Annotated in this window: 39 protein-coding genes, 1 tRNA gene and 2 pseudogenes (1 of these 42 running past the window's edge); 21 read left to right on the top strand and 21 right to left on the bottom strand. The window is 60.2% G+C overall.

All coding sequences use genetic code 11. The features are described 5' to 3' along the window. Nucleotides 1-349, bottom strand: a 349-nt coding sequence (locus GEU01_RS06275; protein WP_026018546.1) for an IS4/Tn5 family transposase DNA-binding protein, incomplete at its 3' end; no start/stop codon positions are given. 103 nt (nucleotides 350-452) lie between these two features. After that, a pseudogene (locus tag GEU01_RS06270) lies at nucleotides 453-869 on the bottom strand (acyl-CoA dehydrogenase family protein); the annotation flags it as partial. Between the two features lie 530 nt (nucleotides 870-1399). On the opposite strand from GEU01_RS06270, the gene GEU01_RS06265 reads away from it, so the two are divergent. The 4 genes from GEU01_RS06265 to GEU01_RS06245 all read left to right on the top strand — a co-directional run bounded on the left by GEU01_RS06265 (nucleotide 1400) and on the right by GEU01_RS06245 (nucleotide 7515). Continuing rightward, on the top strand, nucleotides 1400-2359 hold the full coding sequence (locus GEU01_RS06265; RefSeq protein ID WP_019085389.1) for an aliphatic sulfonate ABC transporter substrate-binding protein: 960 nt from the start codon (nucleotides 1400-1402) through the stop codon (nucleotides 2357-2359). Between the two features lie 4 nt (nucleotides 2360-2363). After that, complete coding sequence (locus GEU01_RS06260) at nucleotides 2364-3515, top strand: acyl-CoA dehydrogenase family protein (RefSeq protein WP_019085388.1); 1152 nt, start codon at nucleotides 2364-2366, stop codon at nucleotides 3513-3515. Nucleotides 3516-3554: 39 nt separating this feature from the next. Further along, nucleotides 3555-4805: an SfnB family sulfur acquisition oxidoreductase gene (locus GEU01_RS06255; RefSeq protein ID WP_019085387.1), complete on the top strand. Its 1251-nt coding sequence runs from the start codon at nucleotides 3555-3557 to the stop codon at nucleotides 4803-4805. A 391-nt stretch (nucleotides 4806-5196) separates the two neighbouring features. Further along, a complete protein-coding gene (locus GEU01_RS06245) occupies nucleotides 5197-7515 on the top strand; it encodes a TonB-dependent receptor family protein (protein WP_232272427.1) in 2319 nt (772 codons plus the stop codon). Between the two features lie 243 nt (nucleotides 7516-7758). Here the strand turns inward: GEU01_RS06245 and GEU01_RS26190 are convergent, their stop codons facing one another. After that, nucleotides 7759-7920 carry a hypothetical protein gene (locus GEU01_RS26190; RefSeq protein ID WP_019085383.1) on the bottom strand — a complete coding sequence of 54 codons (162 nt, stop codon included), beginning with the start codon at nucleotides 7918-7920 and terminating at the stop codon, nucleotides 7759-7761. A 496-nt stretch (nucleotides 7921-8416) separates the two neighbouring features. Here GEU01_RS26190 and GEU01_RS06230 point away from each other — a divergent pair, with 496 nt between their 5' ends. The 5 genes from GEU01_RS06230 (at nucleotide 8417) to GEU01_RS06200 (ending at nucleotide 13447) form a co-directional block, all read left to right on the top strand. Beyond that, nucleotides 8417-9232 (top strand): hypothetical protein, encoded by an 816-nt coding sequence (locus GEU01_RS06230; protein WP_019085382.1) that lies wholly within the window; start codon nucleotides 8417-8419, stop codon nucleotides 9230-9232. Between the two features lie 34 nt (nucleotides 9233-9266). Beyond that, entirely contained in the window at nucleotides 9267-9932 is a 666-nt protein-coding gene (locus GEU01_RS06225; RefSeq protein WP_019085381.1) for a hypothetical protein, read from the top strand. Between the two features lie 146 nt (nucleotides 9933-10078). Further along, nucleotides 10079-11428 (top strand): MFS transporter, encoded by a 1350-nt coding sequence (locus tag GEU01_RS06220; protein ID WP_232272426.1) that lies wholly within the window; start codon nucleotides 10079-10081, stop codon nucleotides 11426-11428. Nucleotides 11429-11808: 380 nt separating this feature from the next. Then, complete coding sequence (locus tag GEU01_RS06210; RefSeq protein ID WP_042710794.1) at nucleotides 11809-12561, top strand: sulfotransferase family 2 domain-containing protein; 753 nt, start codon at nucleotides 11809-11811, stop codon at nucleotides 12559-12561. Nucleotides 12562-12757: 196 nt separating this feature from the next. Beyond that, nucleotides 12758-13447, top strand: a complete 690-nt coding sequence (locus GEU01_RS06200) for a hypothetical protein (protein WP_019085376.1) — start codon at nucleotides 12758-12760, stop codon at nucleotides 13445-13447. Nucleotides 13448-13502: 55 nt separating this feature from the next. Here GEU01_RS06200 and GEU01_RS06195 read toward each other — a convergent pair whose 3' ends face one another. The 7 genes from GEU01_RS06195 to GEU01_RS06160 form a co-directional block, all read right to left on the bottom strand. Beyond that, the gene (locus GEU01_RS06195; RefSeq protein WP_010510401.1) at nucleotides 13503-13754 is read right to left on the bottom strand and encodes a hypothetical protein; all 252 of its coding nucleotides are present in this window, start codon (nucleotides 13752-13754) and stop codon (nucleotides 13503-13505) included. Between the two features lie 118 nt (nucleotides 13755-13872). Further along, complete coding sequence (cls, locus tag GEU01_RS06190; RefSeq protein WP_019085375.1) at nucleotides 13873-15318, bottom strand: cardiolipin synthase; 1446 nt, start codon at nucleotides 15316-15318, stop codon at nucleotides 13873-13875. A 217-nt stretch (nucleotides 15319-15535) separates the two neighbouring features. After that, entirely contained in the window at nucleotides 15536-17257 is a 1722-nt protein-coding gene (locus tag GEU01_RS06185) for a SulP family inorganic anion transporter (RefSeq protein ID WP_019085374.1), read from the bottom strand. 308 nt (nucleotides 17258-17565) lie between these two features. After that, on the bottom strand, nucleotides 17566-18117 hold the full coding sequence (locus GEU01_RS06180; protein WP_019085373.1) for a hypothetical protein: 552 nt from the start codon (nucleotides 18115-18117) through the stop codon (nucleotides 17566-17568). A 619-nt stretch (nucleotides 18118-18736) separates the two neighbouring features. Further along, a complete protein-coding gene (locus GEU01_RS06170) occupies nucleotides 18737-19735 on the bottom strand; it encodes an aldo/keto reductase (protein WP_019085371.1) in 999 nt (332 codons plus the stop codon). Between the two features lie 415 nt (nucleotides 19736-20150). Then, nucleotides 20151-20227 (bottom strand) — tRNA-Arg (locus tag GEU01_RS06165). A 57-nt stretch (nucleotides 20228-20284) separates the two neighbouring features. Beyond that, entirely contained in the window at nucleotides 20285-21403 is a 1119-nt protein-coding gene (locus tag GEU01_RS06160) for an alpha/beta fold hydrolase (RefSeq protein WP_019085370.1), read from the bottom strand. A gap of 38 nt (nucleotides 21404-21441) precedes the next feature. On the opposite strand from GEU01_RS06160, the gene GEU01_RS06155 reads away from it, so the two are divergent. Genes GEU01_RS06155 through GEU01_RS06140 form a run of 4 tightly spaced genes read left to right on the top strand, consistent with a single transcriptional unit; the run spans nucleotide 21442 to nucleotide 26781 of the window. Beyond that, on the top strand, nucleotides 21442-21657 hold the full coding sequence (locus tag GEU01_RS06155; protein WP_019085369.1) for a zinc-finger domain-containing protein: 216 nt from the start codon (nucleotides 21442-21444) through the stop codon (nucleotides 21655-21657). A 14-nt stretch (nucleotides 21658-21671) separates the two neighbouring features. Next, nucleotides 21672-24446 carry a DNA polymerase I gene (gene polA / locus GEU01_RS06150; protein ID WP_019085368.1) on the top strand — a complete coding sequence of 925 codons (2775 nt, stop codon included), beginning with the start codon at nucleotides 21672-21674 and terminating at the stop codon, nucleotides 24444-24446. After that, nucleotides 24446-25075, top strand: a complete 630-nt coding sequence (locus tag GEU01_RS06145; protein ID WP_019085367.1) for an SCO family protein — start codon at nucleotides 24446-24448, stop codon at nucleotides 25073-25075. The genes polA and GEU01_RS06145 overlap by 1 nt, the downstream gene beginning before the upstream one ends. A gap of 17 nt (nucleotides 25076-25092) precedes the next feature. After that, nucleotides 25093-26781: an ABC transporter substrate-binding protein gene (locus tag GEU01_RS06140; RefSeq protein ID WP_019085366.1), complete on the top strand. Its 1689-nt coding sequence runs from the start codon at nucleotides 25093-25095 to the stop codon at nucleotides 26779-26781. A gap of 230 nt (nucleotides 26782-27011) precedes the next feature. Here GEU01_RS06140 and GEU01_RS06135 read toward each other — a convergent pair whose 3' ends face one another. Continuing rightward, nucleotides 27012-27461, bottom strand: a complete 450-nt coding sequence (locus GEU01_RS06135) for a DUF2501 domain-containing protein (protein WP_019085365.1) — start codon at nucleotides 27459-27461, stop codon at nucleotides 27012-27014. 386 nt (nucleotides 27462-27847) lie between these two features. On the opposite strand from GEU01_RS06135, the gene GEU01_RS06130 reads away from it, so the two are divergent. Next, the gene (locus tag GEU01_RS06130) at nucleotides 27848-29626 is read left to right on the top strand and encodes an ABC transporter ATP-binding protein/permease (protein WP_198284449.1); all 1779 of its coding nucleotides are present in this window, start codon (nucleotides 27848-27850) and stop codon (nucleotides 29624-29626) included. Here the strand turns inward: GEU01_RS06130 and GEU01_RS06125 are convergent. The 3 genes from GEU01_RS06125 to GEU01_RS06115 form a co-directional block, all read right to left on the bottom strand. Further along, nucleotides 29601-30500 carry a metal ABC transporter solute-binding protein, Zn/Mn family gene (locus GEU01_RS06125; RefSeq protein ID WP_010511047.1) on the bottom strand — a complete coding sequence of 300 codons (900 nt, stop codon included), beginning with the start codon at nucleotides 30498-30500 and terminating at the stop codon, nucleotides 29601-29603. The two genes, GEU01_RS06130 and GEU01_RS06125, sit on opposite strands and share 26 nt — an antisense overlap. Before the next feature lie 74 nt (nucleotides 30501-30574). Continuing rightward, nucleotides 30575-31441 carry a metal ABC transporter permease gene (locus GEU01_RS06120; protein ID WP_019085363.1) on the bottom strand — a complete coding sequence of 289 codons (867 nt, stop codon included), beginning with the start codon at nucleotides 31439-31441 and terminating at the stop codon, nucleotides 30575-30577. After that, nucleotides 31438-32256, bottom strand: coding sequence for a metal ABC transporter ATP-binding protein (locus GEU01_RS06115; protein WP_026018545.1), 819 nt, complete (start codon nucleotides 32254-32256; stop codon nucleotides 31438-31440). Before GEU01_RS06115 ends, GEU01_RS06120 begins: the two co-directional genes overlap by 4 nt. 229 nt (nucleotides 32257-32485) lie before the next feature. Between GEU01_RS06115 and GEU01_RS06110 the strand changes: the two genes are divergently transcribed. The 3 genes and pseudogenes from GEU01_RS06110 (at nucleotide 32486) to fumC (ending at nucleotide 35056) form a co-directional block, all read left to right on the top strand. After that, nucleotides 32486-33115 carry a LysE family translocator gene (locus tag GEU01_RS06110; RefSeq protein WP_019085361.1) on the top strand — a complete coding sequence of 210 codons (630 nt, stop codon included), beginning with the start codon at nucleotides 32486-32488 and terminating at the stop codon, nucleotides 33113-33115. 204 nt (nucleotides 33116-33319) lie between these two features. Beyond that, a pseudogene (locus GEU01_RS24200) lies at nucleotides 33320-33418 on the top strand (transposase); the annotation flags it as partial. A gap of 195 nt (nucleotides 33419-33613) precedes the next feature. After that, nucleotides 33614-35056 (top strand): class II fumarate hydratase, encoded by a 1443-nt coding sequence (gene fumC / locus GEU01_RS06105; protein WP_019085360.1) that lies wholly within the window; start codon nucleotides 33614-33616, stop codon nucleotides 35054-35056. Nucleotides 35057-35168: 112 nt separating this feature from the next. On the opposite strand, the gene GEU01_RS06100 is transcribed toward fumC, so the two are convergent. The 4 genes from GEU01_RS06100 to GEU01_RS06085 all read right to left on the bottom strand — a co-directional run bounded on the left by GEU01_RS06100 (nucleotide 35169) and on the right by GEU01_RS06085 (nucleotide 38138). Beyond that, nucleotides 35169-36383, bottom strand: a complete 1215-nt coding sequence (locus GEU01_RS06100; RefSeq protein WP_019085359.1) for an SMP-30/gluconolactonase/LRE family protein — start codon at nucleotides 36381-36383, stop codon at nucleotides 35169-35171. A 184-nt stretch (nucleotides 36384-36567) separates the two neighbouring features. Continuing rightward, nucleotides 36568-36882: an antibiotic biosynthesis monooxygenase family protein gene (locus GEU01_RS06095; RefSeq protein WP_019085358.1), complete on the bottom strand. Its 315-nt coding sequence runs from the start codon at nucleotides 36880-36882 to the stop codon at nucleotides 36568-36570. A gap of 34 nt (nucleotides 36883-36916) precedes the next feature. Continuing rightward, entirely contained in the window at nucleotides 36917-37678 is a 762-nt protein-coding gene (locus GEU01_RS06090; RefSeq protein WP_019085357.1) for an SDR family NAD(P)-dependent oxidoreductase, read from the bottom strand. A 103-nt stretch (nucleotides 37679-37781) separates the two neighbouring features. After that, nucleotides 37782-38138, bottom strand: a complete 357-nt coding sequence (locus GEU01_RS06085; RefSeq protein WP_232272425.1) for a YidB family protein — start codon at nucleotides 38136-38138, stop codon at nucleotides 37782-37784. A 245-nt stretch (nucleotides 38139-38383) separates the two neighbouring features. Between GEU01_RS06085 and GEU01_RS06080 the strand changes: the two genes are divergently transcribed. The 3 genes from GEU01_RS06080 (at nucleotide 38384) to GEU01_RS06070 (ending at nucleotide 41122) form a co-directional block, all read left to right on the top strand. After that, complete coding sequence (locus GEU01_RS06080) at nucleotides 38384-38704, top strand: hypothetical protein (RefSeq protein ID WP_010510603.1); 321 nt, start codon at nucleotides 38384-38386, stop codon at nucleotides 38702-38704. Between the two features lie 103 nt (nucleotides 38705-38807). Next, nucleotides 38808-40316, top strand: coding sequence for a cryptochrome/photolyase family protein (locus tag GEU01_RS22375; protein WP_157212819.1), 1509 nt, complete (start codon nucleotides 38808-38810; stop codon nucleotides 40314-40316). 353 nt (nucleotides 40317-40669) lie between these two features. Then, on the top strand, nucleotides 40670-41122 hold the full coding sequence (locus GEU01_RS06070) for a hypothetical protein (protein ID WP_232272424.1): 453 nt from the start codon (nucleotides 40670-40672) through the stop codon (nucleotides 41120-41122). Between the two features lie 279 nt (nucleotides 41123-41401). Here the strand turns inward: GEU01_RS06070 and GEU01_RS06065 are convergent, their stop codons facing one another. The 3 genes from GEU01_RS06065 to GEU01_RS06055 form a co-directional block, all read right to left on the bottom strand. Further along, nucleotides 41402-41593, bottom strand: coding sequence for a hypothetical protein (locus GEU01_RS06065; RefSeq protein ID WP_010510610.1), 192 nt, complete (start codon nucleotides 41591-41593; stop codon nucleotides 41402-41404). Nucleotides 41594-41697: 104 nt separating this feature from the next. Further along, nucleotides 41698-42342 (bottom strand): glutaredoxin 2, encoded by a 645-nt coding sequence (gene grxB / locus GEU01_RS06060; protein ID WP_019085353.1) that lies wholly within the window; start codon nucleotides 42340-42342, stop codon nucleotides 41698-41700. An 8-nt stretch (nucleotides 42343-42350) separates the two neighbouring features. Beyond that, a complete protein-coding gene (locus GEU01_RS06055) occupies nucleotides 42351-42539 on the bottom strand; it encodes a YqaE/Pmp3 family membrane protein (protein ID WP_010510614.1) in 189 nt (62 codons plus the stop codon). Between the two features lie 283 nt (nucleotides 42540-42822). On the opposite strand from GEU01_RS06055, the gene petA reads away from it, so the two are divergent. Beyond that, nucleotides 42823-42899, top strand: partial view of a ubiquinol-cytochrome c reductase iron-sulfur subunit gene (petA, locus tag GEU01_RS06050; RefSeq protein ID WP_026018544.1) — the start only. The gene runs 559 nt beyond the window's last position; only the first 77 of its 636 coding nucleotides appear in the window; its start codon is at nucleotides 42823-42825; its stop codon lies beyond the right edge, outside the window.

The raw sequence follows: 42899 nt of genomic DNA, 5'->3' as shown, positions 1-42899 counted from the left end.
TTTTTTCCCTGCCTCCCGTAGAGACCTTGGTAAACCCGATCTTTTCGGGAGATGCTCGGGTGAAGGAAAACTCCGTTGTATCCTGCAGGATCAGGACTGGCCCTGCAGTCGCATCGAAACGCTGGGCGGTAGCAGAAAAATGCCCTTCAAGGATTTTGTCTTCGCTTACATTTGCATTTGCAAAAAATCTATATGCTGCCTTGGTCGCAGACCAATCCTGAAATGCCGTCGGGAGAGACTTGCCCGGTCGTTCAGCAAGTGCCGCGAGCATCGTGCCCAGACGCCTGTTCAGGCGCTCGTCGCCAAGGTCAGATCCGGATATTTCCTGTATGACCCAATCCTGTACCATTCTCACACCCCGCCTGCATAAAGGTGACAGAAAAGGAATCACAACAGATTCATCTGCATCAAGCACAAAATTCAAGAACAGCAGATTTGTGGGTAACTGCAAGGGTGGTGGTGCCGGTACTGTCCGTCAGTTCAGCCATGGCGGCGCCGAACAGGGCGCCCTGTGCAACCTGTTCCAGCCAGTATGCGGCGCGCGCGCTGTCGCCTTCATGCAGACGCCCTTCGACAAAGGCGAAATGGGCGCGGAAGATCTGCGGCAGGTTTGAATCCGCTTCGGCCAGTTCGGCCAGCAACGCGAAGGTTTCCGGCAGGCTGGCCCCGCTGCCCCCATGACGCACCGGCACGCGCAGCGCGCCAAAACCGGCATCAAGCAGCCACCGTACCGCATCATGGGCCAGGATACGATTTTCTTCGCGATCAATGGCGCCATCGGCAATGCGCGCGAAAACCGGGCGCAGCCTGTGCGCAAGCGCATCAATCCGTGGGGAAAAGCCGTGTGGGAGATGTACCGGATCTGTCATGGCGACCTCGATTGCGTGCATATTTTAACTATGTCGTATGCGCATTTACATTTCACACACATTAACAACTAAGATATTCGAGTCAATAAAATAACAACTATTCCGTATGATTTTATATGAGGGATCGAGGAGGAAATCTGACAAATTTCACTGGAATATGGTTTAAAATGAGTGTTACGATTTTATTAATAATCTGTTTTCAAAAGATATTTTTTATAAAAATATAACACGATTGAATCGTATTATATGGAGCAGGCACACTTCCGTTAAATTATACAAATTTTATCGTTATATAATGCCCGGACGGCACAGCCCTTGAATCGGCGCATGGTCTACACGGCATGATCGTGTTGAAAACCCGGACAGAGGGAAATTATCCCGTTGACATATGAATTTACGTTTATAATGTCATAAATACATATTAACGGTTTTATATTGTTAAATATATCCTCCATCCCTGGCCCGATTCAGCAACCGGCAGGGATCTGTCGGACGGCATATGTCCCACCCCTGTTACAGGTAAGCCTGCAATGAAACGGTATTCACGTCGCACGTTCCTGACCGGTCTTGGCATGGCGCTGTCATGCCTCGCGTGGATGCCGCGCCGGGCGCATGCGGCACGGGATGTCACGGTCCGCGTGGGCTACCAGCAGTACGGCACGCTGGTGGTGCTGAAACATAGCGGGTTGCTGGAACGCGCCCTTGTCCCGCGTGGGATGCATGTGCAGTGGTCCGAATTCATTGCCGGTCCCCAGCTGCTGCAGGCGCTTGCGGCGGATGCCATCGACATTGGCGAAACCGGGAATGCCCCCCCGGTCATGGCGCAGGCCGCATGGCCTGATGGGCTGGCCTGTATCGGCTGTTCCGCCCCCGCCCCGCATGGCGAAGGCGTGCTGGTGCCCGCCGGCAGTCCCATACAGACCCCGGCTGATCCGAAGGGACGCAGGATTGCCCTGAACCGTGGGTCCAACGTACATTACCTGCTGCTGGTACTACTGCAGCGTGCGGGGATTGCATGGACGGATATCCACCCTGTCTATCTGCCGCCCGCCGCCGGTCGTGCCGCGTTCGAGACCGGGCGCGTGGATGCATGGGCAATATGGGATCCGTATCTGAGTGCGGCCCTGGTGGATACGCAAGGCCGCCTGCTGGTGGATGCGCAGGGTGTGACGACCAACCGGCAGTTCCTGATCGCCAGCAGGCCGTTTGCGGACCGCAATCCGGGTGACTTCTTCACCCTGCTGGCGCAGGTGCGACAGGACTGCGTGCAATGGGCGGCGGATCATGCCGATACGCTGACCACGGACATTGCCGCCGGTACCGGCCTGTCCCGTCCCGTCATTACCCGTGCACTGGCGCAACTGGCGTTGCAACCCGCACCGCTGGACCCGGCCGTCGTGACGGAACAGCAGGATATTGCAGCAACCCTGTTCCATGCGCATCTGATCCCGACCGTGCCGGATGTCCGGGCCATTGTGCGGGGGGCATGAGACCATGGTTCTGACACGATATACCGCACATGACGCCATTGATGCGGCAACGCACCTGCAGGCGCGCTTTGCCACCCGTGCGGCGCACCATGACCGCACCGGGATTTTTGCACAGGAGAATATTGATGACCTGCGCCGGGCGGGACTGCTGTCGCTGCGTATTTCCACCCCCGAACGGCCCATGCCGTTTACCCTTGGCGTGGTGCAGGACATCGTGGGCCGGATTGCACAGGGCGATGCTTCTACCGCGCTGGTCATGGTCAACCATTACATGGTACGCGCCGCGATTGCGCACCACGAATTCGGCTCCGGTGTTTTCGTGCGCTGGATGGAAGAGGAACAGCATGACCGGCTGACCAATATCCTGCTGGCGGAACCCGATCTTGGCTCCGCATCGCGCGGCGGCCTGCCCGGCACGGTGGCGACCCGCACGGCCGGGGGATGGGTGCTGGATGGACGCAAGGCCTATGTCACCGGCATTCCCGGCCTGTCATGGCTGCTGGTGCGCGCCCGCACGGACGAAGACCCGGTGCGGGTGGGCACATTCATGGTCCCGGCCACGGCGGAGGGTATTCATGTCATTGAAAACTGGGACCATATCGGCATGCGCGCCAGCAACAGCCATGAAGTCACCTTCACGCAGGTCGTGCTTCCGCCCGATGCGGCGCTGGGCCTGCACGCGCCCGATACGCCCCCGGCAGGACGCAATATCCTCATGTTATGGAATACGGGCCTGCTGGGCGCCTTGTATAATGGCATCGCCACGTCCGCGCTGACATGGTTTGGCGAATTTCTGAAAAATCGCGTGCCATCCAATCTGGGCGCACCGCTTGCGACCCTGCCCGCCATGCGCGACGCCGTGGGGGGCTTCGCCATTACGCTGCACATGAACGCCATGCTGCTGCGGCTTTATGCCGCGGATGTCACGGCCGCACGCCCCCTGCCCGAACTGAATGCGCATGCGGCGGTGATCAAATCCCGCGTGGTCGATGCGGCGGCCGATTTTACATCCGCCCTGCTGGGTCTTGCGGGCAATGCTGGGCTGTCTGCCCATAACCCGCTGGAACGCGCCCATCGTGACGCGCTGTGTGGCCGCATCCATGCACCCCATGGCGAATTGCTGCGCCGGATCGCGGGCCAGCGGGCGCTGTCATGAATCCCGATCATCCCTGATTCCATCCAGACTGGACCTACCATGACCCATACGGAATTTGTCGGCACGGGTGAGACGGATGTCCCCCCGTTTCCCCTGCCGCCTGCTGGCGTGCCCGTCATCGCGAATGATGACGCGGCATTGCGCATTGCAGCCGAAGTCGCCCGGCAGATCGCGCCAGGGGCCGCACAACGCGACCATGAAAACCGCTTTCCCGCGCGTGAACTGGACATCTTTTCCGGTTCCGGGCTGTGGGGTATTACCGTGCCACGCGCCTATGGCGGGGCCGCTGTGTCCTACCGCACGTTGGGACAGGTGATCCGGCTGATTGCAAAAGCGGATTCAGCGGTGGCGCAACTCAGCCAGAATCACTTCGCCACGATCGCCAGCCTCGTCTCCTGCGCCAGTCCAGAACAGGCGCGCGACCTGTTTGCGCTGGTGCTGAAAGGATACAGGTTTGGCAATGCATTTTCAGAACGTGGCATCAGGCATGTCGGGGCGCTGAAAACACGTTTTCAGATAACGGGCGACACCGTTACCCTGAATGGCATCAAGCATTACTGCACGGGGGCGCTGTCGGCACATCTGGTGCAGATCGTGGCACTGGATGAAGACGGGCACAGCCATCTTGCCATTGCGGAGCGTCATGCGCCCGGCCTGAATGTCATCAATGACTGGTCTGCATTTGGACAGAAAGGAACGGCAAGCGGCACCGTGCAACTGACGGACGTGCAGGTGCCACGCAACCGTGTCATCCCGGTCTGGAAGGCCTACAGGCCTGACGCGCCATTTGCCGACAGCGCCATATCGCAGTTCATACAGGCGGCCATCGACGCGGGCCTGGCCGACGCGGCAATCGATGCGACAATCGATCTGGTCCATACCCGCGCCCGCGCGTGGATCGACAGTGGACAGGAAAAGGCATCGGACGATCCTTATACAATCCAGATGGTCGGGGCGTTGAAAATACGCCTGAATGCTGGACTGGCCCTGCTGGACAGGGCAGGTGATGCCATTGATTACGCCGTTTCAACCCCAAGTGCGCAAAGTGTCGCTACCGCTCAGATCGAGACAGCGCAGGCCAAGGTTCTGACGACCGAAAGCGCCATGGAGGCGACAAACAGACTGTTCGAACTGGCTGGCGCATCCGCCACGGACCGGAAGCTGAACCTTGATTACCTGTGGCGTAACGCGCGTACGCACACGCTGCATGATCCGGTACGCTGGAAATATGCGATTGTGGGAAATTACTACCTGAACCATGCCCTGCCACCGTTACATGCATGGAGCTAGGGCAGGAGGGTGCATAAATAACAAATAAAAACTGTATAATAATGTAGGCCAAACAGAGGGCAACTTCCTGTCGGATATGCAATCCGTTGCGTTGATGGGAAGAAAATTTCTGCTTTCGGTATGATTGCTGTCGTTTCTGATTATGGAATCATACCGATCATAATTTTGTTTAATTATATGATAAAAAACAATAATTTTTTAAAATTTCATGGACATCCGGGTCGCGTGGCTGCATGGGCTGCCTATAATTAACTATTATATATGTGTATATGTTGTTTTGGTACAACTGTTCCGTATTTTTGGAATTCCAGACCTTCATGCCTGTATGAAAAGTCCATTCTGGCCGCTAACAAATTAATGCGTTCCTTGCGGTCATAATGGAAAAACTACAATGTTAAAAAGTGAATTATTCCGGCCCTCCACCGTATTACCTCCCCATCTCCATCCCCAGCTGTATCGTGGCCGGATCCCTGCCGGGGAGGCACAGGGCAAACGCACCTTTGTCCTCGCCAGTGGTCTGTTTGGCGTTCTGTTTGCATCCCATCACGCCCTGGCTGCCGTATCTGTCGCGCCGGATGAAACGACCACGCATCGTATCCCCCACCGCACCCCTGTCCGGCATGCCGCAGGGGGACATGACGCAGCCAGCCATCATGATGGTCATGCGGATGGTAACGGGCTGGATGCCAGCACGGTCGAACATATTGCCGTGCATCATCACAGTGCGGCAACGCATCAGGCGGAGGTGTACCTGAAAACCATTCCCGGCGGCACCAGCGTCATTGACGCGGCCACCGTGCTGAAGGGACGGAACGCCACCAATGCGGATGCATTCAAGTATCAGGCGGGCGTATTTGCCCAGGCCCCCTGCGGATCGGATGACCTGCGTATTTCCATTCGTGGTTCGGGCATCCAGACAGGACTGAACGCCACGCGTGCGGGCATTATGTTCCTGTTTGACGATATTCCGCTGACCACGCCCATTGGCACGGTCAATGAACTGCAGGAACCATTGGGCATCCGGTATACCGAGATCATGCGCGGCGGGAATGGCATCGATTTCGGTTCCACCCAGTTGGGTGGCGCGATCAATTACGTCACGCAGACGGGATATAATTCACAGCGTTATCAGGCTCGTGTGGAAGCAGGCAGTTTCGGCTACGTGAAGGAACAGCTGAGTTCGGGCACTGTCATCGGCAAATCCGACTATTATCTCAGTGTTACCAATTCCTATCGCGGGGGCTACCAGGACAATACCAAGACCACGAATTTTGGTGTGAATTTCAATTACGGTTACAAATTCAGCGACAATGTCGATAACCGTTTTTTCTTCCGCTATCGCCAGACATGGGAAGGCAACCCCTATTATCTGACGCGTGACCAGATCCGTGACAATCCGCGCCAGATGCAGCCCGAATATGCGACATGGGGCACAAAGACCATTGAACCCGGCACCAAATATGCTGCCGACCGGCTGAGGATCCGTATTGATGACCAGTCCAGGCTGACCGTTGGCTTCGCCTACCTGAACGCGCCGATGGACCATGAACTGGGTAATACCTCGTCACTGTACAATATCGACTACGCCACGGGCATGGTGAATTACACACGTCAGGACAAGCTGCTGGGGCATGCCAGTGATACGGATATCGGTATCTATACATCGCATGACCTTGACGCCACCATTGACAACCGGGTGCGTCGGCAGGCGGCCTATCCCGGTTATGCGCTTGGCACCCTTGTGACCCGTTCGCACCTGGGGGGAAGTGATACGGTTTTCCATGTGCGCAACAATACCGAACTTTTTCACAACTTCTGGCTGACCGCGGCCGGCGCGTTAAGCTACACCCCGCGTTCGGGATCACAGACATACCCGCAGACAAGTTCCTTCAGCCAGAATGCGCTGTATTTCGCACCGCGCGCGGGGTTCCGTTATGTCATCACCCCCAATGTCGAGGTGTACAGCAATGTCAGCCGCAGCGTGCAGAGTCCGCAGGACTGGCAGTACCTTTCGGGCGCCAATTATACATCGGGGATCGCCACGGGCCTGACAAAAGACTGGGCCAACCTGCGTCCCCAGACGGCCACGACATTTGAAGTGGGCACCAGCGGCCATTTTGCCGGTACGGAATGGAGTGTCACCTACTACCACTCCGCCGTTCATAACGAATTATTGGCGGTCGCGACCCCTAATTCCATCCTGTACAACAACTCCACTTACGGCAATGCATCGCCCACAACGCATCAGGGGGTTGAAACGTCCTTTCATTCAACGTTGTACAAATGGCAGGGCAACATCATTTCGCTTCGCCAGGCCTATACATTCCAGAGCTTCCGCTTCAACCATGACGCAACATGGGGACACAACTACATTCCCGGTATTCCGCGTCATTTCTATCAGGGAGAATTGCACCTTGATATGAAGAACGGATTTTATACTTCATTCGATGTGGAAGTCTCGTCTTCGGTGCTGGCTTCGTATGACAACCAGTACAAGGCCGCGCCCTATCATATCTATAATTTTGATATCGGTTACCTCTGGCCAAACAAGCACCGACAGGTGTTCCTGAGCCTGCACAACCTTGCCAACAAACATTACGCAACGGGTGTGGTGCCGGTCTATTCCACCAGCAACGGACAGCAGCCTGCCGCCATGCTGTCGGGTGACGGGTTCGGCATTTTTGCGGGTGTGTCCATCGGGTTCAATTGATCACGGGCGGCGGTCCGGACCTGCCAGCAAAAAAACAGGGCGCATGACAGGGCAGGGGGATATCATCCAGCCTTCTGCCCGGACACCCCGTCGGATCCGGATTGCAGGCCGGGGCCGTAAATGGCCCCGCAGCGCGATACGCCGGCCACATCCCGCCTGCAAATCATGAAAAAGCTTCAGGAAAAGCAGCATCCTTGAAATCCTGCTGATTTTTTATCAACAGGTTGTTTCAAAAGCAGTTCCTTACCGAAGCAGGAAGAATACCAGCGCCCATAATGGCACGCTGAACATCAGGCCAAAGATGATGCCCCGGATTGGCGTGTGGCGGTATCCTGCCGGTTTGCTGGCGGGACGATCGTCATGGTGCTGGCCTGTCTGTGACAGGGCAATGCTTTCAAGTGACATGATCCAGAAAACCTTTTGCTGAAATATGACGCAACACAATTCAGGTCTTGACCGTAAAACGATAACATCGCCTTAAAAATAACACACTTTCCTGTCAATCAGTAAAATGGGTTATTCCATTCTTTCCTCAACCATGCTGCGATGGCGCATGGCACAGGGAATGCCATTTTCTTCTCATAATCCACTGTTTTTACATTTTTTTTCTGTCATGAAAAGGAATGTGTAGATCCTGTCCCGGCAATTTTTGCAGATGATCGCGGGTTGGCCCTGCCAGCATGCCGTGTTGAGCAGGACCGTGTCGTTGCGTTTGCTGCCTGCATCCCTCGTATTTATATTTCCTCCTGTTGCGAGACCGTAAAAATAGTCTTCTTGAGTAATAAAAGGTTTCGGCTACCGCCTTTTTAAAAAAAATATTCAGTAAAAAAATTCTTTAATTTTCGGGATGTACCAAATGGATGGGATTTTGTGCCCGTCCGGTCAGACATGGATACAGGCAATGACGCTGCGTAAACTTGGCTGCCTTCCCGCCCGGGTACAGGCGCGCCAGCCCCTGCTATCGGGCATGCGTAATTTCATGGCCCGCAAGGCCCCGCCGCGACTGGCGCGCGAACGGATCGATCCCGCGCCACGCATGCTGGGCAATGACGTGCTGGGGGACTGCACGGCAGCGGGAATCGGTAATCATATCCGTGCCACGGCGGCGCTGGCGGGTTACCAGATTGCGGTGGATACGGACGATGCGGTGCGTTTTTATGCCTGTTCAACCGGGTATGTGCCGGGTAATCCACAGACGGATCAGGGTGGGGTGGAAGTGGATGTCCTGGTCACCGCGCTGCGGGCAGGATACGTCCTGGCTGACCAGACGCTGTTTCCGTTATGGGGCAGCGTGGATGCTGGCGACCTGAATGGCATCCGCAACATCACGGCGGGGCTGTCCGCCGCCTATCTCGGGGTACGGCTTGCGCAGGCGGATATGTGGGAAGATGCCGCGGGCAGCCTTGCCCCGGTATGGGACACCGTCACGCCCGCCAGCCATGGTGACCCGACACCGGGCAGCGCGGGTGGCCACTGCCTGCTGTTATGGGATTATGACGGCACGGCGGATACCGACCTTGTCACGCTGCTGACATGGGGCGCCCTTCAGAAAGCGACGTGGCGGTGGCTGCGCAGTCGCCTGATGGAAGCCCATGGCCTGGCATGGCGGCAGTTGCTGCCCAACGGGATGCTCGCCCCCACGGGGCAGGACTGGGATGCCCTTGTCGCCAGTAACGAAGCCTATCTTGCCGGCGTGTCGTCCACCACCGCCCGCTGAAATCGCCACCAACGCTCTCGCTTGCAGGATGATCATGAAAATCCTTATGCCCATGCTGGCCGTTGCCGCATGCCTGTCCGGCTGTGCGCATGGCCACGCCGTACAGACCACGATCCCGGCCGCCATGGCGGGCATACAGTCCACGCTGGTACGGGCGGGGGCGGTACCCGTTTCACATGCGGGCGACTGGACCACGCAGCAGGATGCACGTTTCGGCCAGGCGGTACGGGCCGCGCAGTGCGCACAACAGACAGCGGACCCCGTGGTGGGCACGATTGCGGGGGACGTGACGCTGCAGCTTGCCGGTAGTTTTACCCGTGGCGGCGAATTCAGTGTGGGGGCGCTCACGACCGCCCCGACCCTTGGCCTTGCCACCGATGCCAGCCGCACCAACAGCCAGCAGGTCAGCCTGTCGCTATCCTATGCGCCGCTGTCATCATTGCCCGATGTCGAAATGGGGCGGCAGATGGGATATGAAGCAGTCCTGTTCGGGCAGAATGATCGCGTGCGACAGGATGAGGCAAAGCGCCTGATGGTGGATCGCGACACGTTGCGCCAGTCCATCCGTGTCCTGATCCATGCATGGGACGCCACGCGTTGCACGGCCATCGCGCCGGTGACGCCATTTGTCAGCCTGCGGCGGGGCCGCAGACCTGATCCCGGCACATATGGACATGGTAACATGGACAGAAAACATTAAATAAGAGATATGTATTAATTTTACGTTCCTGCATGCGTATCAGGTCCCTGCATAAAATATATTTCCAAATTACCTGCATTTCCCTGCGGTCAGGAACAGAGAAATCTGGTACAGCCGCCCTTTCCCACCCTGACGGACAGACCGCCATGACCTGCGGTTGCGGATGGGAAGGTGCGCATCCGTTTCCCGGTGCGTCCGACCCTTCTCCCGGCGTGGCGGCATGGGCCGCTACCGTAAATTCAAGGACGCGTATCTTGCCTGTTGCGTTGCTGGCCCTTGCTATCGGGGCGTTTGGCCTTGGCACGACGGAAACCATCGTCATGGGGCTGCTGCCCCAGCTTTCGGCCGGGTTGCATGTCTCCATCGCGCAGGCGGGACTGCTGGTGTCGGGCTATGCCATCGGGGTGACCATTGCATCGCCGCTGGTGGCGATCCTGACCAACAGCCTGTCACGCCGTGCGACGCTGCTGCTGACAATGGCAATCTTCATCGCGGGCAATGCGTGCAGCGCCCTGGCCCCTACTTACACCAGTCTCATGCTGGCGCGCGTGCTGACATCATTTTCACACGGGACATTCTATGGCGCGGCGTCCATCATGGCGGCCCAGGTCGTGCCCCCGGCCAGGCGGGCGGAAGCCCTGTCGCTGGTCTATATCGGGCTGACGCTGGCCATGATCCTTGGCGTGCCCATGGGCACGGTCGTGGCGCAGATGACATCGTGGCGCATGGCGTTCTGGCTGATCTGTGCCGTGGGCGTGCTGGCATGGACCACCATGTGGCTGTGGATTCCACAGGACCGGGCCAGTGGTCCCGCCATCCCGCTATCGGCGCAGTTCAGGGCCATGCTGCACCCGCTGGTCGTGACCATGATGCTGGTTTCAATGTGCACGTCGTCGAGCATGTTTACCCTGTTTACCTATATCACCCCGTTCCTGCAGACCCGGTCCGGCTTCAGCACGCATGCGATTGACGTCATCCTGCTCATGATCGGGGGCGGGCTGTGTCTGGGCAACCTGCTGGGTGGGAAACTGGCGGACTGGAAGATGCTGCCATCGTGCGCCGGGCTTATGGCCGCCGTGGCGATCGTGCAGGTGCTTCTGGTGCCCGGCAGCCTGCATCCATGGATCTGCCTCGTGCTGCTGTTCCTGTGGGGGGTGTTCATCTATGCGCCCATGGCTCCGCTGCAGACATACGTGGTCGCCTGTGCCGGGTCCGCGCCCAACATTGCCGCCGTCATGAACCAGAGTTCCTTCAATTTTGGCAACGCGGTCGGTGCGTGGGCGGGCAGTCATATCGTGGATACCCACTGGTCCTATGGCGGGCTGCCGGTCCTGTCCTCGTGTTTTGCCTTTATCGGGTTCGGGCTGGTGGGACTGGCGGAATATTATGTCCGGCGACAGGCGAAAAAGCCCCGTGAAGTCGTGCCGCACCCCCTGACCAGCGCCACCCACGCCGTGGTGGCGAAACCGGAACAGACCCTGCATCCCCACGCGTGATGGGGATGCGCGGGAAAGTGGCGCCCGGTTTTTCCATGCCGCGACAGGTCAGCCGTTCCGGGCGGGGATGAATATGGCAGGCTGATGCGTCACGGCATATGCATGAGCAGACCAGCCAATATGCCAGCATCCGGCCATGAAACATGGCATGCTACGATAACAGGCAACCGTACGGGTCTTGTGGACAGGCGTCAGGAGCCCCTTCGCACAGGTCCATTCCTGCCGGGCAAAGGTGCATTTCCGTATATGGATCGCCCGCATGCCCCGTGGAATTCGCGCGATCGTTTCATTTCGTTTCCTTTATTCATGCACCGTAAGGCTACAGGCGCATAATATTGTACTGATCGTTGTCGGTCGTACCATGTGGAATGAACGCGTCCATGCAAACGCTGCTGCAACCTATCCTGCGGGTCAGAATGTCCAGTGATGTGCATGAACGCCTGGCGTCACTACGCATTCCCTATCCCCCTGGTCCCAAGCGGCTTAAACGTGCGGATATGGTGCGTGCGCGCGGCGTGCTGTTTATCCATGTGCCCAAGAATGCCGGGACATCCGTGGCGCGTGCCCTGTACGGAATGGACATAGGACACGAAACCATCCGGTATTTTCGGCGTCGCATCCCTGACCTGGTGGGTTTTCCTTCCTTTGCCATCCTGCGTGACCCGGTGCAGCGTTTCATGTCCGCCTATCACTATGCCCGTGCGGGTGGCAGCGAGGCGCGGCATGTGGCGCAGGGATTCCGTCCGGCCTATATGGCTTTCAACGGGATTGACGACGCGCTGGATCATATCGCCCATGTCCATTCATGCTACGACATGGATCACATCTTCCGTCCCCAGTCGTGGTACCTGACCGATGAGCATGGGCAGGTTGCGGTGGATCGCCTGTTCCTGATGGATTATATGCGCCGCATACAGGATTTTGTCCGGAATTATACGTCCAACCCCATCGGTCATGCCAATGCAGGTGGCGGCGCGGACGAAATGCCCAGTGCCGACCAAATTACGCGCATACGCCAGATCTATCGTCAGGATTACGACCTGATTGCCAGTGTCAGGCATAATCATTTGTCCCGCCTGGCGGATATGACATCGCCATCCCTGCCGCGCCGGTCCGCTTTCGATTTTGTATAAGAAACATCTTCAGGGTGCGACTGGACCGGCATTGCGCACCGGATTCATCGACCGGACATGAAAAACGGATCCGGACAGTTTACATAAAAAACCGCATCAGCAGATGCCGGGCTGGTAAACACCCGGTGTGGCTGGATGGCCGCAGTGCAGGAAAACAGGATTTCCTTCATGAATTCCTGTTTCGTATATGCGAAAGATGATTGATGAAGGCCGTACCAGAATCCGCCTTGTCAGAACGACCATCCCCATTTCGGAGCAACACAGCCGCATGACAGTTGAGACCCACCGCAGCAATCACCTGTTCCACACCTTCCTGTCGCGTATCGGTGGTGTATGTATCGTCCTGTTGCCTGTCGGTGGCCTTGCGGGGTGTGGTTATACGGACTCCCGTACTGCGCACCGTGCGCAGCTTGCCATGATCGGCATGAACAGCACGGATGTGCAGTCATGCGTGGGCATTCCCGACAAGATCAAGAAAATAGACGATCACGTGCAGATATTTGAATATTCACGCACGCTGAATATCCCGTCCACGAATGATTCAACGCTTTTTCCGCTACAGACCCTGGTCAACCTGACGGAAACAGCCGTGGGCGGCGCGGGCAAGACCTGCGTCGCGGATATCCGTATCGAGGATGATAAGGTGGTGGATCTGCATTACAGCGGCGATGATGACGAAATCATCGGATCCGATGGGGTCTGTTCAATTGTGACACGGGGATGCGTGCGCAAGCCGGTCGCGTCAATGCGACATGTCAGACGCGGCCCGCTGGGACCGATTTCCGCGTTCCATTCCCCCAGAACGCCCCCTGTGCCCGAGGAAGCAACGCAGGTACAAGCGACGCAGGTAACAGTCCCGGCCACGAACGCCGCGACTGTCAAATGATCGGTGCCGCGTTCCCGTGCCGCCGCGTGGATATGCGGCGGCCCGGACAGGCTGTTTATTCCGCGGACTTGCGACCGAAGGCATAGCTGACCACTGATGCCGCCGCCAGAATCAGGAACCCGAACACCTTGCAATAGGTCGGGATCCTGTTTTCATGCAGGCGGACTTCCCCCTTCAGGCCGGCAAGATGATCCGCGATCTGCTTGTGCAGTTCGGATTTGTGCTGGTGCAGGGACTTTTCAAAATGCTTCGTGATTTCCTGAATGTCTTCAGGGCTGAGCTTGCGAAGGTTTTCAGCGGTACTCATGATCCGGTTTCTCCTGTTGCCATTCGATGCAGGTTGCCCGTACGATTGGCCGGGCTCTCTCCCCAGATGTCGGGTCCGGCGGGAGCGTTTTCAAGAGCCGATATTATATCTCGCTTATTCACAAAACGGGGCCAACCATCGCCAGGACATTGTTCCACAGGACACGGTATTTCGGCCAGTTCATGACCATGTCCAGTGTCACGGGGGTGGCGGCATTGGTATAGGTCTTCTGGCGTGCGTGGATGTCAGCCGTGAACGCGGGGTCCACGAACAGGATATTGTTTTCAAAATTGAGGTCAAAGCTGCGCCGGTCCAGGTTGGCTGATCCGATCATGGTCATTTTCCCGTCCACTGTCAGCGCTTTGGTATGCAGCAGGCCGTGCGGGTATTCATACAGCTTGACCCCCGCTTCCAGCAGTTCACGGTAATAACTGCGGCTGGCACCGGCGACGATCCATGAATCATTGCGGGTGGGAACCGTAAGCGTCGTGTTCACGCCGCGCCGGGCGGCTGCGCACAGGGCGGCCTGTATGGGTTCGTCAGGAACATAATAGGGTGTCGTAACCGTCAGGTCCCGTGCCGCCGCATTCATCAGTGACACAAACACTTCCGGCATCGCGGCATAGCGCACGGCGGCGCTTGTCCCGATGACCTGGGCCACGAAGCCGTCTCCTGCCGGTATGGCTGCCGTGGCCAGCAGTTCGGTCAGGTCTTCATCGGTATGGCCGAACCAGTCTGTTGCAAACAGGTGCTGGTTCTGCAGCACCACAGGGCCTTCAAACCGTGTGACCAGGTCAACCCAAGGGGCAAAGCGGGGCTTAACCCGGAATGCGGCGTCGGCGCAGTTCTGGCTGCCGCAATAGGTTACACGGTTGTCAATGACGACAACCTTGCGGTGGTTGCGCATGTCAAACCGCCCGCGAAAGGGGCGTTGCAGCAGGTTGCCGATGGGTAGCGCACGCACAAGCCGCACGCCCGCCGCCTGCATGTCCCGCCAGTGGTGGCTGTGGATCAGGCGCCGTGATCCCAGGTCATCCGCCATGACGCGGCATGTCACACCGCGTCCTGCCGCGCGTTTCAGGGCCTCGACCACCTTCATCCCATTATTGTCGGACAGCCAGATATAGAAACTGATATGCACATGTTCCCGCGCCGCATCGATATCACGCACCATGGCCGTGATGGCGGCATCTGAATCCGGCATGAGGGCTGCGCTGTTGCCCCCCATGGGGGGATAACCACTAATGGACTGCCCGACGCGGAACAGCGGGGCAAGGCGCGGATGCAGCCCGAAATCACGTTCGGCATCGATCAGCGCATTGCTGGTCTTGCCGGGGATGGGCAGCCGCCTGATGGCCTCACGGATACGCTGGAGGATACGCTCGTTCAGGTGGGTCTCGCCCAGCAGCAGGTAGGCAATCATGCCAAGGATGGGCAGGGAACCGATAATGGCCACCCATGCCACGCGTGACGCGGGCTGCCGGTGGGGGCGGAGCAGGACGCGGATGATGAACAGGATCTGGAAACTGATGGTGGTTGCCGCACTGATCCAACCCCATTGCATGACCTGTTTTCCCATCCTGTCCGGAAATTGATGTATGACAGCCGGTATCGTATCGCCTTGGCTGGGCATGGACAACCGATGGCGGTCATGACCGGCGGGGGTACCTGTCGCGGGTGGCCCGTGGAAACCGTTTCGGACGCCCGGGGGTCATGAAGAAGCTGTTTCCCAAAAAGCATCGGGAACGCTGCCTCCGGGGGAAGGCTGTCTCAAGCTGTCCCTAATGTATCGTGGGCTTGGATATCTCGCTGTCGGTCATTACCTTTCGCGCCGCCGCGATGGCGGTATGAAGCTGCGCGTGGATGTTGACGGCGCTGATGACCGGGGTGATGCGATGGCGGTCCATGTCGGCCCGCAGGTAGGGGGTGACGCGGCCAAATATCACGGTTACATGCCGCGCCCGCAGGGTCGTGAACAGGTCACGCAGGTCGCTTGCGGCGGAAAAGTCGATATCCGTGATGGCGCTGGCATCGATTACAAGACACCGGACGGGGGTCGGGGCATTGTCAACCAGCACTTGCACGTCATGCGCGAACCGCGTGGCGTTGGCATAGAACAGGTCGGCACAGAAGCGATAGACAATCAGTCCCGGCGCGGTCTGCTGTCCGGGTCTTACGTCATAGGGTTCCAGCAGGCCGGACTGCCCGTCCCGGCGCAGGATCATCGTATGGGGTTCGTAGCTGTGTCGCACATGGCGGAACAGCGACAGCGCGATGGCCAGGAAGATGCCCTGTTCCACCCCGATGCCCACGACAGCGGCGGCGGTCATCAGCGCCAGCCCGAATTCACCGGGGCTTTCGCGCCGGATGGCGACCATCGCCTGCAGGTCGATCATGCCCAGCGCCACGGTAAAGACGATGGATGCCAGCACGCAGCGCGGCAGGTACTGCAGCGGCGCGGTCAGAAACACCAGTACAAGCATCGTGACGATGGCAAATGTCAGCTGTGCAAGCTGGCTGCGCGCGCCTGCCCGCACGGCCATCGCGGTCTGGGTCGGGCTGCCGTTGACGGTGAATGTCCCGCTCAGCCCCGCCGCCGCGTTGGCGGCGCACAGGCCCAGTATGTCCGCGTTGTCATCCACCGGATCATGGAAGCGCAGGGCAAAGGCGCGTGATGTCGCGGCACTCTGCGCAATGATGACGAAAACGCATGATGTCGTGGCAGGCAGCAGCGCCAGCATGTCATTCCATGACACATCGGGTATGGACAGGCGGGGCAGGCCGCCCACGATCGGGCCGATCGTCTCTATTCCGAACCGGGACAGGCCAAAGGTCATGCTGACCATGATCGTGCCCACCACGGTCACCAGCGCCAGTGGCGCACGTGGCGTCAGCCGGTCCCCCGTCATGATGATGGCCACGATGCCGGCGGACAGCAGCAGGGTCGGGATATTGACATGCGAAAGCTGCGCCAGTGTCTGGAACAGCTGTAGTAACGGGTTGTGCGCCGTGGTGGTAATGCCCAGCATGTCGCGCGTCATGGCCAGTGCGACCTGCACCCCCACCCCGGCAAGGAATCCCACAAGCACGGTGCGCGAAAGGAAATCCGCCAGAAAGCCCAGGCGGAACAGGCGTGCGACCAGCAGGAAGCCCGCGCTGAGCAGGGCAACCATGCTGACCAGCGCCATGTAATGCGTGCTGCCCGGTGTCGCCATGCGACCGACCGCACTGGAAAAAATGGCGGCGGTGGCGGAATCGGCTGCGACAACCAGATGTTTCGATGCCCCGAAACACGCGAATGCCACCAGTGGCAGCAGTACCGTGTACAGTCCCGTTACCGCAGGCATGGCGGCAATGCGCGTGTAGCCCAGAACCTGCGGAATGTTCATGGAGGCAAGCGACAGGCCGGCCAGGATATCATGCAGCCGGGCACGCAGCCCATTGTGGGCGGGTACGCTGCCTGCCGTTGTTCCAGAGTCCGATCTGCCTGTTCCGGTCTGCATGACCAACACCGTCCATCATCCACACGACCGGACCGGCAACGCGCCAGCCTTTACAACGGCATGTGTTCAGTAGTGCCGGTCATATCCGGCAAAGATCGCGCAACTGGCAAGGGCAGGACCCTGACATCTGCCATGCTGGCACGCCTGTCACGACGGCATTGTGCTGGAGAAAGAGGCGAAAAATGAATTACTGATAAAAAGTAATAATTTCTTTTGGTACTATATTTATTTCAGAAATTCGGCGTTTCCTGAAGTTTTTTTGAGAAAAGATTCGCCAGAAATTTTTGCGAAAAACTTTCGATGGTCCGCTATTGCAGATGTTCGCTTTCGCTGTCCATGTCGTGCACCAGCGCCTGCGCCAGTGCCTGATGGGACTGGATCAGTCTGACGTTATCCTTATCAAGCTTTGGCGTGTCTTTTGTCTTTTGCGGGGGTGCCTGGATCATGGCGTTTGTCATTTCGAACGTGGTCAGGCTCATGACAAAATCTTCCGCCGACATCCCATGTTCCTGCAGGATTTCCTGAAGCTGCGGCATGGCCTGCGTGCGCCGGATGGTGGTGGCCAGCGTCATGTTGGTGGTCTGGGTCGGGGGGGTGATGTTGGCCCGCCTGATCTGCCGGATCAGGGGCAGCATACGGGCGAAAAAATCCTTGGGCAGCTTGTACTGCGCCACCTTGCGTATGTCCTGCTGGATTGCCTCATGCACCGCGCGCTGGATTTCCGCGCGCTGTTCCGCCGTGGGGCCGTGATGTTCTTCCGCCTGCTGCGCATGGGCCGGACGCAGGGTGCCGGGCAGGTGGAAGAAGCCAAGCGCACAGGCGCTGCCCACAAGCATGCCCCGCAGGGGAAAGGATGTCATCGGTCGCTCCATTTGCCCCGTCCGGGTCGGGAATCGCTGCGATCAGCATGGCTGATGTTCTGTTCATGCTGATTTTGCGGGACATACCCGTTCAGTCAATATGAATGCAAACGCGATGAGGGCGCCATTTCGCAGGCAGGTGGCGATTGCATGGCGCCAGACCGGTCCGGGTGGGTCTTCTGGCTATTCCGCCGTCCCGCGTGCGGTCCATTTTCATTCGGGATGACCTGGCCTGTCATGGTCAGGTGTTTCCAGCATGGTCGCAATCATCCCATACGCGGGCCTGTTCCACGCCTCATCTGGTTGTTGTGGTGGGTTTGACTGTTTTATCCGGCATGAATGTGAAGGTGATGCGGCCGGGATGATTTGCCGCATGTGCCCGATCCGTAATGCGCCCGCAGGGTCATGATTCCGCGCACTGTTTTTCGTGCAGGTGCAGTCCAGCATCAATGACCCGCGGCAGGATTTTCTGCATCCTGCCCCATGCACCACTTTTGCATGTGTCATCCTGAGCATGTTCATGGGCTAAGACATGGTGGCGGGGCAGCCTGCCTTCTGTCATGGAGTCGCCTTTGCGGACAACATGACAGGCGGGCGCATGTCAGATCTCAAAACGCTGTCAGCGACCCGGGGGCGCCATGAATTCCGGCCCGACCGGATCCTTGATGCAGGTCTTGAGGATTGTGTCGATCTCGCGCAGGTCATCGGCGCTCAGGTGCCAGCCGATCGCATCGGCCACTGCTGCGATCTGGTCCGGGCGGCGCGCGCCCCACAGGGCAATCGTCGGTCCCTGATCGAGTACCCAGCGAATGGCCAGCGCCAGAAGCGACTTGTCATGTTTCTCACGCGCGAAATCCTGCAACTGCCGCACGGCTTCCAGATACTGGGCAAAGCGGGGTGGCTGGAACTTGGGGTCCGCGCTGCGCAGGTCATCGGGACCGAATTTCGTCTGTGCCGTCATCTTGCCCGACAGCAGGCCACGACAGAGCGGACCATAGGCAAGGATGGTCAGGTCATGCTGGCGCGCATATGGCAGGATGTCATGTTCCATGCCACGCTCAAACAGGTTGTAAGGCGGCTGCACCGCAGCCAGCGGGGCGACCGCGCGGAAGGCATCCATCTCGGCGATGGTGAAGTTGCTTACGCCCAGCGCCAGTACCTTGCCCTCCTTGACCAGATCTTCCAGCGTACGGGCGGTTTCATCCATCGGCACGGCGGAATCAGGCCAGTGGACCTGATACAGGTCGATGTAATCGGTGCGCAGGCGGCGTAGTGAATCCTCGATTTCCTTGCGGATACGGGCCGGCGAGGTATTGCGGAACGGCTTGTGATCGTCCTTCCAGTCCAGCCCGACCTTGGTTGCGATCGCCACCTTGTCCCGCCGCCCGGCAAGGGCCTGCCCCACAATTTCCTCCGAATGGCCAAAGCCATAGACAGGTGCCGTATCAACCAGTGTTATGCCCAGATCAACAGCTTCCTGAATGGTGGCAATGGCGTTGCGGTCGTCCGGGCCGCCCCACATCCATCCCCCAATGGCCCATGTGCCAAGCGCAATACGCGAGACGGGATGTTTCAGCCCCCGGATTGTCGTGGTTTCCGTAACAGATGCCTGAGTCATGAATACGCTCCGTGTTCGTGAACCGGTCATGACGGCTGCAACCGCCATGTGTGCAACCGTGCCATAGCATGGGATGACGTGTTACCCGTCACCACAGGGCACAGCCATGCTTCCATCGTTAACGAGATGAGTGCTGTTATATTTCCCTGGAAATACTGAAACATGCGTAAGGATCACGACCTGCCGGGGGATGGAAAGGAATATATTGGATAAATAGTACAGTCATGGGCGTAAAAACGGCCCTGTTTAAAATAAAAATTCTGGATTTATTATATTCATTGATAAATTTGTTTAAAAATGAATAAAGTATAGCAAAAACAACAGATGTATTATTTCTGTCGCCAGATTCGGCTTGCCGATGATTTCAGGGGATGCACAAAAGGACAGGCCGGATGGCGCCTTTTGAAAAAATATGTGGCGGACTCGAAAGGATTCGAACCTTCGACCTTCGCCTTCGGAGGGCGACGCTCTATCCAGCTGAGCTACGAGTCCACTCCCGCCTGCATACATCGGGATCAGGCTGAATGCCACCCCTGAAATCAGGAAAATTCATTGCGGCGCGACCCAGTCCATCCATCCCGGCAGGACAGGCAGGGGGGCCGCGCGTCCTTTCTGGTCGGCCATCCATGCGGCCGCCGCCATGTCCCCGCCCGAAGGCAGGAAGCTGTCGGGACTGACGATCCAGCTGGTCATGTCCGCCGTGACCCGACCGGCGTCACGGCTGCGCAGCAGCAGATGGTAGCCGCCGGGGATGTAGTCATGCCGCGTGTCCCGTGGCATGCGCCGCCAGGCCCGTGCCATGGCCGGGGCGGGAATGATCTGGTCATGGCCGCCATAGATCACCAGCACGCGCCCGTGCATGTGTGCATCCGCCTGCGCCGCGCGATGCATGAGGTCTGTCAGCCCGGACAGCGCCACCGTGCTGGTGTCCCGCAGGGTCAGGGGGTCATAATACAGGCGCGCCAGGGCCAGCATGTCATCGGCTGCCGTGACATGGACAGGCAGTTCGCGCCCGCTCAGCCGCCACCGGGGCGCCAGTGCGGCGATCAGGTGCGTGGTCGTGCGCGTACCGGTATCCAGATCCCATACCGCGGGGGCGAGCAGGATGTAGCCCGCCACGGGTGGCGTGTCGGCCTGTGACGCCAGCACGATGGCCAGCCCACCGCCCATGCTTTCCCCCATGACATATACGGGTACGCCGGGATGTTCGCGCCCGATCGTGGCCAGAAGGCTGGATGCGGTGCGCAGCAGGACGTCCGTTCCCGCCCATCCGCCACGCTGCGCCGTCTGGCCAAAACCGGGCAGGTCGGGGGCAATGACGGTCATGCCTGCCGCATTCAGCGCGGGGGCAGGATGTTCCCATGCATCGCGGCTGTCATTGAAGCCATGCAGTGCAAGGATGACGGCGCGTTCCGCCCCCCGTGCAGGCCAGATCCGCAGCGGCACCGTGCCCACGCCTGCAATCGTGACCGTCCGGTCCGCAGGAATCAGGCGGGCAAGATCCGGGTGACGGGCCGGTGCCGCCGGGGGTGGGGCTTCACGCGTGGTGCAGGCTGCCAGCATCACAAAAAGCACTGGATAAAGCAGGCGTGACAGGCGAATGTTTGAAAGCACGGCAATCCTGCGTATCATCATGGACAAGCGCATGGCCCGCCCGCGGGCGGGCATGCAAACCAAAGCCGGACAACAACCCGAGGCCCGTCAAAATGCAAGCCCTGTCCCACGATCCCGTCCCGCACCCCCGTCTGGGTACGATTGAAACCATCGTTGTCGATTCGCGTACCCTGTCCTGTGACGGGGGGCTTGGCGCGCTGGGACATCCGCGGGTTTTCCTGCGTATCGGCCATCACCAGACATTCTGTCCCTACTGCTCGCGGCTGTTCGTGCTCAGCCCCGATGCGCCGGCGGACGCCGGTCACTGATCGCATCCTGATACATGTCCAGCGACAAGCAGGTTCACCTGATCCTGGTGGATGGTTCGGGCTTCATTTTCCGCGCCTTCCACGCACTACCCCCCATGACCAGCCCCGACGGTACGCCCGTCAATGCGGTGTATGGTTTTTCGAACATGCTGTCGCGCCTGCTGCGCGAACATGCAGGTACCCATCTGGCGGTCATATTCGATGCGGGACGCCATACCTTCCGCAATGACCTGTATGGTGAATACAAGGCCCACCGCCCCGAACCGCCGGAGGAACTGCGCCCGCAGTTCAGCCTTGTGCGCGATGCGACAGCCGCCTTCGGCGTGCCGGCGCTGGAGGAAGCGGGCTGGGAAGCCGATGACCTGATCGCGGCCTATGCCCGCAAGGCGACCGATGCGGGCGGGCAGTGCACCATCTATTCATCCGACAAGGACCTGATGCAGCTTGTCCGTCCCGGCGTGATGATGATGGACCCGATCAGGAACCGCCCGATCGGCGTGAAGGAGGTCGAGGCCAAATTCGGCGTTGCGCCCGACCGGGTGGCGCAGGTGCAGGCCCTGATTGGCGATCCGGTGGACAACGTGCCCGGCGTGCCGGGCATCGGTCCCAAGACCGCATCGGCGCTGATGGCGGAATACGGGTCGCTGGACGCCATACTGGCAGGCGCTGAAAGCATGAAGGCGTCCAAGCGGCGCGATAACCTGCTGGCCCATGCCGACATGGCGCGCCTGTCGCTGCAACTGGTGACGCTGCGTGAAGACGCGCCATGCCCCGAGCCCCTGTCCGACCTTGCCTGCTGCGATGTGGACATGGAACGTCTGGGCGCATGGCTGTCGGACATGGGTTTTTCGTCACTGCTGCAGCGCATGGGGCTCAAGGCGAAGCCGCGTCCGCGCATTTCCGCCCATGTCACACCGGCCGGGCTCAGTCAGCCTGCGGGGGAACTGCCCCCCATCCCGCCCGAACCCTATGGCCCGTATGAAACGGTGACCGATCCCGAAGTGCTGCGGAAATGGGTGGAACAGGCCCGCGCCAGCGGGGTCTGCGCGGTGGATACGGAAACCGACGGGCTTGACCCGTTGACCGCGCCGCTGGTCGGCATCTCGCTTGCCCCGCAATGTGGCCGCGCGTGCTATATCCCGCTCAGTCATCAGGTGGACCTGATGGACAGCCTTGGCACGCCCCAGATGCCGGTGGCAACGGCGCTGGAAATCCTTGAACCGCTGTTTGCCGACCCGTCGGTGCTCAAGGTCTTCCAGAACGCCAAATTCGACCTGCTGGTGCTGACACAGGCGGGCAGCGTCCAGCCCGCGCCGATTGATGACACCATGCTGATTTCCTATGCCCAGTCGGCGGGAAAGCATGGGCAGGGCATGGATGAGCTTTCGCGCCTGACACTTGACCACACACCCATCCCCTATGACGAGGTGACGGGCACGGGCCGCAACCGGGTGGTGTTTTCCAAGATGGATATCGCGCGCGCCACGCCGTACGCGGCGGAGGACGCGGATGTGACCCTGCGGCTGTGGCAGGTGCTCCGGCCGCAACTGCGCACCAACCACGCGCTGGCGCTGTATGAGGAAATGGAGCGCCCGCTGGTACCGATCCTGGCGGATATGGAGCGCGCGGGCATTGCGGTCGATGCCAATGACCTGCGCGCCATGTCCACCGAATTCGCGCAGCGCATGGCCGTGATCGAGGCCGAGATCCACAAGCTGGCCGGGCGTGACTTCAATGTCGGCTCCCCCAAGCAGCTGGGGGAAATCCTGTTTGATGAAATGGGCCTGCCCGGTGGCAAGCGCACCAAGGCGGGGGCATGGGGCACGGATTCATCGGTGCTGCAGGACCTGGCGGATCAGGGACATGACCTGCCTGCACGGATTCTGGCATGGCGGCAGCTGGCCAAGCTGAAAAGCACCTATGCCGATGCGCTGCTCAACCAGATCAATCCGGCGACGGGGCGCGTGCACACATCGTTCCAGATGGCGGTGACGACAACGGGCCGCCTGTCATCGAATGATCCCAACCTGCAGAACATTCCCATCCGCACGGAGGAAGGCGGGCGTATCCGCCGGGCCTTTGTCGCAGCCCCCGGCAATGTCCTGGTCTCGGCCGACTATTCCCAGATCGAACTACGGCTTCTGGCGGATGTGGCGGACATCCCCGCCCTGCGTGAAGCATTCGCGCTGGGGCAGGACATCCATGCCCGCACGGCGTCCGAAGTGTTCGGTATCCCGATCGAAGGCATGGACCCGCTGACGCGCAGGCGCGCCAAGGCGATCAATTTCGGCATCATCTACGGCATCAGCGCCTTCGGGCTGGGCCGCCAGCTTGGCATTCCCCCCGGGGAGGCACGGGACTACATCGACGCCTATTTCGCCCGTTATCCCGGCATCCGCGATTACATGGAGCGCGTGAAGGCCGAAGCGCGGGCGAAGGGATATGTCACCACGCCATTCGGCCGCCGGTGCTGGGTGCCGGGCATTGGTGACAAAAGCGCCGTGCGCCGCAACTATGCCGAGCGCCAGGCCATCAACGCCCCGTTGCAGGGGGGGGCGGCTGACATCATCAAACGCGCCATGGTACGAATTCCTGCCGCCCTTTCGGATGCGGGGCTTGACGGACGCATGCTCCTTCAGGTCCATGACGAACTTGTGTTCGAGGTGCGCAAGGATGATGCCGATCGTCTGGCAGCCCTCGTCAGGCAGGTCATGGAATCCGCAGCCACCCTTTCGGTGCCGCTGGTCGTGGAAACCGGGACCGGAACGAATTGGGCGGATGCACACTGATGATGCGAAATGAACGGGACCGGTTCTTTGTTATTGTAGGGCTGGTCATACTCGCGGTTTCCTCGATCGCCGGATATTTCGGCTACCGTTATTCCAGCAATGCCCCCGTGCCGCTGACCACTTATGGCAACCCGGTTGGTGGTTCATTCCGGTTGATCAACGGGGCCGACGGGTCGGTGATGGATACCGATTTCCGCGGGCGGTGGATGATGATCTATTTTGGTGACACCCATTGCCCCGATACGGTCTGTGGCGCCACCATCAAGGCGATGGCCGACGGGGTGGAGGCACTGGGCCGTGACCGCGCGCATCTGGTGGTGCCCATTTTCATTTCCCTTGATCCCATGCGTGATACGACGGAGGTGCTGCGGACCTATGCCCTGCGCTTCGGCACGCATGTCACGGTCATGACGGGATCGCCCAAGATGCTGCAGGCTGTGGCGAAGGAATACCATGCCCCTTATGTCCGCCATGACGGGGAAAATGGCGAATACAGCATGGAACCCGCCACCCAGATCGTGATCATGTCACCCACCGGGCGGTATGCAGGCAGCCTGCCGTCCACCGCCACGGCGGCGGATGTCACCGCGCGCATGACGGAACTCATGAACGCGCCGGGCAAACACTGAAAACAACAGGACCGCGCATGAAGGCATCATGGCAGGCATCTGGCGCGGTCCTTCTCCTCCTGCTGGGGGTGGCATTGCACGGCCTGTCCGCCCGTGCGGCCGATGGCACGCAGGGCAGTCCCCACCGTGGCGGCACATTGCGGCTGACAGCGGTCAGTGCAGCCGGGACACTGGACCCGCAGATCAATTACAGCAGCCAGTACATGCAGCTTATGGGCGTCATGTATGATGGCCTGCTGACCTATCCCAAGCTGGAAGGCCCGGCCGGGGCGCAGGTTGTGCCCGACCTGGCGCAGTCCATGCCCGAACGGCTGGATGACGGGCGCACATGGGTGTTCACCCTGCGCGACGGTATCCGTTTTTCCGATGGCACACCCCTGACCGTGGCCGATGTGGCGGCGTCCCTGCAACGGCTGTTCCGCGTCGGCTCCCCTACGGCGGGGTCGTTTTACGGCGGGATCGTGGGGGCGGATGCATGCCTGCATGATCCCGCTCACTGCACGCTGGCCGGTGGGGTGGAAACGGATGGGGCTACCCGGCGCATCACCATTCACCTGACCGCGCCGGATTCCGAATTCCCGCAGAAGATCGCTTTCGGGCATGCGGTCGTCCTGCCTGCCAGCACGCCCGCCCATGATTTGGGCGAAGTCGCGGCACCTGCGACGGGTCCATATCGCATCGTGTCTTCCATCCCCGACCGGGGCATGCGGCTGGAACGCAATCCCTATTTTCATGAATGGAGCGAGGCCGCCCAGCCCGATGGGTATGTCGATGCCATACAGTATGACTATGGCCTGTCGGAAGAAGATGCCGTCACGGCAGTCGAACGGGGGCAGTATGACTGGATGGCGGGACTGAAGCCGCTGGACCGGCTGGGGGAAATCGGCGGGCGATATACAGCGCAGGTTCACGTCTATCCGCTGTACGGCCTCATGTACATGCCCATGAATGTCAATATCCCGCCCTTTGATGATATCCGGGCCCGGCAGGCGGTCAATTACGCGCTGGACCGGCGCGCCATGACCATCCTTTATGGTGGATCGGGCATTGCTGCCCCGCTATGCCGCATGGTGCCCCCCGGCCTTCTGCCCGGTGACGGGCAGTGTGCATGGACTGAAGGTGCGGACCCCGACCATCCGGCCCCGCGCTGGACGCGTCCCGATATGGCGCGCGCACGTCAGCTTGTGCGTGAAAGCGGGACAGCAGGACAGGACGTGACCCTGATCGTCCCGGCCACCGCCATGGATACCAGCATGGGTACCTACCTGCGCGACATGCTGCAGGATATTGGCTATCACGCGCACCTGCATCCGCTTTCGCCGGCCATGGAACTGGCCTATGCCCAGAACAGCGCCAATCATGTCCAGATCAGCCTTATGGGATGGTACGCGGATTACGTATCCCCATCCAATTTCGTGGATACGCTGTTTGACTGTGACAATTTCCATCCCGGTTCCGACAGTTCGATCAACATGTCGGGGCTGTGTGATGCAGGGGTCCAGACGCTGGTGGCGCGCATCCGGCACGAACATGATCCGCAGGTGATGCAGGGCCTGTGGCAGCAGGTGGATGACCGCATCACCCGGCTTGCCGCTGCCGCGCCCATGATCAGCATAAGCTATGTGGATCTGGTCTCGCCCCGGTTGGGAAACTATTTTTCCACGCGTCTGTACCACATGACGTTTTCGCGCGTGTGGGTAAAATAAGCGATTGTTTGAAATCAACAGGTTGATGAAAATAAAGGTTTTTTGGGTATCGTCTTTTTCAGGAAGGCAATGTTTCCTGACGCTTCCTGAAAAAGCGGCACCAGAAACATTCGTATGATCGCCGATGCGTTCCGGGTGGGCCTGTCAGACAGCTTCCCGGAACGGCAGCAGGCATTAAAAAACCCCGCCGGGAGACCGGCGGGGCATAAGCAGGGGAAACGGTCCCTGGATCAGAGCATGGATTTCGCGCGGGCTTCAACCTTCGCACAGGCATGCTTGCGGATGTCAGCCGATGCATCTTCCAGCGAGATCGGCGCCTTGCCACCCACCTTCAGCAGGCCGGTCGAACCGTCGGCATAGGACATGTTGCCCTTCTGGTTGGACGGCACGTCGTTCGTCTTCTTGTTGAACGCCGCCAGCACGGGCCACGCTTCGGACGCGGTCAGGTAATTGGACTGGATGCAGTAGTTCATGATGCCGCCCAGATCAGCGGGCTTTGCCGAGGCCACGGCCGAGTACACCGTTTCAGCGGACAGGGAGCCGGGCTTGATCGCTTCGACCTGGTTGGCGACGCCTGCGCCGGTCGGGGGCGAGATTTCAGCGGCATGGGCCGCAAGCGGCGCGACTGCCATGATTGTGGCGAACGCACCGGCAGACAGGACGCGACTGAACGACACCATATTGATTTTCCTTACCTTGTTTAGCAGGCAGGGTAGGAACCCGACCCCGCCATTTGTAAATCTGTGTGTCAAACATAACACGATGTGGCAGTTCGGTACCCGTGCGACTGATATGTCTGGCATTCGGCTTTTCGATATATAGTACCCTTGTCCATTCGGGCCTGCGTCCCATAAACCCCTGTTGTCTGGCGGTATTTCCCCCTGTCGCATGCCATGGGCGGGGTGCGGGCGTGGAAGACATCCTTCGTCAAGAAGTCGTGAGGAAGCTTAACGCAGCGCTTCCGGCGCATGGAAACCGCCATCCGGGCGCAATGGACATTGAGTCCGCCCCGACTTCGTGGGAATGCTGGACCATACGTGGCCCTAACCCTGTGCACGGGATCAACATGCAGCATTTGCGCCTTCTCCTGAAAGATGTCTGGTATCTCACCCGTCCCTATTTTGTGTCCGAGGACAAGAAATGGGCATGGGGCCTGCTGGTGGCGGTACTGGTCCTGACCTTTTCCATGGTGGGGCTGGACCTGCTGCAGTCGTTCTCGCGCAATGTCTATTACACGGCCCTGCAGCAGCGCGACGCCACGACCTTCCTGCGCGGCCTGTTCTGGTATGTGCATAACCAGGAAGGCTTCGTGCTGGGCTTTTTCATCATCACCATTCCCGCGGTGCTGTGCAGTATCTATGCCACTTACCTGCAGCAGATGCTGGGCCTGCGCTGGCGGCGGTGGCTGACACAGCGCATGACGCGGCAGTGGATGGAAAACCAGACCTATTTCCGCATCGCCATCACCACGTCCGGGCTGGAAGCAGGCGCGGACAACCCCGACCAGCGCATACAGGAAGACCTGAACAGCTTTGTCACCGATACGCTGACGCAGTTCATCAACCTGCTGTCCAATATCGTGACGCTGTTCAGTTATGTCGGCCTGCTGTGGGCGCTGTCCGGCCCGCTGGAGGTCCTGGGCTTTTCCATACCCGGCTATTTCTTCTGGGCCGCGTTGATCTATTCCGTGATGGCGACGTGGGTGACCCATCTTGCGGGGCACAAGCTGGCGGGGCTACAGTTTTTCCAGCAGCGCGCCGAAGCCGATTTCCGCTACAGCCTTGTCCATGTCCGCAACAATGCCGAAGGGATTGCCCTGTACCGTGGCGAGGCGGAGGAACAGGCCGGGCTCAACCGTTCCTTTTCGCAGGTGTACGGCAATTTCCTTGTCATCATGCGCCGGACCAAGTGGCTGGGGCTGCTGACGACGGGGCTGGAGGTGGTGTCGGGCAATTTCGCGCTGCTGATCGGTTCGATCCGGTATTTCGCGGGCAAGATGACGTTCGGCACGCTCATGCAGCTGGTCATGGCGTTTTCACGTGTGCAGGGGGCGCTGGGCTGGCTGTCCACGTCCTATGCCTCGCTTACGACATGGCATGCGGAGGTCGCGCGTCTGGCCACCTTCCAGCGCGTGATGGATCGTGCGCAGGCCATGCGTGACAAGGTTACGGTCGTGCCCGCCGCCGCGAATGCGAACCTGCAGGTCAGCGGGCTGGACGTATTCCGTCCCGATGGCGCGGCGCTGCTGCGTAATGTCAGCTTCACGCTGGAACATGGGCAGATGACGGTGGTGACCGGTCCGTCGGGTACCGGCAAGTCCACGCTGTTCCGCGTGCTGGCGGGGATCTGGCCGTTCGCCACCGGCACCATCAGGCAGCCGGACGTGGCGATGATGTTCGTCCCGCAGCGGCCCTATGTGCCCACCGGCACGCTGCACCGGGCGGTAACCTATCCCGCCGGGGTCGACGCCTATCCGGAAGCGGATGTGATCGCGGCCCTGCAGCAGGTCGGGCTGGGCCAGCTTGCGCCGCGTATCGAAAGCGAGGAGGCATGGGGGCAGATCCTCTCGCCGGGTGAACTCCAGCGTCTGGCCTTTGCGCGTATCATACTGGCGCGGCCGGGCTGGGTGTTCCTTGACGAATCAACCTCCAACCTTGATGCGGCATCGGAGGCGGCGCTGTACGCGCTGCTGCGTCAGGCCTGTCCGGACATGACGGTTGTCTCCATCACGCATCGGGAATCGGTGGTGGCGATGCATGTCAACCGTGTGGACCTGTCCCCCTTTGCCGTTGCCGCCCCCGAGGGCAGCGAGAGGCGCGTCAGCGCGTCCCCTGCATCGCCGTGACCATGAGGTCGGTATTGTGGCGCATCATGGCGATGTAGTCCGGGGCGGGACCACCGGGCGGGGACAGGGCTTCGGCATACAGTTCCCCGCCGGGCCGGGTGCCGGTCGCCCGCGCCACCTGCTGGACCATGCGGGGATCGGCGGCGTTTTCCATGAAATAGGTGGTGACGCCCGTCTGCCGGATCTGCCGGATCAGGGCGGCGATATCCCCGGCTGATGCTTCCGTCTCGGTCGAAAGGCCCTGCGGCGCCATGAAGGTCAGGCCATAGGTCCGGCCGAAATAGCCAAAGGCGTCATGGCTGGTCAGGATACGCCGGCGGTCGGCCGGTATGGTGGCGATGCGGTCGCGGATGTCGCGGTCAAGTGCGCGAAGCTGCGTGACATAGGCGGCGGCCGAGGCGCGGAAACTGTCGGCATCCGCCGGGTCTATGGCGATCAGGGCGTCACGGATGTTGTTGGTCCAGATGATGACATTGGGCACGCTGTTCCAGACATGCGGGTCCGTTTCCGCCTGTTGCAGGCCCGGCGGGGTGTAGATGCTGATCCCGTTGGACACGATGACGGGCGTGCCATGGTAACCCGCCGCGTGGGCCAGCCGGCTGAACCAGCTTTCCAGTCCCTCGCCACTCATGAACACGATATCGGCCTGGCGTAGCTGGCGGGCGTCATCAGGGGAGGGTTCGAATTCATGCGGGTCGCCATCGGGGGGCACCAGTGACGTGACATGCACATGCGTGCCCCCCACATGCGCCACCACATCAGCCAGCACGGTAAAACTTGCGACCGCCTGGACCGTATGGGGCAGGGGGGCCGCACGGGCAGGCATGATGGACAGGACCCCGCAAAGGCCCAGCAGGCAGGACAGGCGGCGCATCGGCGCGAACTCCATTAAAAAGACGGCGTTTTTTCGAGGCTTTCTGAAAAAGCTTCACCAAAAACTTTTAATTTTCAGGATGTTTCATGAATGTGGCGCCCCGCGCGAAGTCCCGCGGGCGACATGACAAGGGAAAGGATATAAAGCACGCTGCACGTCAGGATGATCGATGGTCCCGCCGCCAGCCGGTAGTGATAGGACACCAGCAGCCCGATCAGTCCCGCCGCCATGCCCGTTGCGGCAGACAGCACCATCATGGGCAGCAGCCGGCGCGTCCATAGCCGCGCGGTCGCGGCGGGCACCATCATCATGCCCACCGACATGAGGGTGCCAAGCGCCTCGAACCCCGCCACAAGGTTGATGACCACGAGGAACAGGAACACCATGTGATAAATGCCGCCGCGCCCGCCGGTCATGCGCATGAAGCCGGGATCGACGCATTCCATGACCAGCGGCCGCCAGATGATGGACAGCATGACGATGCTGAGCGTCGTGATGCCACCCATCAGGCACAGCGCCGATGCGTCAATGCCCAGAATGGTGCCGAACAGTACATGCAGCAGGTCGATATTCGACCCCCGCGCGGAAACGATTAGCACGCCCAGCGCCAGTGACGTCAGGTAAAAGCTGGCGAAGCTGGCGTCTTCGGCAAGCTGGGTCCGCCTGCTGACCAGGCCAGCCAGCAGCGCAACACCCAGCCCCGCCGCGATCCCCCCGATCCCCATGGCCGTCAGCGACAGGCCGCCCGCCAGCAGGAAACCGATGGCGGCCCCGGGCAGGATCGCATGGCTCATCGCATCGCCAATCAGGCTCATGCGGCGCAGTTGCAGCATCACGCCAACCGGCCCGGCCCCCATGCCAAGCGTCATGGACGCCACCAGCGCGCGCCGCATGAAACCGAAGGACGCAAACGGATCCCATAATACGGACAGGATGCTCATGATGGCATGTCCGTCCACCTGTCCCGTGTCCCGCCATAGGCGCGCTGCAGGATTACAGGGGTCAGGATGTCCGGGGTCCGGCCCCATGTCGCCTGTCCGCCATGCAGCAGCACGACATCGGGGAAGCAGGTACGGATCTGGTGGATGTCATGCAGCACGGCAATGATGGTGCGGCCCTGCGCATGCCATTCGCATACCAGTTCCAGCAGGTCCCGTGTCGTGGGCGCATCCAGCGCGGTAAAGGGTTCGTCCAGCACGATGACGCGTGCATCGGTCATCAGCAGCCGGGCGAACAGCAGGCGCTGGAACTGCCCGGCCGACAGGGCGGCGATCATGCGCTGCGCCTGCCCGCCAAGGTTGACGCGCTGCAATGCGCTGGCCGCGCGCAGGCGCACCGCCCGCCCCGCCCCGCCAAAAAATCCCGTCTGCTGCCATGCGCCACCCAGCACCATGTCGGTAACGCTTATGGGAAACCCCCGGTCAATGATCCGGGCCTGCGGCAGATAGCCGAAATCACGTGGGCCAAGGCCCCCGCGCGTGAGCGTGCCATGCGCCAGCGGCACTTCGCCAAGGATGGCGCGTAGCAGGGTGGACTTGCCCGTGCCGTTGGCGCCTGCAATGGCGGTCATGCTGCCGGGACGGAAACTGCCGGTCACGTGCTGCCATACTGTCTGTCCCCCCATCATGGCCCCCGCATCTTCCAGCCGGATCGTGCCGGTGGTCGTCCCGACGGTCATGGGATGGAGATGGCCCACGCGATCAGCCCCCACAATACGCCGCACGGCACGGTCATGCAGGCCAGACGCTGCCACCATGCACGCGCCATCCATGTGATGGGCAGCGGGGCAGGCGATGTAGCGGGGGTGGGATGCTGCATGGCTGTCCGGTTGTCTTGGTCCGTGGACGGGGTGGCGACAGGAAAGGAAAGCGGCATGGGAACCCAAAGTGTTATAATATAACATATTCTTATATCATCGCCTTGCCTACCGTCAAGGGAAGGCGGCATGGTGTCGCCCCACACCATGAACAGGCAGGGCAGGACGGATGACATTTCATACATGGCTGCTGTTTGCCGCCACTGCCTTTGTATTGTCCGCCATGCCGGGGCCGAACATGATGCACGTCATGTCAACCAGCATCCGGTACGGATTGCTGCGTAGCGTGGGCGTCATGACGGGCTGCATGCTGGCCATTGTACTGGTGGTCATCGCCTCGCTTGCGGGCATGGCGGGCATACTGGTGGCGTCACCACGCCTGTTCATGGTGCTGCGGGTGATCGGGGCGGCATACTTGGTGTTTCTGGGCGTCCGGGTATGGCGTGCGCGTGATGCGGTGGACAGTGACGGGGCGGATATGGGCTGCGTGCCCGCTGTGACCATGCGGGCGCTGTTTCGTGACGGCTTCCTGACCGGGATCAGCAATCCCAAGCTGCTGCTGTTCGCCGCGGCCTTCCTGCCGCAGTTTATCAATCCGGCCGCGCCACGCATGCCGCAATATGTCACGCTGGTGATGACATTCGCGATGGTGGAAGTGTTCTGGTACGTGGTTTATGCCAGCGGTGGACGTGTCCTGTCCGCATGGCTGCGTACGCCGGAGGTGCATCGGATTTTCTGCCTTGTGACCGGACTCGTGTTTATCGGGTTCGGGGCCATGCTGCTCCTGACGCAGGTATAGGTATCGCAGGTCGGCCGTGTACGTGCGGTTGCAGGGTATGATGCCGTCCGTGGCTGTTGGCCTGGTACTGTCTGAAAACAACTCTCTGACTGATATAAATAAAAGTCTCTGGGTGCTGCCTTTTTTTTAAAGGTGGCGTTCTTTCGAAGCTTTCTGGGAAATATTCATCAAAAACTTCTTTATGGTTGGCAGGATATGTCAAGGCGTCTGTTTGTCGCAGCCGTTCTGCATTGTTACCGCGCCGGTATTGCCTGGCGTGATCTGCCTGTCCGGTTCGGGGACTGGAAGAATGTGCACGGGCGGTCGCCCTGTCCCTGACGCCTGGACAAAGGGCGGACATCACTGAAGCGGAACCATTGCCCGATGCAGTCGATACCGGTGCCTCCTTCACCGACACGCCCTGAAATCCCGCGCACCCGCTTGTGATGCCGGGCGGGGGCGCGAAAGCCCGGTGGCGTTCCCATATTCCCTGCAACCACAAAGGGAAGGAGCGCCACCATGACCGAACCCACCACGCCCACGATCACGGACTGCCCCATCGGGCTGGATGCCACCGGCACACGGCGCGAAAAGGATTCGATGGGGGAAATTGATGTCCCCGCCAACCATTACTGGGGTGCGCAGACACAGCGCAGTCTTGTACATTTCTCGATCGGGCGGGACCATATGCCCATCGAGGTATGCCATGCCTACGGGATCGTGAAAAAGGCCGCGGCACAGGTCAATGCGGCGGATGGACACATGCCGCAATGGAAGGCCGACGCCATAAGCCGTGTCGCCGATGAAGTGATTGCGGGCAGGCTGGATTCCGAATTCCCGCTATTTGTCTGGCAGACCGGATCGGGCACCCAGACGAACATGAACGTGAATGAAGTCATCGCCAATCGTGCGATCCAGCTTCTGGGGGGGGCCATCGGGTCCAAGACGCCGGTTCACCCCAATGACGACGTGAACATGGGGCAGTCGAGCAACGATTCCTTTCCCACCGCCATGCATGTCGCAACCCTGCTGGAAATCGACAGCCGCCTGCTGCCGCGCGTGCGTGAACTGATCGAAAGCCTGCGCACGAAGGCGGAAGAGTGGATGCAGGTGGTCAAGATTGGCCGTACCCACCTGCAGGACGCCGCACCCCTGACAGTAGGGCAGGAATGGTCTGGCTGGGCGCAGCAGCTTGAAGATGCGCTGGAAGCGGTCGAGGCAGCGCGTCCCGCCCTGCTGCAGCTTGCGGCGGGTGGTACGGCGGTGGGCACCGGGCTGAACGCCCCGCCGGGTTTCAGCCGCGCCATTGCAAAGCGCATTGCCGCACTGACCGACAGGCCGTTTGTCACCGCGCCCAACAAATTCGCGGCCCTTGGCGGGCTGGACGCCATGGTGCGGGCGTCCGCTGGCCTGCGCGGGGTGGCGGTCACGCTGCTCAAGATCGCCAATGACATGCGCCTGCTTGGGTCCGGCCCGCGCTGTGGCCTTGGTGAATTGCACCTGCCGGAAAACGAACCCGGTTCCTCCATCATGCCCGGCAAGGTCAATCCGACCCAGTGCGAGGCCATGGTCATGATCTGCACGCAGGTGCTGGGCAATGACGCCACGGTGGCGTTTGCAGGCAGCCAGGGACAGCTTGACCGTCCGGTCATTGTCGCCAACGTGCTGCATGCCATCCGCATCCTTGCCGATGGCTGTCATAATTTCCGGATCTTTTCAGTCGAGGGCACGAAGCTGAACCGCAAGCGCATTGATTCTTACGTGGCGGGTTCAGTCATGCTGGTGACGGCGCTGAGTCCCGAGATCGGGTACGACCGCGCATCCGCCATCGCGCATCAGGCCATGGAACATGACATCAGCCTGCGCGAGGCAGCCCTTGCCTCGGGCTTTGTCGATGGCGCCACCTTCGACCGTCTTGTCCGCCCGCTGGACATGGTGGGCAAGGGGGTAGGGGGAGCCTGATACCTGAAAACAGACAAAGGTTTTTGGTGAGGCTTTTTTCAAAAAGCTTCGTTAAACGCCGCCTTCTTGAAAAAAGGCGGCACCCAAACCCTTTTATTTTCCAGACAAGACATTACGAAGGCGCAGCCCCCTGCGTGTTGACCTGCAGGGTAAACAGCGCGTCACCCGCGCACATGAACAGCACATCGCGCTTGGGGCCGCCAAAAGTCAGGTTCGATACCCCGCGTGGCAGGCGCAGCCGCCCGATCATGTGGCCGTGGGGATTGTACACCACCACGCCACACAGCCCCAGCGGCCCGTTGGCCCCACACCACAGATTGCCAAAAATGTCGGTGCGCATGCCATCGGGGATCATCTGGTGGCCGTTCAGCATCATGTCGGCAAAGGGGCGCAGGTTGTGTACCTCGCCCCCCGCCACGTCGCCCGCATGGATATGCTGGTCGCCGCCATGCCCGTTCTGTCCCGGCCCGGGGCCATCGCAAATGACATAGACGATCTTTCCATCCGGAGAGAACGCAATCCCGTTCGGGTCCGGCAACTGCTGCTGCGTCAGCACGGCGCGGACATCGCCGGTGGCCGGGTCCACGCGGAAGACATGGTCTTCCTGCCGCCTGTGGCCGCCAAACTGGGTCACGACTTCCCCATCCAGCGTCCAGCGTTCGACACCGCCCCGGTTGGCCGGTGCGCCGGGGGCATCCGGGTGGCCTTCCACGATCGTGTCGCCATAACCGGGATCGGTAAACCAGACGCTGCCATCCGGGTGGATCGCCACGTCATTGGGGGAGTTCAGCGGCGCGCCGCCGTAACTGTCGGCCAGTACGTGGCATGACCCGTCATGTTCCCACCGGACCACGCGGCGCATGCCGTGTTCGCAACTGACAAGACGGCCCTCGTTATCAAAGGCATTGCCGTTGCTGTTGTAGGAATGGTCGCGAAAGACCGAAACCGCGCCGTTTTCCCACAGATAGCGGTACTGCTGGGCGCGGATCGTGTCGCTCAGCAGCAGGAAGCGTCCCTCGCTGTTCCATGCCGGCCCCTCCAGCCATCCCCCGCCGCGCCATGCCAGTTTCAGCCCGGCATTGGCATAGGCCAGATTGCCGAAGCCGGGATCCAGCACCAGTATGTCCGGGTCCGGCAGGGGCGTGACCGGTGCATCCGCCCCCCATTGCCGCGGCGGGTTTGAGATGACGCTGGACGGTTGTGGCAGATTTTCCACGGTTGTTGCCGCGCGGGCGTGCAGTCCGCTGGCCCACAGGCCCCCCGTGGCCAGCCCCCCGGCAAGTATGGCACGCCGGCCGGGATGGAGCGCAGGGGAGGCTGGCGGCATGAAAACGTCTTTCTGCTGTTTATGAATGGAAGGATTATTTCAAAATAACCTGCTGATAAAAACAAATAAAAGTTTTTGGGTGCCACCTTTTCCAAAAAGGCGGCGTTTCTAGAAGCTTTCTGAAAAAAGCTTCACCAAAAACTTCCTGTTATTGTCAGCTCGTTTCCTGGCTGGGACCATCAGGTCAGTTTTCGATGTCCTGCAGGACTTCAAAACCCTCGAACACCGGGGGACCAGCCATGAGCGGCTTGCGGTTGCCCGCATGGGCATGGGCGGCGCGGAACTGTTCCGACTGCGTCCAGCCGACAAAGGCTTCATACGATTCCCACACGGTGTGCGAGGCATAGAGGATGTAATCCTCATGCGTCGGCCCCTTGAGGAACTGGAAACTGACAAAGCCTGGCACGGTGCGCAGGTGGACTTCGCGCCCCAGCCAGCGTTCACGGAATTCCTGTTCGTTTTCAGGCGGGATACGGAAACGGTTCATGGCAATGTACATGCTGTGCTTCTCCTGTTCTGTAGCCGGACTGACCTTAGCGACCGCCGGACACCGTCATCACGCTTCCTGTCATATATGATGATGCGGGGGAAAGGAGAAAGGCCACCGCCTGCGCGATTTCATCCACATGCCCGACACGTCCCATGGGCACGACGGTTTCCGCCAGCTTCGCGGTTTCCGGTGATACCATGTCTGTCGCGGTCAGGCCGGGGGCGACCACATTGACGCGTATGCCCTCATGCGCGACCTCGTTGGCCAGGCCACGGGTGAAGGTCTCGACCGCCGCCTTGGTCGCGGCATAGGGCACCAGCCCCGGCAGCCCGCCCAGACGGGCGGCAACCGATGACAGGTTCACGATCACCCCGCCCTTTCCGCCATGGCGGGTGGACATGCGGCGCACGGCTTCGCCCGCCGCCAGCATGGTGGCGCGGACATTGATGTTGAACAGGGTATCCAGCGTTTCGGCAGTCTGTTCATCAATGCGCACCTTCGTGCCGGTAATGCCTGCATTGTTGACCAGCCCCGCAAGCGGCCCGAGTTCGGTCGCGCGTTCGAACAGGGCATGGATTTCTTCGGGCTTCGAGACATCGGCCCGGATCGCCAGCGCGCGGCCGCCACTGGCCGTGATGGTGCGGGCCAGTTCTTCCGCCGGGGCGGCGTTGGCGGCGTAATTGATGGCGACGGCATGGCCTTCACGTGCCAGCAGGCTGCTTATGGCATGCCCGATGCCCCGGCTGCCGCCCGTCACGATCACGACGCCGGATGATTGTGCGGGGGTGGAATTGACGCTGTTCATGAACCCGTCCTGCCTGCTTGCTGAATTGTCAGATGGACGATCATAAGCCCACGGGCGGCCATGCAAACAGGAAACATGGCCCCCCGCAGGTCATGGGCGTATATCAGCCATCCAGTCGCGACAGGTGGGGCAGCAGGTCGGACAGGCCCTTGATGGTGGCGTTGCGGGATAATCCCGTCTCGGCGGAGAAACGCTCGATGACCGGGGCGGGGATCAGACGGGTCACCACATTTTCATCGGCCGGGGTATTGGTCGGGTGGTTTTCCCACTGCGTGACCTGCGCCGCCAGTCCCGCCTTGCGCGCCCGGTCATGCAGTTCGCGCCGTCCGGGGCTGTCAGCGTCGCCCATATAGGCAATGACCGCACTCATGAGGCCCGACGTATCGGTGCGTGCCCCCGTCAGCGTATCTGCAACCTTGTCTGCGGCATGTCCGATCTGGTCCGTTGCTGCATTGGCCATGGTGGTATGCTCCTTCATCAATCAGTGGTCAGGGATACTGGGGCCAACGAAGGATGGACGGGATTTGTCCCATCACGGATTTATGAAGTCAGGCGCAAAAGACTGCGGGAACTTTCCCCGCGCCATCCATTCATCATGTCATGATGGCTGCACTGCGTGGATGTGTCTTGACTCAGGCGGCAAAGTGCAATGCGCTGGATGATATAACAAAAATTGCCATGTCATTTCTGAAGGGAGACAGCCCGATGCAATGCATTCCCGCCGTGCGCCGTTACGGAACGCACGGCCTGATCTGGACAGTCCATTTTACCATGGCTGTCGTGCTGGCCAGTACCGGTGCCCATGCCGCAGGGCGCGAGGACCAGGCCAGTGCGTGCAAGAATGATGTGTTCCGGCTATGCTTTCTTGACATTCCGAATGAAAAACTGATGACGGAATGCCTGGAAAGCAAGCTCAGCCAGCTTTCCCCCAAATGTCGCGCCATGTTCGAGGATGACGAGGCACAGGACGCGGAACACAAGCAGGAAGATGCCGCCGTGGCCCGGGAAGTCGCCCCAACGCACTGAACGCGCCCCCGCACGGATCGCGCCGTATTTGACTGGCCGGGGACTTGTGTCCCACACAGGGTCATAATGACTGCGCATCAACCCGAGCGGAATACAGCCAACCATGCCTGACACCGCCCCGACCATCATGTGGTTCCGCGACGACCTGCGTCTTGGGGACAATCCCGCCCTGTGTGATGCTGCGTCACGGGGACGGGTCGTGTGCCTGTATGTCCATGATCCGGCTTTCCCCCTGGGCGGGGCTGAAAAATGGTGGCTGCATGGTGCGCTGTCGGCGCTGGACCATGACCTGCGCGCGCAGGGTGGCCGGTTATGCATCATGGCCGGGGATACGCATGAAAGCGTCTTGTGGCTGGCCGCGCGGACGGGCGCGGGGGCGGTGGTGTGGAACCGGCGCTATGGCCCCCGTGCCCGGCAGGTGGATACAGACGTGAAGGCGGCGTTGAAGGCGCGTGGCGTTGATGCGCACAGCCACCCCGGCAACATGCTGCATGAACCATGGCAGGTCCGGACCAAACAGGGCACGCCCTTTCGTGTCTTCACGCCATGGTGGCGTGCCGTGCAGGCAAAGGGGCCACCCCTGCCACCACTGCCCGCACCCGACCAGCCTGCTTTTGCCGTGGTCCCCCCTGAAATCGGGGACCATCTGGTGCAGCCTGCCGATCTTGCCCTGCTGCCGGTGCGACCGGACTGGGCACAGGGCCTGCGTGCGCAGTGGCAACCGGGGGAGGCGGCGGCCCATGCCCGGCTGGATGCCTTCGTCGCGGAACGGGTCCACGGCTATGCCACGCAGCGTGAACTGCCTGCGCAGCCAGCCACGTCGGGGCTGTCGCCCTATCTGCGCTTCGGCCATGTATCCCCCCGGCAGGTCTGGCACGCGGTGGAGACTTTGGGACCGGGCGACCAGGATAGCACCTGTTTCCTGAGTGAGATGGGATGGCGGGATTTCGCGCATGCGACCCTGTTTGACTTCCCCGGCATGGGTACCGGCAACCTGCGCCCTGAATACGACAACATGCCCTGGCGGCATGATCCGGTGGCCCTGCGGGCCTGGCAGAAGGGGAAAACCGGCTACCCCATCATTGATGCGGGCATGCGTGAGTTATGGCACACGGGCTGGATGCATAATCGCGTGCGGATGGTCGTGGCGTCGTTCCTGACCAAGCACCTGCTGCTAGACTGGCGTGTGGGCGAGGCGTGGTTTGCTGATACGCTGGTGGACGCGGATGCCGCCAGCAATCCCTTCAACTGGCAATGGGTTGCCGGGTGCGGACTGGATGCGGCCCCCTATTTCCGGGTATTCAATCCCGTCGCACAGGGGGAGAAATTCGATCCCGCCGGTGATTATGTCCGCAAATGGGTGCCGGAAATCGCCCATCTGCCCAATAAATACATCCATGCGCCATGGAAGGCCGGACCATCCGCCCCGGGTGGCTACCCTGCGCCCATTGTTGATCTTGCCGGCGGACGCGCGCGCACTTGCGGCATGGAAGGCCTTATGACATCTGGCCGCTCCCATGCATCCACCTTAATATATGTTCAGGTCGTTCAGGGATTTCCGTACCGGATATTCAAGCCTGCACTGGTTTATGGTTTGGTAAAAATTACGTAAAACAAATACAATACGAAACATACTGAAAAATTCTGAGGCTGTATTGATAGCTTATCATTTGAAGCACATGAAATTTTAATTTTGAGTTTTTTACAAAGCAGATCAGCAAAAAAATTATTCAGCATCTTTCCTGCAGGGGGACATGCGGATGTGACAGGGGATGGTACTACATGGGCAGGCGGTACGGTTCTGCAACAGCTGTTTCATACAGCGAGGGGCAGGTAATCTTTGGCGCGGGTCATTTTGACATGGCCACGATCCGGTCGGTCCTGGCCCGGTCCCATCGGGAAAGCAGTCAACCTCACCCTGACCACCTGCGGTCCATCCTTGCCTGTCCCGGTGCGTGGCTAAGCATGAATCTGTCTGAACTGCATGGATGGAACCATGGGCTTCTGGGTCTTGATGGCGGGACGATCGTCTTCAACCATGCCATTTCCGAGACCGTGACCATCCTGCCGGTGGAGATACGGCCCGGTGGCGGCAGCCTGATATTCAATGATGCGGCAAAACGGGGTGGAACCCTGCTGGTCCACCTGATGCGCCCGCGTCAGTCCCATGACTGTGTGCAACTGGTGTTCCAGAACTGCGCCCGGCAGTTTGCCTGTTATGATCCCATGACGGACATGACCCTTGTCGGGCTTGTGCCCGATGGCGATAAGCCCGATGGCTGGACAGCCGTGCGCCTGAATGGCAATCCATGGCGGATTGATCATCCCGTTGCGTCTGAAGGTGCCCGCGCGCCCATTCTGAAACGTGAATGGCAGGCAGTGGAACACGATACGGTCATCCTGCGCCTGCCTGCCTGAACATAGGTCAGGAACAAATCACGAAAAAGAGAAGACTCTGCATTTCCATGGCCTGAGTCCCAAAACGTCAACAGACTTATCCACAGGCCTTCAACACAAATTCAGGCTTGCGAATCTAGGTTCGTGTTGCGGTAAAGAGACAATAAATGGCTATTTTCCGCCATGAGAGCGATTCCCCCGCTTTCTTTTCCGGCCACTTTATGCAAGTGACTGCGGGACTCGGAACAGGTCAGGTCAAAAAAATCCACACCTGACCGGTCTGTTTATGTGTTCCCGCCATCAGGCGTCCCTGTCATGTTCCATATGGGGGTAGGTGGCGCAGCACAGGTCAAATTCCCCCTGGATTTCAACAGGAAATTTCTCGCTGCAGACCATATCGAAACGGGCATGCAGCGACCGTCGGATCCAGACCTCGAACGGTGTGGAACGGCGGCGTTCATACGGCTGTCCGGTTTCATATAATTCTGACATGGAGTGTCCCCCTGTCCGCCATGGTGTCATGCGGGGGAAACGGTCAGGACGGCCTGACAGTTGCCATGCATTTCCGTATCCCCACCTGACCCATGCGCAACCGTTCAGGCCGCCATGTGATCCAGCAAGGGGATGCCGGTGGCCTGGGACATGTGCTGGCAATATGCCCGCACCGGCATGGGCCAGTCGAGTCCCGCCACGATCGTCAGGCTGCGCAGGTGGGCAAACAGGTGAATATCATCGGTAGACAGCGTGCCGTTGACTGCATCGGGGCGCTGGATCAGCCTGGCAAGACGGGCAAGGTCAGCGTTCACGCTGGCCCGCAGGGCGGCGCTTTCAGCCAGGCACGTGCTGAAGGGGCCGATCATGGCTTCCTTGTTTTCGATAAAATACAGCCGCGCGCCTGTCGTTGCGAATTCCGCAAAGGGGGCTGCGGCAAACCGGGGCAGCGCCAGGCGGATGAAGGCCTGCTGCGCGTCCCGTAGCCACCGGCCTGTTTCGGGGCGCGTTGGCCCGGTCAGCAGGGGATGGCCATCCATGGCGTCAACATGGGCGACGATATCCATGCTTTCGCCCATGAAATGTCCGTCGGTTTCCAGTATGGGCACCATCTTGCGCCCGATCATCCGGGTTGGCGTGCTGACATCATCATTAAGCAGCACCACATCGGTGACCGGCAGGTGCTTGAGCCCGAAAATGATCCGGGCTTTCACGCAGAACGGGCAGTGATCGTAGATATAAAGTTTCACACGGATTTTCAGGACCGTCGCAGGGATGCGATCTTGCGATCGGTGGTGTACTGGCTCAGCGCATAGACCGACCAGATCGCGGCCGGTATCCACCCGATCACGGTCACCTGCAGAACAAGACAGATGATGCCGGCAAAGGGGCGGCCAATCGTAAAGAACTGTAGCCACGGCAGCAGAAGGGCAAGGATAAGCCGCATGATTGATCTCCACATGCATGCCCGATCGGGCGGGACAGGGCACAATGTAGCGTGAATTGCCGTCCGGCACAGCCCGGATACCGGTTCGTGCATCATTATGACACGCATGTCCCGGATCCATGCATGCACGGCCTTGCCCCATGGCCCCGCACGACCGGGCCACGACAGCCAGGGAACGGTGCTTTCCCGCCCCTGGCCGCGTCTTTTTGCACCGGTGGATAAGGACGCATCCGGATACGGTATGCCCTTTCTTTTGAAACGGGTTCGCGATAAAAACACTCCGATGGAAAACGCGTCGGATACACAATCGGCACCCGGTGGGCGTCGGAATTTCCTCGGGCTTGTTACCGCCGCAACGGC

The sequence above is a fragment of the Komagataeibacter europaeus LMG 18890 genome, assembly GCF_000285295.1.
Classification (GTDB): Bacteria; Pseudomonadota; Alphaproteobacteria; order Acetobacterales; family Acetobacteraceae; genus Komagataeibacter; species Komagataeibacter europaeus.
This window is presented reverse-complemented; position numbering and strand designations above follow the sequence as displayed.

Excerpts from the sequence above, each read along its gene's own strand:
- GEU01_RS06225 (WP_019085381.1), top strand. The coding sequence starts at position 9,267 with ATGAAAATCCTTATGCCCATGCTGGCCGTTGCCGCATGCCTGTCCGGC.
- fumC (WP_019085360.1), top strand. The coding sequence starts at position 33,614 with ATGACCGAACCCACCACGCCCACGATCACGGACTGCCCCATCGGGCTG.
- GEU01_RS26190 (WP_019085383.1), bottom strand. The coding sequence starts at position 7,920 with ATGTCACTTGAAAGCATTGCCCTGTCACAGACAGGCCAGCACCATGAC.
- GEU01_RS06110 (WP_019085361.1), top strand. The coding sequence starts at position 32,486 with ATGACATTTCATACATGGCTGCTGTTTGCCGCCACTGCCTTTGTATTG.
- GEU01_RS06135 (WP_019085365.1), bottom strand. The coding sequence starts at position 27,461 with ATGGTGTCGTTCAGTCGCGTCCTGTCTGCCGGTGCGTTCGCCACAATC.
- GEU01_RS06120 (WP_019085363.1), bottom strand. The coding sequence starts at position 31,441 with ATGAGCATCCTGTCCGTATTATGGGATCCGTTTGCGTCCTTCGGTTTC.
- GEU01_RS06220 (WP_232272426.1), top strand. The coding sequence starts at position 10,079 with ATGACCTGCGGTTGCGGATGGGAAGGTGCGCATCCGTTTCCCGGTGCG.
- GEU01_RS06160 (WP_019085370.1), bottom strand. The coding sequence starts at position 21,403 with ATGCCCGCCCGCGGGCGGGCCATGCGCTTGTCCATGATGATACGCAGG.
- GEU01_RS06095 (WP_019085358.1), bottom strand. The coding sequence starts at position 36,882 with ATGTACATTGCCATGAACCGTTTCCGTATCCCGCCTGAAAACGAACAG.
- GEU01_RS06155 (WP_019085369.1), top strand. The coding sequence starts at position 21,442 with ATGCAAGCCCTGTCCCACGATCCCGTCCCGCACCCCCGTCTGGGTACG.
- GEU01_RS06145 (WP_019085367.1), top strand. The coding sequence starts at position 24,446 with ATGATGCGAAATGAACGGGACCGGTTCTTTGTTATTGTAGGGCTGGTC.
- GEU01_RS06070 (WP_232272424.1), top strand. The coding sequence starts at position 40,670 with ATGAATCTGTCTGAACTGCATGGATGGAACCATGGGCTTCTGGGTCTT.
- cls (WP_019085375.1), bottom strand. The coding sequence starts at position 15,318 with ATGCAATGGGGTTGGATCAGTGCGGCAACCACCATCAGTTTCCAGATC.
- GEU01_RS06065 (WP_010510610.1), bottom strand. The coding sequence starts at position 41,593 with ATGTCAGAATTATATGAAACCGGACAGCCGTATGAACGCCGCCGTTCC.
- GEU01_RS06245 (WP_232272427.1), top strand. The coding sequence starts at position 5,197 with ATGTTAAAAAGTGAATTATTCCGGCCCTCCACCGTATTACCTCCCCAT.
- GEU01_RS06260 (WP_019085388.1), top strand. The coding sequence starts at position 2,364 with ATGGTTCTGACACGATATACCGCACATGACGCCATTGATGCGGCAACG.
- GEU01_RS06055 (WP_010510614.1), bottom strand. The coding sequence starts at position 42,539 with ATGCGGCTTATCCTTGCCCTTCTGCTGCCGTGGCTACAGTTCTTTACG.
- GEU01_RS06200 (WP_019085376.1), top strand. The coding sequence starts at position 12,758 with ATGATTGATGAAGGCCGTACCAGAATCCGCCTTGTCAGAACGACCATC.
- polA (WP_019085368.1), top strand. The coding sequence starts at position 21,672 with ATGTCCAGCGACAAGCAGGTTCACCTGATCCTGGTGGATGGTTCGGGC.
- GEU01_RS06085 (WP_232272425.1), bottom strand. The coding sequence starts at position 38,138 with ATGGCCAATGCAGCAACGGACCAGATCGGACATGCCGCAGACAAGGTT.
- GEU01_RS06180 (WP_019085373.1), bottom strand. The coding sequence starts at position 18,117 with ATGACATCCTTTCCCCTGCGGGGCATGCTTGTGGGCAGCGCCTGTGCG.
- GEU01_RS06080 (WP_010510603.1), top strand. The coding sequence starts at position 38,384 with ATGCAATGCATTCCCGCCGTGCGCCGTTACGGAACGCACGGCCTGATC.
- GEU01_RS06195 (WP_010510401.1), bottom strand. The coding sequence starts at position 13,754 with ATGAGTACCGCTGAAAACCTTCGCAAGCTCAGCCCTGAAGACATTCAG.
- GEU01_RS06255 (WP_019085387.1), top strand. The coding sequence starts at position 3,555 with ATGACCCATACGGAATTTGTCGGCACGGGTGAGACGGATGTCCCCCCG.
- GEU01_RS06265 (WP_019085389.1), top strand. The coding sequence starts at position 1,400 with ATGAAACGGTATTCACGTCGCACGTTCCTGACCGGTCTTGGCATGGCG.
- GEU01_RS22375 (WP_157212819.1), top strand. The coding sequence starts at position 38,808 with ATGCCTGACACCGCCCCGACCATCATGTGGTTCCGCGACGACCTGCGT.
- GEU01_RS06100 (WP_019085359.1), bottom strand. The coding sequence starts at position 36,383 with ATGCCGCCAGCCTCCCCTGCGCTCCATCCCGGCCGGCGTGCCATACTT.
- GEU01_RS06115 (WP_026018545.1), bottom strand. The coding sequence starts at position 32,256 with ATGGTGGCAGCGTCTGGCCTGCATGACCGTGCCGTGCGGCGTATTGTG.
- GEU01_RS06210 (WP_042710794.1), top strand. The coding sequence starts at position 11,809 with ATGCAAACGCTGCTGCAACCTATCCTGCGGGTCAGAATGTCCAGTGAT.
- GEU01_RS06125 (WP_010511047.1), bottom strand. The coding sequence starts at position 30,500 with ATGCGCCGCCTGTCCTGCCTGCTGGGCCTTTGCGGGGTCCTGTCCATC.
- GEU01_RS06230 (WP_019085382.1), top strand. The coding sequence starts at position 8,417 with ATGACGCTGCGTAAACTTGGCTGCCTTCCCGCCCGGGTACAGGCGCGC.
- GEU01_RS06170 (WP_019085371.1), bottom strand. The coding sequence starts at position 19,735 with ATGACTCAGGCATCTGTTACGGAAACCACGACAATCCGGGGGCTGAAA.
- GEU01_RS06090 (WP_019085357.1), bottom strand. The coding sequence starts at position 37,678 with ATGAACAGCGTCAATTCCACCCCCGCACAATCATCCGGCGTCGTGATC.
- GEU01_RS06140 (WP_019085366.1), top strand. The coding sequence starts at position 25,093 with ATGAAGGCATCATGGCAGGCATCTGGCGCGGTCCTTCTCCTCCTGCTG.
- GEU01_RS06130 (WP_198284449.1), top strand. The coding sequence starts at position 27,848 with ATGCAGCATTTGCGCCTTCTCCTGAAAGATGTCTGGTATCTCACCCGT.
- GEU01_RS06185 (WP_019085374.1), bottom strand. The coding sequence starts at position 17,257 with ATGCAGACCGGAACAGGCAGATCGGACTCTGGAACAACGGCAGGCAGC.